We start from the raw sequence: 56,191 nt of genomic DNA, 5'->3' as shown, positions 1-56,191 counted from the left end.
CAGGTGGGACGGCAGGTGCGCGAGAGGATGCTGGCGCTGACGCCGCTGGTCGAACCGCTCTCGATCGACGAGGCTTTTCTCGACCTCACCGGCACCGAACGCCTGCATCACGCCAGCCCCGCCCGCACGCTGCTGCTCTTTGCCAACCGCGTGGAGAAGGAACTCGGCATCACCGTTTCCATTGGCCTGTCCGGCAACAAGTTCCTGGCCAAGACCGCCTCGGATCTCGAAAAGCCACGCGGCTTTGCCGTGCTCTCGCCGGAGGAAGCACCCGCCTTCCTGGCTCAGCGCCCGATCTCCTTCATCTGGGGCGTTGGCAAGGCGGGCGCAGCGCGTTACGAGCGGGACGGTCTGCGCACCATCGCCGACCTCCAGAAGGCCGGCGAGATCCCGCTGATCAGGCGCTACGGCGTCGAGGGCCAGCGGCTGGCCCGCCTTGCCTTCGGCCGCGACACCCGCAAAGTCGATCCGGAGGGCGACCGCAAATCCGTCTCGGCGGAGACCACTTTCGAGCACGATCTCGCGACCGGCGAGAATCTCCTGCCCATCCTCTGGCGTCTCTCCGAAAAAGTCTCCTCACGCCTGAAGAACGCCTCGATCGCCGGCTCCACGGTGACGCTCAAGCTGAAATCGGCCGATTTCAAGCTCCGCACCCGGGCCCAGGGCCTGCACGAGCCGACGCGCCTTGCCACCCGCATCTTCGAGACCGGCAAGAAGCTGCTGGCGAAGGAGACGGACGGCACGCAATACCGCCTGATCGGCATCGGCGTCACCGGCCTGGTCGATATGGCCGATGCCGACCATGGCGACCTCGCGGACCCGCTCGCCAAGCGCCTGGTGGCGGCCGAGGATGCCATCGACGCGGTGCGCGCGAAGTTCGGCAAGGCTGCGGTGCAGAAGGGTATCGCGTTTCGGCCGGAGAAGGACGAGGGGTAAACCGGGTGCACGGGTATCCTGCCCGTTCATCCTTTCCTGTAAGCGCCGCGGTTCCAGGAACGGGCAGGATGCCCGTGCACCCGGAACTACTGCGCCCGATACACCCCTATATCGAGCTTCCTGCCGCCATTGATGTTGATGCCGTCGACCCTGGTCACCAGCGCTGCCTTGGTGCCATCGGTCGCCAGGCGCGCCAGGAAGGCCGGTTCGAACTTGGCATCGACGAAGGCCGCGCGGCAGGTCCCTTGTCCCAGGAAGTCAGCGGCGCCCGCAGCGTCCGGCAGCTGCAGGTCCGTGCCGGCGAGGAACACCAGGCTCGGCTCGCGGAAGCCGACGCTGGCGGCGTGGACATGCGGGCATTGCGGGGTCGCGGCCGCCGCGACCAGGCGCGGGCTGATGGCGATGGCCTGGAGCTTGGGGATGGCGCCGGCATAGACGCCCCAATAAAGCAGCAGGCCGGTGGCAAGGCAGCTCAGCACGGCCTCGACCTGCCGTCCTTGCCCAAGTTGCTTCCAGCAGACGATGGAGGCGGCAATGGCGAGGAGCCCGAGAAGCAGGGCAAGCCAGGCAATCTCTCGCTGGTAGAACCAGACGGCACCGATGGCCACCGCGGCCAGGACGGTGGCAAGCAAGGGGATGAGCCCGGCCACGATACGCTCCCAGAGCGCCCGAGGCAGGCCATCCGTGAACAGCGCTGCCGAGATCAGGATCGATATCGCCGGATAGACTGGCAGCACGTAGTGCGGCAGCTTGGTCGGGAAGAACTCGAACACCAACCAGAACGGCACCAGCCAGGCCAGCAGGAACATCACCGCGGGCTCGCGGCGGTGGCGCCAGACCCAGGGTGCGGCCAGCGCCGCCAAAGGCGCAAACGGCCAGAACGTGCCCCATAAGACAGCGAGATAGGTGCCGGGCCAGCCGCCATGCGACTCCTGTGCGCCCGCCACCTTGTTCAGCATGTCCTCGCCAACCGATTGCTGCAGGAAGGCGCCGCCCGTCTGGATCATGATGGCGATGAACCAGGGCGAGACCAGCACCAGCGTGAAGATCAGGCCGTAAAGCCAGTGCAGGCTCTTCAGCCACTGCCAGTCGCGCGTGGCGAACCACCCACCTCCTGGACCGGCAGCGGGTGCATCCGCGCGCCGGCAGAGAGCGACGAGCGTGGGGCAGGTGAGCGCGACCAGGAGGAAGCCGATCGGTCCCTTGATCAGGATCGAAGCGGCCATGCCGATCCAGAAGATCGCCGGCAGGACCAAGCCGCTCGGCGCCACCAGGCGGTTGCGCGAGGCCATGAAGAAACGTGCCAGCACGCTCACCATCAACATCACGGTGAAAAGCTGCGTCGCATCCGTCTTGCCGAGCCGCGCTTCCACGCCGAGCAGCACGCAACCCGCCATCATCATGCCCGACAGCAGCGCCGGCTGCCGGCCGACGAGCGGCAGTGCGGTCCACCAGGTCAGCAGGATGGCGCCGATGGCGGCGGTTAGCGAGGGGATGCGGTAGAGCCAGATCGTGGTGCGCGCCTCGGGCACGCCCAGCTTTTCACCCAGGCTGACCGCTGCGGCCTGCAGCCAGTAGATACCCACCGGCTTCTTCAGCCGCGCCTCGTCCTGGAAACGGATGGAGACATAGTCGCCGCTCTCCAGCATCTGCTTGGAGGCCTGGGCGAAGCGCGGCTCGTCACGGTCCATCGGCGGCAGCGTGGTGAAGCCGGGCGCGAGAGCGAGAAAGGCAGTGAACAGCAGTGCTGCAAGGGTCAGGAGATTGGACGCGGCCACGCGGTCGAAAACCTGGCCAAGCGTGCTTTTCTGCATGAGCGGGGGATTGAGTGTATCCGCCATTCACCATCTCCCCTTCGAGCGTTCAGACGTGCGGTCGCGCCGGTCAGCTCGCAATATTGGCCCAGGTCCAGCGCGAGGGAAGGTCGCTGCCGGCATCGAGATTGGGCTTCCCGTCCCACAGGCGCTTGGCCCAGGCATCGTAGAGCGCCTGATCAAGGGCGTTTTCCTCGCGAATGCGCGCGCGCAAGGCATCGCTCAGATCCTGAACTCGCACGCTGTTCTCCGGCGCGGCATGGATGTGCGGCAGCTTCTCGAAAGATACGCCGAGTTCCTCCGCAATCCGCGCGACGACATTGTCGCAATTGCGGTAGTCTCCCACGAACCAAAACTTGTCGAAATGCTCGGACATGAAATCGAAGCGATTGCGCTCCGACATGAAACGCAGCTTCGTCGAGGAGAGGCGGTAGTAATTCTTGAGGTAGAAGCGACTGATACGGTTGCGCTTGATGGTACCGTACCACTTCTCGAACGACCAGCCTTTCACGCGATGCCGCTCGGCCGCAGTCTGCAGGAAGTTGTACATTGAAACGCACCAGGAAGTCGGATCGCGCAGGAGACCGACCTCCCAGATCGGGTGGCCCTGGAAACCTTCAATGGCGCTGCGCGGCAGCCGGTGTCCGTAAAGGATGCGCATTGCTTCGCGTTGGCTCTGCGGCACACGTTCAAGCGGCTTCAGCCAGGGATCGCGTTCCTTCTCGCTGTAGATCAGAGCCGCCTGTTCGGGCGGCAAGGCGTCGATGAGAAAATTGCGCACACTGATCCCGGCACATTTGAGAATGTGCGGAAAGAAAAAAACAACCTGATTATCGTTCATGATGTCCTTACGCCCGCAAATGGCGACCCCAGCAGGGCTCGAACCTGCGACCTAGCGCTTAGAAGGCGCTCGCTCTATCCAGCTGAGCTATGGGGCCCCGAGGCCGGCGGCAAGAGCCAGCCTGTACTTGCGTTCAGCCAGCGCGGGGTCTCAATGGGTCCCAGGATCTCAATGGGCCCCAAGATCTCAATGGGTCCACTGACCGACGCGCGAAACCTTGAAATTATCCGAATAGGAAAGGATCTTGGTCGTTGGGTCATGTGGCTCGAAGACCTGGAAGGCGATGCCGTTGCGCTCGGCGTAGGCGATCGCTTCCTCCTTGGTGGCGAAGTGCAGCTTGATCTGCTGCTTCATGTCGCCAGAGGAGGTCCAGCCCATCAGAGGCTCGACCGAGTGCGGCTCTTCCGGCTCGAACTCCAGAAGCCAGTTCTTGGTCTTGGCGGAACCCGACTGCATGGCCGTGCGCGCCGGCTTGTAGATCTTCGCTGTCATCGTTGGCCGTCCGCTTTCTCGTCTGTCCTCATGTCTGGTCGGGGCAGCAGGATTCGAACCTACGACCTACAGTACCCAAAACTGTCGCGCTACCAGGCTGCGCCATACCCCGTTCAGAATGAGTGATGTGCTTAGTAAGGGCACGCGGCGCGAACCGCAAGAGCCTGTGAGACGCTTTTACCAAAGCTGTTCAACACTTGGAATATAGGCATGCTATTTGCCAAGGTTGGAAATCGGGAAGGGCGAAGGCGGAGGCGTCATTCCGGCTGTAGCGTGTCCTCCCAAGCTTCGCTTGGGAGTGGGAACGCCGGAATCCATGAACACAACCTCCGAGGGACAATGTTCATGGATTCCGGGTCTTCCTTCGGTCGCCCGGAATGACGCCCTCCTCGGTCCCCGAACTCGCGGGCCCCTCGCCCTACTGTTCCTTGAAGATAGGATAGCTGACTTTGTCCCCGGGCTGGATGCCCAACTTGTCGGAGAGGCCGCCGATCACTTCCAGCACCGCCAGCACGGGCGCACCCGAGGAGATGGTGTTCGTCGACAGCGGTTCGGCGCGCTTTTCGACGCGCTGAATGCTGCCGTCGCTCTTGATGAAAATCATGTCGAGCGGGACATAGGTGTTTTCCATCCAGAAGGTGGCGATGCGCTCGTTCGGGAAGGGAAACAGCATGCCTTTGTCGTCGTCGAGGCTGTGGCGGAACATCATGCCGCGCTGCTGCTCGTCGTCCGTTCGCATGACCTCGACCTGGAAATCATGCTTGCCGCTGGCTGTGGTGATGGAAAGGGGCTCGAAGACCCCGTCTTCGGCAAAAGCACATGGAAGGACAAAAAAGCTAACAAAAAACACGAAAAAGGCGATATAAATCGTTGGAAAGATGGAGTATTTCGGCATCTTCTTAATGCGATTGAGGGCCGGACGGGCCGTCGGCGAGCTTCAGTTCCGCCGCCATCAGGCCCTTGGGTCCATTGCCGAAGCGCACCATGAGCGTCTGCCCCGGCTTGAGATCCATGATGCCGAAGCGCCGCAACGTCTCCATATGGACGAAGATGTCGGGCGTGCCGTCGCCGCGTGAGACGAAACCGAATCCGCGCAGGCGGTTGAACCATTTCACCGTGGTGGGCTCGAAGCCGCCGGAGGGCGTCACCTGCACATGGGTGCGCGCCGGCGGCATCTGGGCGGGGTGCACGGCGGTGGATTCATCCATCGACAGGATGCGGAAGACCTGCAGGCCCTTGGCGCGCTGGGTTGCCTCGACCACCACGCGTGCGCCTTCATAGGCGGCCTGGAAACCGTCGCGCCTGAGTACGCTGACATGCAGAAGGATGTCCTGGCCGCCATTGTCGGGCACGATGAACCCATAGCCCTTGGCGACGTCGAACCATTTGATGGCGCCGGCAATCTCGATCAGGCCAACCGGTCTCTCATCCAGATGATCCCCGGTTTCCCGACCTGGCCCGAACCTGGATTCAAAATCGTTCGTACCCATCTACGCCATCCAACACATCGCCCACGGATTGGGCTGCCGCACGATTCTTGACGTTGCTACGATAACACTGCTAGGCGTCACGGAAAGCCCGAATTAACAATTTTGTGCATCAACTTCGTGCAACAGCGATACTTCCTCGAATTCGCCCGATTTTCATGGCTTCGCGCCACTCTCGAGCACAAAATTCCCTAATATGTCGCCGATCTCGCCCCTCAGCAGGAGGTGCGCATAACGGTCGCCGGGCGTCGGCTCCCTGTTGATGATGACAACATTGGCCCCCTGCTTGCGTGCCAGTCGCGGCAAATCGGCGGCCGGGTAGACCACCAGGGAGGAACCGACCACCACGAATAGATCGCTCGTTTTGGCGAGTTGCGTCGCCCTTTGCATTGCGATTTCCGGCATCGGTTGACCAAAGGAAATGGTGGCGGTCTTCACAAAGCCGCCGCAGCCATCACAACGAGGCGCCTCGCCCGTCGCTGCGAACGAGCCTCGCAGATCCTCGATCTCATAGCGCCTCGCGCAATCGAGACAGGCGGCATAGGTCGTGTTGCCATGCACCTCGATCACCGCATCGTCGGGAATGCCGGAGGCCTGGTGCAGATTGTCGATGTTCTGGGTGATCACCGCAGGGCTCTTGCCGGCCTTGATCCAGGAAGCGATGGCCCTGTGCCCGCGCGTGGGGCGAGCGCGACGCATCTCGCCATCCATGTCGAAGCGCCGCCGCCAGGTCTCGCGCCGTGCTTCGTCGCTATCGAGGAAATCCTGGAACAGGATCGGCTTCATCCGGCTCCAGCGCCCGCCGGGCGAGCGGAAATCGGGAATGCCGGCTTCCGTTGAGAGGCCCGCCCCCGTGAAGGCCACGATACGGCCGGCCGATCGCAGCATCACATCGAAGCGAGCGAGGTCCTCGGCAGGCACAGTCTTCTTGTCGTCAACGATCTCAGGCATTAGGCCTTAGTATCTCCGGAGCAAAGCGCGTTTAAGCATAAACGCGCTTTGCTCTAACTCCTTGTTTCGACGCGTCTTTGCGATTCTTGCCGATTCCGTCAAATCGCAAAACGCTTTGGAAACTCTCTTGCCCCAGAAACGCGATGAGGAAACGATGAAATATCTGCACACCATGGTCCGCGTCCGCGACCTCGATGCTTCCCTTAAATTCTATGTCGATCTGTTCGGCCTGGTCGAGGCCCGCCGCCATGAGAACGAGAAGGGCCGCTACACCCTCGTCTTCCTGGTGGCGTCCGAGGATCTCGATGCCTTCAAGGCCGGCAAAGCCCCTGCCCTCGAGCTGACCTACAATTGGGACACCGAGGACTATGGCTCGGCCCGCAATTTCGGCCATCTCGCCTATGAGGTCGACAATATCTACGACTTCTGCGCCAGATTGCAGAAGGCCGGCGTCACAATCAACCGCCCCCCGCGCGATGGCAACATGGCCTTCGTGCGCTCGCCCGATCTCATCTCGATCGAGATCCTGCAGAAGGGCGATGCCCTGGCCCCGGCCGAGCCCTGGGCCTCGATGGGCAACACCGGCGTATGGTAATTTGCCAGGTTCCAGGCCCAAAAAGCCTGCAACCGCCGGTTTCCACATAATTGTCAAAAGGCGGCATATTCCTCTTGCCGCCTTCGATTCCCCAATCTATATGTCCGCCCCGCCGCGCCCTTCGTCTATCGGTCAGGACGCCACCCTTTCACGGTGGAGAGAGGGGTTCGATTCCCCTAGGGCGCGCCAGATTTATTTGAACCCAAGCTAGATGTGTCTTCCGCTGAATGCGGCGCTTTATGGCGTGGGTACCGCGTTGAAATCGCCTTGCGGTTTCTGACTTTGATTCCCGGCATCACCTACCCACATCATACTTCTTCCACCGCCACCCAGCCAGGACGCTCACGCAATGTGCGGACGCCTGAAGCAGACAGGTCCGGAACTTCCGGGCATCTTCTCGGAGATGGGCTCTACCGAGGAGGAGGTGGCCCGCGCCTGGAAGGCCCACTACAACGGCTCGCCCACGCAATGGCTGTGGATCGTCCGCCGCATTCCCGGTTCGGGCCGCAATGAACACTGCCTGATGCGCTGGGGCCTCATTCCGAATTGGGCCAAAGACCCCACCACGATGCCCCTCATGTTCAACGCGAGGTGCGAGGGCATTCAGGACAAGCCGGCCTTCCGGGGTGCCTACAAGAGCCGCCGCTGCCTTGTGCCGGTGGACAATTTCTTCGAGTGGCGGAAGACGCTCGGGGAGAACGGCAAGCCCATCAAGGGACCCAAGCAGCCCTATGCCATCGCCATGGCGGACGGCTCGAAGTTCGCCCTGGGTGGCATCTGGGAGAGCTGGACGGACCCAGCCACGGGCATCATTACCCGCAGTTTCGCCATCGTGACCTGCGAGCCGAACAGCCTCATCGCCACCATCCACGACCGTATGCCGGTGATCATCGCCCCGGACAACTATGAGCGCTGGATGGCCAATATCGAGCCGGACCCGGCGGATCTCATGGTCCCCTTCCCGTCCGAGCTTATGGCCATGTGGCCGATCTCCTCGAAGGTGAGCACAGCGAGTTACAACCAGCCGGACGTTACGGACCCGATAGAGGACGATCAGTTGCGCTAGTCGGCCTTTGCCTATATTCAGCTACCGTCGGGCAAAGTTGTATATGATAATGTCGGCGTGGTAGTAATACTTGGCAGCCAAAATGATAGAGCGCTTAATACACTGCCACATCATATTAAAGGCCCACAAGAATGGGAAATTTTTACCAGATATTCAATATCGCAACCACCGATCCGCAAAATGTTTCACTTGAGACCTATAGAAAAACATTTCCCTTTTCGGTGAAAACAAATCGAATTTACGCAAACGAATATACCTATAAATTCGGCTATTTGATGGTGCTTCGCGGCTATATAATGGTCTTTGGTGGCATAGCTTCAATCACTTTAAGTATTGTATTTTGCTTGCTATTTACAGAAATTGACGCTTTTCGACAAACATTCATGCAAATCCCACTGCCGGAGTGGGCTTGGCCATGGAATCATTTATCAAGAGAATTCATGTTGCAGAATCTTGTTGATGGAAATCTTTTATTATCAAAAAATGAGATCGATACATACCTTAGAGTGTGCGATTTTGTGAGCTTGTTTTGGTTGATATGGCTAATTCTTATCTCTTTTGCCAATGTTATAATTGTGGGCGGATTTGATGTACGCAAGGCATTGATAACTCTTGCTGTTGTGGCTATATTTTTGGTGTGGGCTTCCGCACAAAATATACTCTTGTATAAAAGCATTGCTCCGTCTGTATATGACGACTTGCTATGTTTAGCCCTTAAGAAAACAATAATCATCTCCTTTACGTACTTTATACTCACGTATTTCATAACTATTCTTATTGTGCAATTCAAACGCAGGCCGCGACCACAGGAATTTGCGGAGGATATACCTGAATGAACTTTGTTAGCGCCGTCGCCCTCTTGGCCGCCATTGTCATCCCTTCCGGCCGCTTGATCTAGCGCGGTGCCTCTCCCTCGCAGACCTCTCAGCCGCCCGATACGTCGCCAACAGAGGAAAGGCCAGAGACCTGTACCTGTCCGCAGGCTGCCTCCTCCTCTGGACGCACTCACTGATGCCGGACAGCAGAAAGCCCGCCAGTGACTCCTAGCTAGGTCTCTAAGAGCATTCCGGCGAAGGTGGGAGAATGCCGTTTCATGATCTGCCTGCGGAACTATTTGGGTCCGGGTCATGTTGGCCTCTAGAGCCCCGCAAGGCAGCCTCTACGCCGGTCACGCGGGGACCAAGGAGTTTACCCGATGACCACCATTCTCGTAATTGTCCTGCTCATCATCCTTCTGGGTGGCGGAGGATTTTATGGCAGGGGCCGCTGGTTCTAAGCCGATAGCGCTGAACGAGGCGCTCGCCCTTTCAATAGCCCGATAGATGCTCCCGCGTCCCATCCCGAGTTGCTTCGCGGTCTCCGTGGGAGTTTTCCCCTCTGTGTGGAGCCTGCGAATCTCCTCAGCCTCAGGCCACCGAATGAAAAGGCGTGAGAGAGGCAGCTTCGACGCTGAGAGATGCCCGTTCGGCTTTGTACGCTCTGGTACGATTGAGAAATGTAAACGGACATCTCGACAGCCGCTTATGTCTGAACGTTGGAACGAAGCACTGACGGCTTGGACTGTCCTTGGTTGCCCGCCAAACCGATCGTCAGCGACCGGATCAATCGACAATACCCTGTCTGGTATCCTCCTCCAGCGGCGCAAGAATAAAAAGCGAACGGCTCTTGACTTCCGTTCGTTGCCATGCTTTATTCCCTAACGGAATGAGGCGTCAGCGGTCGGTGTATGATCAACCCGGCTCCGAACGCCTCCATCCACCCCGACAGCCTGTCCACGCGATAGGCGCACGGCGGTCCTGCTTCTCTCGAAGCCGGCTTCCAGGGGTGACGAGCGGGACAGACGGGATCGGCACCCCATGGAAGTGCCACGCGATGGAAATACCACGCAATCCCTGGACGGAGCGTGAAGGGCTTGAGCCCGGCAACGCCTTTCGTCCCATCTCCCGCCGATGCGGTGAAGACGGCTCATGCCACTGTCCGGCCAGGACTGCAGCGCTGAGCCCCTTGACCGAGCCGGCTGGCTCAGGTTCGGATGGTCCGTGCCATCCGCTCTTGGCTCGCCTCCGCCTGCATAAGGCGGAAAAAACAGGTGGCCTTGCGCGCCTTGTCAGCGTGCCGGGCAACCGGAACAGGGCGATGGCGGCTCGCACCGACAGTGCGGCCTGCATCTTCCATGATCATGCCTTCACGGCTGCCCTGCAGCCGCCATCGCCCGGTCTCCTCATCAACCCAGCCGGAAAGGGCGTGGGAACGAGGGCGTTTGCGCGTTGTGGTGGGAAGGCGGTGCAGGCGAGAGAGTGTGACGCTCGGGGATCGTTAAAAAATCAGTGAACCGGCAAGCCGGTGTTCAGAGAGCAGGAGAGGCGCGCAAGCGTCGCGCTTGAAGCACTTATTTTTTACGATCCCTAAGGTATCGCCTGAATCAGCCGGCCCGGTGCTTCCAGCTCCGCCTTCACGCTTTTTATGAAGGCCGCAGCATCGAAACCGTCGACCACGCGGTGATCGAAGGACGATGACAGGTTCATCAGCTTGGCGATGGCGATCTGTCCGCCGCGCACCACAGGCCGTTCGACGATCTTGTTGACGCCGACAATGGCGACCTCGGGCGGATTGATGATCGGGGTCGCCATGATGCCGCCGAGCGGACCGAGGCTGGAGACGGTGATGGTCGAGCCGGTCAGCAGCTCACGGCTCGCCTTGCCGTTGCGGGCAAGCTCGCTGAGCCTGACGATCTCGGAGGCCAGTTCCCGCAGCGAGAGAGTCTCGGCGTGGCGGATGACCGGCACCACCAGGCCGCGCGGCGTCTGCGTGGCCACGCCGATATGCACGGCGCCATGGCGACGGATGATCCCCGCTTCGTCGTCATAATGGGCGTTGACGCCGGGATGCTGGGCGATGGCACGGATCATCGCCCGGATGAGGAAGGGCAGCAGCGTCAGCCTGGGCCCGTCTTCCGAGCCGTTGAGATCGGCGCGCAGTGTTTCGAGGGCGGTGACATCGATTTCCTCGACATAGGAGAAATGCGGGATGCTGCGCTTGGATTCGAGCATGCGCTCGGCGATCTGGCGGCGCAGGCCGACGATTTTCACTTCCTCGATCACCTCGTCGGGCTTGGCCGAGGAAACTGCCGGCCGGCCGAACTGCGTCAGGGCCTGGTCGAGATCGGCGTGCTCGATGCGCCCGTCCGGGCCGCTGCCCCGCAGGGTGGCGGGATCGAGCTTCAGGGCCGCCATCCGCGCCCGCACCGCCGGCGCGGCCAACACCTTGCCGGAGTGGGTCTCTGCTGCTTTGGGAAGCGGCGCAGTGGGTTCCACTGGCGGAGCAGCGGGCTTTGGCGCCGGCTTGGGCGCAGCCGCCTTGCCGTTGGACGCCGCCTTTTCCGGCTTGGCCACGGTCGCGATCACCACGATCTCCGAGCCGATCGCTGCCATGGCGCCGACCTCGCCCTGGCGGGAGAGGATGCGGCCGGAGACGGGCGAGGAAATCTCCACCGTCGCCTTGTCGGTCATCACATCGATCAGCGGATCGTCTTCCTTGATGTCCTGGCCGATTTCGGCGTGCCAGGCAACGATCTCGGCTTGGGCGATGCCCTCGCCCACATCCGGCAGCTTGAACACGAAGTTGCTCATGGGGTTCTCCCGGGTGCGCGGACGTCGCGTCCGCTTCATTCTTTTCGTCAGGCGTTACGTTTCCAAGAGCGGACGTCGCGACATGCAAGCATGTCGCTGTGATGTCCGCGCTCCCAGTTTAGCCCACCATCACGCGTTTCATTCCTTCACCCACGCGCCGCGGGCCGGGGAAATAATGCCACTCGAAGGTGTGCGGATAGGGCGTGTCCCAGCCGGTGACGCGCTGGATCGGCGCCTCGAGGTGATGGAAGCAGCGCTCCTGCACCAGGGCCGAAAGCTCGGCGCCATAGCCGCCGGTGCGCGTCGCCTCATGCACGATCAGGCAGCGGCCCGTCTTCTTCACCGACGCCTCGATGGTCTCGATATCGACGGGCAGCAGCGTGCGCAGGTCGACGATCTCGGCGTCGATGTCCATTTCCTCGGCCGCGGTCAGCGCGACATGCACCATGGTGCCATAGGCGAGCACGGTGAGGTCCTCGCCCGGCCGCACGACCGCCGCCTTGCCGAGCGGCACGGTGTAATGCTCGATCGGCACATCCGACCCCGGCTGGTCGGTCCAGGGGCGCATGGGCCGGTCGTGATGGCCGTCGAAGGGGCCGGAATAGAGGCGCTTCGGCTCGAAGAACAGCACGGGATCGTCGTCCTCCACCGCGCTGATCAAGAGGCCCTTGGCGTCATAGGGATTGGAGGGGATCACCGTCTTCACGCCGCAGACATGGGTGAACAGGCCTTCCGGGCTCTGGCTGTGGGTCTGTCCGCCGAAGATGCCGCCGCCATAGGGCGAGCGGATGGTGATGGGCGAATTGAACTCGCCGCCGGAGCGATGGCGCAGCCGCGCCGCCTCGGAGACGATCTGGTCGAAGGCGGGATAGATGTAGTCGGCGAATTGGCACTCGATGATCGGCCGGAGCCCATAGGCGCCCATGCCGATCGCCACCGCGATCAGGCCGCCCTCGGCGATGGGCGCATCGAAGACGCGCTGGTCGCCATAGCGCTGCTGCAGGCCCTCGGTACAGCGGAAGACGCCGCCGAAGAAGCCGACATCCTCACCGAAGAGCAGCACATCGGGGTCACGCTGCAGCATCACATCCATGGCGGAGTTGAGCGCCTGAACCATGTTCATGGTCGCCATCACGCGCCCTCCTCTTCGGACCCGGCATTGAAGCGCTCCAGCTCCGCGCGCTGCTCGCGCAAATGCCAGGGCATCTCCTTGAACACATCCTCGAACATGGTGCCGGCCTCGTGATGCGGCCCGTCGCTGAGGATGCCATGGCTCTGCGCCTGCGCATTGGCAGCGCGCACCTCTTCCTGCAGCGCCGTGGCCTGCTCTGCATGGCGCTCCTCGCTCCATTCGCCGAGGCCGATGAGATGCTGCTTGAGCCGCAAGATTGGGTCGCCCAGCGGCCAGAACTGCTCTTCGTTACCCGGCCGGTAGCGAGAGGGATCGTCGCTCGTCGAATGCGGGGCGACGCGGTAGGTGAACAGCTCTATCAAGGTTGGCCCATGGTTGGAGCGCGCCCGCTCGGCCGCCCACCGCGTCACCGCATAGACCGCGAGGAGATCATTGCCGTCGACGCGGATGCCGGGGATGCCGAAGCCGATGGCGCGCGAGGCGAAGGTCGCCTCCTCGCCGCCGGCAACACCCTGGCTGGAGGAGATCGCCCACTGATTGTTGACGAGGTTGAGGAGCACCGGGGCGTGATAGACGGCGGCGAAGGTCAGGCCGTGATGGAAATCGCCCTCGGCAGAGGCGCCCTCGCCCACCCAGGTGGCGGCGATATGGCGGTCATGCTTGTAGGCCGAAGCCATGGCCCAGCCGACGGCCTGAGGCACCTGTGTCGCTAGGTTGCCGGAGAGCGAGAAGAAGCCGGCCCCCTTCGCCGAATAGAGCACGGGCAACTGGCGGCCCTTCAGCCGATCGAGCGAGTTGGAATAGATCTGGCACATCATGTCGAAGATCGGCCAGCCGCGCCCGATCAGGAGGCCCTGCTGACGGTAGCTCGGAAAGCACATGTCGCCGGGCTCGAGCGCGAAGACCTGGCCGATGGCGACGGCCTCCTCGCCCGTGCATTTGAGATAGAAGGAGGTCTTGCCCTGGCGCTGGACCTTGAACATCTGCTCGTCGAAGGCGCGCGTCAGCATCATGGCGCGCAGGGCCTTGCGCAGTGTCTCGGCATCGAGCTTGGGGTCCCAGGGGCCGACGGCCCTGCCCTCGTCGTCGAGCACGCGCACCAGGCCGAAGGCGAGGTCGCGCGTCTCGGAGGCCTTGGCGTCCATAGAGGGACGCTGGGCCTGACCCGCCGCCGGCAGGTTGAGATAGCCGAAGTCGGGCGTATCGCCGGGACGGAAATGCGCCTCCGGCACATGCAGGCTGAGGGGCGGCACTTCGTGCTTCATTCCGTTATCCTCCCAAACGCTCGACGGCCATGGCGACGGCCTCGCCACCGCCGATGCACAGCGAAGCGACACCACGCTGCGCCCCGCGCTCTTCCATCGCGGCCAGAAGCGTCGCCATCACCCGCGCCCCGGAGGCGCCGATGGGATGGCCGAGCGCGCAGGCACCGCCATTGACGTTGAGCTTCTCGCGCGGAATGGCGAGATCCTGCATGGCGAGCAGGGCCACCACGGCAAAGGCCTCGTTGATCTCATAGAGGTCGACCTCTTCGGGATCCCAGCCAGCCTTGACCAGCGCTTTGCGGATCGCCGGGGCGGGCGCAGTGGTGAAGTCGGCCGGCGCCTGCGCATGCACGGCATGGGCGGCGATGCGCGCAAGCTGCGGCAGATGCCGCTCCCGCGCCACGGAGGCGCGGGTCAGCACCAAGGCGGCGGCGCCGTCGGAGATAGAGGAAGCGTTGGCGGCGGTGATGGTGCCGTTGGAGCCGAAAGCCGGTTTCAGTTGTGGAATGCGGCTGGGATCGGCGCGCTTCGGCTGCTCGTCATACTGCACGACGCTGTCGCCGTTCCGGCCCTTGACCAGGACGGGCACGATCTCGCGCTCGAAGGCGCCATTGTCCTGCGCCTGCCTTGCCCGCGCAAGACTTTCGAGGGCGAAGGCGTCCTGAGCGGCACGCGTGATCTGATGTGCGCTTGCGGTCTCCTCCGCGAAGGTGCCCATCAGGCGCCCTTCGTCATAGGCATCCTCCAGACCGTCGAGATAGAGGCTGTCAACGATGCGGTCATGACCGATACGCGCGCCGCTGCGATGCTTGGCGAGCAGATAGGGCGCGTTCGACATGCTCTCCATGCCGCCGGCGACCACGATATCGGCGGCACCGGTAGCGAGCAGGCCGCTGGCGAGGATCGCCGCCTGCAGGCCTGAGCCACAGACCTTGTTGACCGTGGTCGCGGCGACGCTATCGGGCAGGCCTGCGCCGATGGCGGCCTGGCGAGCGGGCGCCTGGCCGAGGCCCGCGGCGAGCACACAGCCTATGAAGATCTGGTCAATGGCATCCCCCTCCACCTCGGCCCGCTTGACCGCCTCATGCACGGCGCGGGCACCCAGCTCCGTCGCCTTCAGGCTCGACAGAGTGCCCTGGAAGCTGCCGATGGGCGTCCGCGCATAAGACGCGATCACGATGGGATCATCCGCCATATCGTCTCCTCACTGGGTCTCGCGATAAAGCTCCCGCCCGATCAGCATGCGCCGGATCTCCGACGTGCCGGCGCCGATCTCGTAGAGCTTGGCGTCGCGAAGCAGCCGTCCGGCCGGGAAATCATTGATGTAGCCATTGCCGCCCAGGGCCTGGATCGCCTGAAGGGCGACCTGCGTGGCGGCTTCGGCGGCGTGGAGCACGCAGCCCGCCGCGTCCTTGCGGGTGGTCTGGCCGCGATCGCAAGCCGCCGCCACGGCATAGACATAGGCGCGGGCGGCATTCGAGGCGGTGTACATGTCCGCGAGCTTGCCCTGCATGAGCTGGAACGCACCGATAGGTTCGCCGAACTGGCGGCGCTCATGCACATAAGGCACCACGAGATCGAGCGCCGCCGCCATCAGGCCGAGCGGCCCGCCGGCCAGCACCACGCGTTCGAAATCGAGGCCGGACATCAGCACGCCGACACCCGCATTGAGCTTGCCGAGCACGTTTTCGGCCGGCACATGGCAATCCTCGAACACCAGTTCACAGGTGTTGGAGCCGCGCATGCCAAGCTTGTCGAGCTTGGGCGAAGGGCGGTAGCCGGTAAAGCCACGCTCGACGATGAAGGCGGTGATGCCGCGCTGGCCGGCAGAGGGATCCGTCTTGGCATAGACGACCAGCACGTCTGCATCCGGCCCGTTGGTGATCCACATCTTGGTGCCGTTGAGCACGAATCCATCACTCCTCGCCTCCGCCCGCAGGGCCATCGACACCACGTCGGAACCGGACCCCGCTTCGGACATCGCCAGGGCCCCGACATGCTCGCCGGAGATCAGCTTGGGCAAATAGCGCTGCTTCTGCTTAGGTGTGGCATGACGCGTGAGCTGATTGACGGCGAGATTGGAATGGGCGCCATAGGACAGGCCGACCGCGCCCGAGGCCCGGCTGATCTCCTCCATCGCCACGCAATGGGCGAGATAGCCCATGCCGGCGCCGCCATAATCGGGTTCGGCGGTGATGCCGAGCAGGCCGAGATCGCCAAGCGCCGGCCACAGATCGCGTGGAAAGCTGTTTTCGCGGTCGATAGCGGTGGCGCGCGGGGCGATCTTTGCGGCGGCGAAGCGTCGGACGCTGTCGCGCAGGGCCTCGATTTCGGCGTCCAGACCGAAGCTCAGACCGCCATCATACATGGGTGTTCTCCACCGTCATTTGCGCCGCCAGGGCCTGCGCGGCTCGCGATCGTGGCTTGGTGCCGAGGACCGCGCAGACGGCCGTGCCTGCCGCAGTGAGTCGCCTTAGATCGACGCCGGTTTCGACCCCGAGACCCGCCAGCATGTAAACCAGATCCTCGGTCGCCAGGTTCCCGCTGGCCCCCGGCGCATAGGGGCAACCGCCAAGGCCGGCGACGGCCGAATCCACCGTCGTCACGCCGAGGTCGAGGCAGGCGAGCACATTGGCGAGCGCCTGGCCGTAGGTGTCGTGGAAATGCAGGGCGACAGAAGCGATGCCGATCTCGCCAGCCACTGCCGAAACCATGGCGCGGGCGTCATCGGGCGTGCCGACACCGATAGTGTCGCCGAGGGAGACTTCTTCGCAGCCCATGTCCGCGAGCCGCGTGGCCACATCGACGACCCTCGTCAGCGGCACCTTGCCCTCATAGGGGCAGCCGAGCACGCAGCTGACATAGCCGCGCACCCGCAACCCCTTGGCGCGCGCCTCGGCCACGATGGGCCGATAGTCCGCCAGGCTCTGGTCGATGCCGCGCCCGATATTGTGACGGCTGAAGGATTCCGAGGCCGCGGCGAACACGGCGATGCTGCGCGCGCCAGCGGTGAGGGCGTCACCGAAACCGCGGCCATTGGGTACCAGAACCGGCAGGCGGATCTTCGGCGGCAGCGACAAGCCGGCTAGCACGCCGGCCGTATCGGCCATTTGCGGCACATGCCTGGGCGAGACGAAGCTGCCCGCTTCGATCGTTCTGAGCCCCGCTCCGGCCAGCGCCTTGATCAGGCCAATGCGGGCGGCGACCGGCAGGACCCTCGCCTCGTTCTGCAACCCGTCGCGCGGCCCGACTTCGACGACATGGATCGATCTCGCCCGGCTCATGCGTCCGCCTCCAGCACCACGAGTTCCGCGCCGGCCACAACCTGCTCGCCGACGCCGACATCGACCGAGCGCACCCTGCCCGCGCGTGGCGCCGCGACAGTGTGCTCCATCTTCATGGCCTCGATCACCACCAGCGCCTGCCCCTTCTCGACCGCGTCGCCCGCCGTCGCCGAGACCGCGAGGACGAGGCCGGGCATGGGAGAGACGATCCGGCCGCCGGCAGTCTCCTTGCCCCCTTGCGAGCGCCCAGGAGCAAGGACCGTGAAACGATAGACCATTCCCCCGGCGAAAAGATGGATATCGGCGCCCTGCGCAAAGAAGCGCAGATTGACGAGCCGGTCATCGATCCGAAGCCTCGCGGCACCGCCCGGCTCGGAACGCCCCGACACGGAGAGGCGGTGTCCTGCGAAGGCAAGCTCGTACCCTTCCCGTGCCCAGGTGACGTCTACGGCAGCCGTGTCGCCCGCGATCGCGAGCTCGAGCCGCCGACTTGCCGCGCCACCGAGCCGCCAGCCATGGGTCCGGTCCCAGGGCGAAAACGGGTCGGCCGGATCGGCCGCCTGACCGGAGACGCGCTCCATTCCCCGTAATGCGAGGAAGGCGGCCGCAGCGATCACGGAGGCTTCAGGTGGAGGCGCGGGTGCCAGCAGATCCGCGTCATGGCGTTCGATAAACCGGGTGTCGAGATCATCAATTCCCGCAAAGGCCGGATGGTCGATGATGCGGGCGAGGAAGGCGCGGTTGGTGGCGGGGCCGACAACTTCCGTGGCTCTGAGCGCCGCCGCAAGGCGAGCCATGGCGTCTCCCCGATCGGCGCCACGGGCAATGATCTTGGCGAGCAGGGAATCGTAATGGACCGAAATGCAGTCGCCAGCCTGGAACCCGGTATCGACACGTATGCCGGGTCTGCCCGCAGGCAAGGCGAGATGCTCGATGCGGCCCGTGCTCGGCAGGAAGCCACTGTCGGGATCCTCGGCACACAGCCGCGCCTCCATCGCATGGCCCTGGCAGGTGATCGCAGCCTGAGGCAGCGGCAGCCTTTCGCCGGCGGCGACACGCAGCTGCCATTCAACGAGGTCGAGACCGGTGATCGCCTCCGTGACCGGATGCTCGACCTGCAGCCTGGTGTTCATCTCCATGAAGAAGAAGCGGTCATCCGCCACCAGGAATTCCACCGTGCCGGCGCCGCGGTAGTCGACCGAGCGCGCGCAGGTGATGGCGGCCCTATGGAGATCCCGGCGCAGCGTCTGCGGCAGGTCCGGCGCCGGCGCCTCCTCGATCACCTTCTGGTGGCGGCGCTGCACCGAGCAATCGCGGTCGAAGAGATGCACGACGTTGCCGAAACTGTCGGCGAACACCTGCACCTCTACATGCCGGGCCTTCTGCAGATAAAGCTCCAGGATGACCCGGCCGTCGCCAAAGGCGGCCACCGCCTCGCGCTGCGCTGCGTGCAGGGCTGCAGGAAGATCCCCGGCCGTTTCCACCACACGCATGCCCTTGCCGCCGCCTCCGGCTGAAGGCTTGATCAGCAACGGAAAGCCGATGGTTTCAGCGGCCTTTGCCAGTGCCCCGGGCGACCGATCCTCGCCATCATAACCCTGAAGCACGGGCACGCCCGCCGCCGCCATGCGCACCCGCGCCTGTGCCTTGTCGCCCATGGCGCGGATGGTGGCGGCGGTGGGGCCAACGAAGATGAGGCCTGCTTCGACGCAGGTGGCGGCGAAATCGGCATTCTCGGCCAAGAAGCCATAGCCGGGATGCACAGCATCGGCACCACTGGCCTTGGCCGCCGCCATGATCTTCTCGATGGCGAGATAGCTCTCGCGGGCCGGCGGCGGCCCGATGCAAACCGCCTCATCCGCAAGCTTCACGGCAAGACTGCCGGCGTCGGCGTCCGAGAACACCGCGACACTCCGAATGCCCATGACGCGGGCCGTGCGGATGATGCGCACCGCGATCTCGCTGCGATTGGCGATCAGCAAGGTGCGAATCCTTGTCCGCGCACCATCGCTCACGGCATCCATCCCGGCTTGCGCTTGGCAAAGAAGGCGGCCAGTCCCTCGCGGGCCTCGGGCGATGAGCGGATAGTGGCGATCCGACGCGCACTTTCCTCGATCCTCTCGGCCGTGATCGGGCCATCCATGTCGCCGGCGAGTTTCTTCGCCGCAAGCACCGCCCGCGGCCCGCCGGACAGGATGGCCGACAGGGCGCGTTCGATGGCCTCGTCCAGTTCCTTGACCGAGACGATTTCGTGGATCAGCCCCAGCCGCAGCGCTTCCTCGGCCGAGAAACGTTCGGCCGTGACGAACAGGCGCCGGGCCGCGCGCACGCCGATGGCGCGGACGACATAGGGGCTGATGACAGAGGGGATCAGGCCGAGCCGCACTTCACTGAGAGCGAAGCGCGCCTCCGGCACGGCAATGGCGATATCCGAGCAGGCGATCAGGCCGACTGCCCCACCAAAGACGGCACCGTGGATGCGGACCAGCGTGGGCTTGGGGCAGGTATCGACAACACGCATTAATTCGGCGAGCAGCCGGGCGTCGGCGAGATTGTCCTCCGGCGACGCGTCGGCCACCCGGCGCATCCAGGCAAGATCGGCCCCCGCCGAGAAGGCCGCCCCCTCGGCACGCAGCACGACGGCGCGGATCGCCGGGTCCTGGCCGACGGCACTATAGGCCCGCGTCAGCTCGGCGATGAGATGATCGTCGAAGGCGTTCATCACCTCGGGGCGGTCGAGCGTAATGACCGCAACCGTGCCTTCCCTGTGCACATGCAGGCTCACATGCGGAACACGCCGAAGCGTGTCTCCCTGACCGGGGCGTTACGCACTGCCGACAGGCCGAGCGCCAGCACCATGCGCGTTTCGGCGGGATCGATGATACCATCGTCCCAGAGGCGCGCGGTGGAATAATAGGGACTGCCCTGCTCCTCATACTGGGCGCGGATCGGCGCCTTGAAGGCCTCTTCCGCTTCCCCATCGATTGTGGACTGATCGTTCCGCGAAGCATCGCGTCGCACCTGCGCCAGCACATTGGCGGCCTGCTCGCCCCCCATCACCGAGATGCGCGCATTCGGCCACATCCACAGGAAGCGCGGATCGTAGGCCCGGCCGCACATGGCGTAATTGCCGGCGCCGAAGGAATTGCCGATCACCACCGTGAATTTCGGAACGTCGGCCGCCGCCACCGCGGCTACCAGCTTGGCGCCATCCTTGGCGATGCCACGGGCCTCGTAGTCGCGCCCGACCATGAAGCCGGTGATGTTCTGTAGGAAGACGAGCGGTATGCCGCGCTGGCAGGCAAGCTCGATGAAATGCGCGCCCTTCAGCGCCGATTCCGAAAAGAGGATGCCATTGTTGGCGAGGATGGCCACCGGGTAGCCCCAGATGTGCGCGAAGCCGGTCACAAGGGTCGAGCCGTAGGCCGCCTTGAACTCATCGAACTCCGAGCCATCGACCAGGCGGGCAATGACCTGGCTGGCGTCATAAGGCTTGCGCGGATCGGCGGAGACGATGCCGTAGATCTCATCGGCTTCGTAGAGGGGGGCACGCGGCGCCTGCCGCTCGCCAGCACCGGGCTTGCGGCGGTTGAGGCCGGCGACGATCTCGCGGGCCAGACCGAGCGCCTGCGCATCGTTCTCCGCAGCGTAATCGGCAACACCGGAGATGCGGGTATGGGTATCGGTGCCGCCGAGTTCCTCGGCGCTGACGGTCTCGCCCGTGGCGGCCTTCACCAGAGGCGGGCCACCCAGGAAGATCGTCGCCTGATCCCGCACCATGACGACCTGGTCGGCCATGGCGGGCACATAGGCGCCGCCTGCGGTGGAACTGCCCATAACCACGGCGATCTGCGGGACGCCTGCGGATGACAGCCGAGCCTGGTTGAAGAAGATGCGGCCGAAATGCTCCCGGTCGGGAAACACCTCGTCCTGCTTCGGCAGGAAGGCACCGCCGGAATCAACGAGATAGAGGCAGGGCAGATGGTTCTCGGCCGCGATGGTCTGGGCCCGCAGATGCTTCTTCACCGTCATCGGGAAATAGGTGCCGCCCTTCACCGTTGCGTCATTGGCCACCACCATGCATTCGCGCCCACTGACGCGGCCGAGGCCGGTGATCAGGCCGGCGGCCGGCACCTCGTCGTCGTAAAGGCCGAAAGCGGCGAGCTGCGAGAGCTCGAGGAAGGGCGAACCCGGGTCGAGCAGGAGATCAATGCGCTGGCGCGGCAGCAACTTGCCCCGCTTGACATGCCGTTCGCGCGCCCGAGCCGAGCCGCCCAAGGCGGCCTGGGCGATCTTTTCCTTCAGGTCCGAGCTGAGGGAGAGCAGCGTTTCGCGATTGCGCCGATACGCATCTGAACGCCGATCGACTGTATCCCCTATGATCGGCATGCGGTGCGCCTTGCCCTTCGGCTGCTTGCCGCAGCCAGCATTTCATCATAAAAGAACGTACGTTAGTTTTTATAATGAGGCGCGGACCGATCCGCAAGTGAATTAGCACGGCTGGTAATCATGGCACGCAGGGCTGGCTCGGATGGGGCGAAGACGGCAGAGGCGATCCGCGCCGCCGGCCTCAGGCTGATCTTCGAGCACGGCTATGAGGGCATGAGCCTGCGCGATCTTGCCGAGATGGTCGGCGTCCAACCAGGCTCTCTGTACAACCACATTGCCACCAAGCAGGCCCTGCTGTTCGAGCTATTGTCCGGGCATATGCGCACGCTCACCGCCGCGCTCGACGAGGCCCTTGCTGGGGTGGAAGGCCCCCTCGCCCGGCTCGATGCCTTCGTCGACTTCCATCTGCGCTATCATCTCACCCGCAAGATGGAGGTGTTCGTCAACAATTCGGAGCTGCGCAGCCTGGAACCGCGGAACCGCGCTGTGATCACCGGCCTGCGCCGGGACTATGAACGGCGGCTTGCCGACATCCTCGCAGAGGGCGCGGCCGATGGCGTGTTCACCGTGCCCGACGTGAAGGTCGCGACCTATGCCATCCTGGCGCAACTCACCGGCGTGGTCGGCTGGTACGCGCCGGACGGGCGCTTGAGTGAAGACGAGGTGGTCGCGCTTCATTACCAACTTGTGCTGCGTGGGATCCGTGAGAGCGCGCAGACGATACGTCCTTGAGATCTGGCCGCAATCCTCCCGGCCATTAGCGGCTCAAACTGGCGTCTATCGAGTCGGCGGCGTCAGCAGGGCTAGCATCTGGCGAACCAAAGCACCGGGGGGATAGGGCTTCGGCAAAAGGCCGGCTACGATGACATCTGGCTCGTTCTGAACGTCGATCCAGGCAGAGTGGATCAGAATCTTCATCGCAGGAAGATGACGGGTTGCATAGCGTACAAGGGCCAGTCCTTCTGGCGCATGATCCACGTCGATATCGACAATCATCACATCGAAATCGCGGCGAAGCAGGAGCATTGCCATCGCGGTGACGGCACTCTCGCTCTCGATGACCTCATATCCTTCGTCGAGTAGTTCGTTTGCGCAGATCAGCAGGGATGCGAGATCGCATTCGACCAGCAGAACCAAAGCCGAAGTCGCTGGGAGGTCGAGATGGCCGTCGTTGTGACCATCAACGCCGTTGGCAGTGGCGGCGATGACCCGAGACAGCGCAAGGCAAGGCAAAATTGGGGGCCTTGCATCTGTGCTACTCTCAACAGAGCCGACAAAAGCCTTAGGGCCGCGTAGCCCTCCTCCTGCTTCAAGCATCAAGACGGCCCGACTGCTCTTGCCGCAGCCCCATCGAGTTGCAGCATAGCATCGAATTCGGCTGGCGCGATGCGCACGATCTGTATCGGGTTCTGTGGCTTGGAAATCGCCGGCAGATGAATAAGAGCCGCGATGCGTCGATAGGCGAGAAACGACAGGCCCTCGAGCAGTTCCTCATCCATGTCGACCCGATAGTCGCCCGGAGGCTGGTTCTCCTCCATGCCGTCGATTTGGAACGGCTTCATGAACGTTACGGTCGACTGAGTTGTACGAATGGCCATCCCGTCTCTCCCCGGTGATCGGATAATTCCTGCGCAAGTGGCCTTAGGCTCCGCCTTCACGGATGGCCGCTACGCGTCTGCCTGCAAAGTGGATTGGGAGGTACCTGTGTGCGCCACCTTCATTCCTCCACCTTGCGATCGCGTTCGCAGGTTCGTCGCCAGGCGAAAGGGAGGGGAAAGACCGGGTCTGTATCATTTCACCCGGTCGGTACTGTGGAGCAGATGCTCGCCAGCAACTCGCTCATGAATCTCAATGCTGCGCTTGATACGGTATTGCGGTTCGGGCGATATCTCGGGCAGGAGGCGGATTACTTCGTAGCCAGTACCATCCGCCATATCGCGATGCTCGCTCCGTAGTGAGACATGCTCGCCGAGCTTGAATTTATGCTGTTTCATTTGGCTTACCCCGACGCGTTCAACGCGATTTGCCTGCCAAGGAATGCCAGGCCAGAAACTAAATTCTTAAAATCTGTGAAGAGAAAAATATTCGAAAGAGGATTTTAGATTCAATTTTTCACAAATATCAAACACTACAACCTAACATTCTCATATTACTCCTTGTTTCGTGAAATAGCTATAATTTTCACCAAGAGTGAATTATTTTAATTCGGTAATCGAAAGGCCTATGAACTGAAAATTTTTCTCAGTAATTCAAAAATATTTTTATCAATTACTTTTAGCACTCGTAGCGCTAGAGTGCTAAAGGGCGTATAAGGACGGGGCAGCGCGCCGACGCGCGCCAGCCCGAAAGGGGTACCCCAATGACATTCCGACCTTTGCACGACAGGGTCGCCATCAGGCGGCTCGAAGGCGAAGATAGGTCCAAAGGCGGGATCATCATTCCCGACACCGCGAAAGAGAAACCTCAGGAGGGCGAAGTGATCGCCGTCGGCCCTGGGGGTCGCGACGAGGCCGGCAAGCTCATTCCAATTGGCCTCAAGCCGGGCGACATCGTCCTATTCGGCAAATGGTCGGGTACAGAAGTCAAGATCGACGGCCAGGATCTCCTGATCATGAAGGAGAGCGATGTCATGGGCATCGTCGATGAGGTGAAGGTTACCGCCAAAGCGGCCTGATGCACAGCGTCCGACCCTTCCATTCATAGGATTAACGGAGTTCCACCATGCCCGCTAAAGACGTCAAATTCTCCACCGATGCTCGTGACCGGATGTTGCGGGGCGTCGAAACTCTGAACAATGCCGTCAAGGTGACGCTCGGCCCCAAGGGGCGCAACGTCATCATCGACCGCTCCTTCGGTGCGCCTCGCATCACCAAGGATGGTGTCACCGTCGCCAAGGAAATCGAGCTGGTCGACAAGTTCGAGAATATGGGCGCCCAGATGGTGCGCGAAGTCGCCTCGAAGACCAATGACCTGGCAGGTGACGGCACCACGACGGCGACCCTCCTCGCTGCCTCCATCTTCCGCGAGGGCGCCAAGTTCGTCGCGGCTGGCATGAACCCGATGGACCTCAAGCGTGGTGTCGATATCGCCGTGCTTGCCGTGGTCAAGGACATCGAGGCACGGGCCAAGAAGGTGCGATCCTCCGAAGAGATCGCCCAGGTCGGCACCATCGCAGCCAATGGCGACGCCTCGATCGGCGCCATGATCGCGGAGGCGATGAAGAAGGTCGGCAATGAAGGCGTCGTTACGGTGGAGGAGGCCAAGAGCGCCGAGACCGAACTCGATGTCGTCGAGGGCATGCAGTTCGACCGAGGCTACCTCTCACCCTATTTCATCACCAATGCCGAGAAGATGTCGGCAGAACTGGAGGATGTCTACCTCCTGATCCACGAGAAGAAGCTGGCAGGCCTGCAAGCCCTGCTCCCGCTACTCGAAGCAGTAGTACAAAGTGGCAAGCCGCTCGTCATCATCTCCGAGGATGTCGAAGGCGAGGCGCTGGCGACGCTGGTCGTCAACAAGCTGCGGGGCGGACTGAAGGTCGCGGCCGTCAAGGCCCCTGGCTTCGGTGATCGCCGCAAGGCCATGCTCGAAGATATCGCCACGCTGACGGCGGGCCAGCTGGTCTCCGAGGATCTCGGCATCAAGCTGGAGAATGTCACCATCGACATGCTCGGCCGCGCCAAGCGCGTGCGCATCGACAAGGAGTCGACTACCATCATCGACGGTGCCGGCAAGAAGAAGGACATCAAGGCCCGCATCCAGCAGATCAAGGGCCAGATCGAAGAGACGAGTTCCGATTACGACAAGGAAAAGCTGCAGGAACGCCTGGCCAAGCTTTCGGGCGGTGTAGCGGTCATCCGTGTCGGCGGCGCAACCGAAGTCGAGGTCAGGGAGAAGAAGGATCGCATCGAGGACGCGCTGAATGCTACCCGCGCCGCGGTTCAGGAAGGCATCGTCCCCGGCGGCGGCGTGGCCTTGCTGCGGGCGAAGGCGGCCTTGTCGAAGGTCACCTCGGACAATCCCGATGTTCGGGCCGGCATCGCCATCGTCATGCGAGCCCTTGAGGCGCCAATCCGGCAGATTGTCGAGAATTCCGGCGTCGAAGGCTCGACTGTGGTGGGCAAGCTTCTGGAAGCGAACAATCCCAATGCCGGCTTTGATGCCCAGACCGAGCTCTATGTCGACATGATCGAAGCGGGCATCATCGATCCCGCCAAGGTGGTGCGAACCGCCTTGCAGGACGCAGGTTCAGTCGCGGCCCTCATGATCACTACCGAGGCGATGATCGTGACGGCGAAATCGGATGACGCCGGCGCGATGTCCAATAGCGGGATGGGATATTGAAGATGGCCCTTGTGGAGATGACAAAAGTCGAAGAGCGCGCGAATGGCCAACTTCTGTTTAATGTTCGGGTGCGCTCGATCACAGGCAGGATGGAACTTCCAATCGCGATCAAAGACCAAGGATCATTGGCCTTGAACGAAGCCACTGTTCTTCGGTCCACACTCGGCTTTGCAGAGGAACTGGCGGCGGCGGTTCGCCCCGACAAAGGGTAGCGATTCATAGATCTCAAAATCAGTTTTGAATGCTGATTGGCGGCGAGTCTGCCGAAGAGCTAAGCTGTTCGTGAAATTCCTGACTTTTGGCGCAACTGAGTCAAGCGTCGATATCGCAGTGTTTCCTTCGTCGCAAAAGTCGGGCGCAAAAGTCATATTTTGCAAATGACTTTTGCGAGGATGTGGACGGCAGTTCGACCGCCCAGTCCCCGGCAAGGAGATCGGCACAAACCTCGCTACTGGCGACACCGATATCGGGAGAGCAGAAAGCGCATCTCACTGCTGCGTCTGGTCGAACGCCTCGCGCGAGCGCTTGATCGCTGGCATCTCGGCATCGGCCCAGTCGATCAGGCCACGCATCGGCTCCTGCAGCGAGCGGCCGCGCTCGGTCAGTCGGTACTCCACGCTCGGCGGCGTGGTCGGGAAGACGGTGCGCTCGATCAGCCCGTCGCGCTGCAGGCTGCGAAGCGTCTCTGTGAGCATGCGCTGGGAAATGTCGTCGATGGCGCGGCGCAGCTCACCAAAACGGTGCGGGCGTTGCGCCAATGTCATGATCAGGAGATAGCTCCATTTATCCCCGATGCGATCGAGTATATCGCGAATGGCGCATTCGGGGCGCGGGCGCTTGCCGCGGGCCAGCCTAATCGGCTCCGCCGCAGGCATGAGACGGGCCAGAGCCGTTTCCCGTGCAGACATATTCACTCTCACTCTTGATGCTGGTCTTCATTCGAGACTAGCATAACGCCACACCACAAGCGATGTCCCAGGCATGGTCATGTCACAGCATGGTCTCTGGGCAGAAACACAGAAGCAGCGATTTCGTGCCCGTCTGCCGGATGGACCTGAACACCTGCCAAGGTGAATCACGATCGTGAATGAGGATTGAAATGGAATATCGTCAACTGGGTGGTTCGGGGTTCAAGGTCCCCGTCCTGAGCCTCGGCACCGGCACGTTCGGCGGCGGCAATGAGTTCTTCAAGGCCTGGGGCAACACCGATGCCGACGGGGCGCGGCATCTCATCGACATCTGCATCAATGCCGGCGTCACCATGTTCGACAGCGCCGATGTCTATTCGAATGGTCTCGCGGAAGAGGTGCTCGGCAAGGCGATTGCCGGGCGCCGTGACAAGGTGCTGATTTCCACCAAGGCGACCTTCCGCTCCGGCGACGGGCCCAACGATGTCGGCTCCTCGCGCTTCCACCTCACCCAGACGATCGAGAAGTCGCTGAAGCGCCTCGGCACCGATTATATCGATCTGTTCCAGCTCCACGGCTTCGACGCCATGACGCCGGTGGACGAGGTGCTCTACACGCTCGACACGCTCATCCGCGCCGGCAAGATCCGCTATATCGGCGTTTCCAACTTCTCGGGCTGGCACCTGCAGAAATCGCTCGACACGTCCGACCGCTACGGCCTGCCGCGCTATGTCGCGCACCAAGCCTACTACTCGCTGGTCGGCCGCGACTATGAGTGGGAGCTGATGCCGCTCGGCCTCGACCAGGGGGTCTCGGCCCTGGTGTGGAGCCCGCTCGGCTGGGGCCGCCTCACCGGCAAGCTGCGTCGCGGCGCACCGTTGCCTGAGCGCAGCCGCCTGCACACGACGGCCGAGAACGGCCCGCCCGTGCCGGACGAGCTGCTCTATCGCGTGGTCGATGCGCTCGATGCCGTCGCCGCCGAGACCGGCAAGAGCGTGCCACAGATCGCGCTGAACTGGCTGCTGCACCGCCCGACCGTGGCGACCATCATCGTCGGCGCCCGCGACGAGGCGCAACTGCGCGAGAACCTGGGCGCTGTCGGCTGGTCCCTGACACCGGAGCAGATCGCCAAGCTTGACGAGGCCAGCACCGTCACCCTGCCCTATCCCTATTGGCACCAGCGCGGCTTTACCGAACGCAATCCGGCGCCGGTGTGATCAGTTCCTGCCCTTGTCGAACAGGGGCAGCCTGACGCTCACACGGGCGCCCCGGCCAGGGGCGTCCGAAATCTCGACCGTGCCGTCATGGGCTTCGGCCAGCGTGCGCACGATGGCCAGCCCCAGACCTGCCCCGCCAGTGCCGCGGCTGCGCGAGGTTTCGAGCCGGCTGAAGGGCTCCAGCAGAATCTCCCGGTGGTCGGGTGGAATACCTGGCCCCTCGTCATCGACGATGAGGACAATCGTTTCTCCGTCGCGCAGGGTCTGTACTTGCGCCGCCTGGCCATATTTCAGCGCATTGTCGGCGACATTGGCGACGATGCGGCGCAAGGCCAGCCTGTCACCGAGCACATTCGCGCCCTCGATGCCAGTTCCCGGTGCGAAGACGATGCGCGCACCAGACGCCTTTCGATCAGCGACCTCTGCCCGAACGATCTCCTGGAAGTCGACGATCTCCTGAGAGAGCTCGCCCGCCCCTGCCCGGCTCGAGAGCAGCGCATCGTCAAGCAGCCGCACCATGTCGTCGATATCGGCGATGGCTCGTTGGCGTTCCGTCTCCTCTGGTATGAAATCCGCCCGCAGTCGCAGCCGCGTGGCGAAAGTGCGCACGTCGTGGGAAATGCCGCCGATCAGCGCCATGCGCGCGCGCATCATGCCCGTGAGGCGCCCCTGCAGCCGGTTGAAGGCGTTGATGACGGCGCGAATCTCCGGGGCGCTACCCCTCGGTTGTGGCAAGGGCACCGGCGCATTGGAAAGATCGACCCGATCGACGGCGGCGGCCAGGCGCACCAGCGGCTTGGTCTCGCGCTGCATCACCAGAAGCGCAAGCAAGGCGATCACCGTGCCGAGCAGGCCGGCCACGAAACCAACGGGCAGGCCGAAGCGGTTCACCGCAACCGGGCTTCTGGTGTCGATCACCAGGGTCCGGCCTGTCTTCAGGCCGATGCGGAACTCCAAGCCGTTATTGGCCAGGGCGGCCAGCCGGCGCAGGCGGTGGCCAAAGGAAAGATCGGGCGAGATCGTCAGCGTCAACGGACGCCCGCCGAGGACCTGTTCATAGGGCCCGCGCTCGCTGGTATCGACAGAGGGAAGGAAAGTATCGGCATCGCTGCCGGCGGAGACCAGGCTCGGCTCGAAGGTAGCAGTGGTCGCGGCCGCCAGGATCAGAGGCGCCTGCCGGCTATCCGCGCCTTCCAGCAATTCCACCAGCGCCGCAATGCGCGCCGGCGGCGGCCGCGCGCTCTCCATGCCGTGGCCGCGCGCCCAGTAATGACTCGCCAGCAGCACGATCCAGACCGCGATCAAGCCGACCAGGATGATCAGCGCCATGCGTGTCGCCAAGGTAAAGCGTAGCATCATTGGATCTGCTTCACCGGCGCAGTGAAGAGATAGCCGCCGTTTCGGATGGTGGAAAACAGGTTGGAGCCGGGGCTCGCGGCCTCCAGCTTCTTGCGCAAGCGCGAGACCAGCATGTCGACGGTGCGGTCGAAAGGATCGGCCGAGCGCCCCCGCGTCCAGTCGAGGATCTGCTCACGGCTCAACACCCGGCGCGGGCGCTGGATGAAACAGGCGAGCAGGTCGAATTCCGCGCTGGTCAGGGCGATGGGGCTACCGTCATTCTCGACCTCATGGAAGCTGCGCGCATCGATGTCGAGGATGAAACGGTCGAAGGCATAGCGGCGGCTGGCGATCTGAGGCTGGCTGATCTGCATCCGGCGCAGGATCGCCCGGATGCGGGCCAGGAGCTCGCGAGGGCCGAAGGGCTTGGCGAGATAATCGTCGGCGCCCATTTCGAGGCCGACCACCCGGTCGATCTCATCGCTCTTGGCCGTGAGCATCAGGATGGGGATGGTATTCGCAGCCCTGAGGCGGCGGCAGATCGACAGGCCATCCTCACCCGGCAGCATCAGGTCGAGCACGATCAGGTCCGGGCGTTCGCGCTGCAGCACCAGATCCATCGCCCGGCCGTCCTCGGCCACCTCGACGGCAAAGCCCTCGCGGCGCAGGAAATCCGCGACCAGGCGGCTGATTTCCGGGTCGTCCTCGACGATGAGAACAAGGTTCGCTGCGTCCTTCATAGCGCCAGTCTTCAACAGAGCGGAGCGGCCAGCAAGACAGCGACGCCCGTTTTTACAAATCGTTACACGCGGGCGATCAATCGATAACAAAAGTTGTGTAGTGGTGAAACGGTATCGACATGTCCACCGCAACCTCCCCTGGTTCCCGGCGCGCAGCGCCCTTCCCCGAACAAGGAGAGAGTTCATGACGAGGCTTATCGCCATTCCTGCCCTTGCCGCCATCCTGTCCGTCGCCGCCATCGCGGACGCCAATGCCGGTTCCTGGAGCCGCTCACATTCCGTCACCGGCCCGCGTGGCACCACAAGCTGGGGCAGTTCGGGCAGTTGCTCCGGCGGTTCCTGCTCCTGGCAAGGCGGGGGCACCGGCTTCCGCGGCAACAGCTGGAGCCGTCAGGGTCAGGCCACCTGCAGCGGCGGCACTTGCAACTGGAACGGCGAGTTCACCGGCCCGCACGGCAACACCCACGACTATGGCGGCTCCTTCCATTACTGAGGCCTGGCCGGCCCGGATCTCGTTCCGGGCCGGCTTTCTGATGCACAGCCGGTTGTCGCTCGAGTAACCCGATGTTGGCTCATACCTTCGCCCTGGAAGTCCGCCTGATCATTCTCGTCACCGCTATCGGTTTCATGGTGCTGGAATATGCCCTCGGCCGGCTTGCCGGCCATGAGACCCACGATCTCAAGGAGAGCGCCGCCACATTGGGCGTCGCATTGGGGCAGAACCTGATGCGGGGCATCGAGGCCGTGGTGATCGCCATGCCCTTCGTCTTCGTCTATGAGCACCGCCTGTTCGACTTCGAGCAGACCAGCCCGTATGCCCTGGCCGCGCTCTTCATCGGCAGCGAATTCCTCTATTACTGGCATCATCGTGCCTCCCATCGCATCCGTTGGATGTGGGCCACGCATTGCGTGCATCACTCGACCACCAAAATGAACCTGACGGCCGCGATCCGCCTGGGCTGGACCGGCAACATTTCCGGCAATTTCCTGTTCTTCCTGCCGCTGGCCCTGCTCGGCTTTCATCCCCTTGCCATCGTGGCCATGCTGGGGGTGAACCTGATGTACCAATTCTTCATCCACACGGAGCTCTCGCCGAAGCTCGGCCCGCTGGAATGGGTGCTGAACACGCCAGCGCATCATCGCGTGCACCACGCCTGCAACCGCTCCTGCCTCGACAAGAATTACGGCGGCATCCTGATCGTCTTCGACCGGCTCTTCGGCACATTCGCCGAGGCCCCGAAGGACCGGCCGCTGCGCTATGGCCTCCTCGGGGTTCCTCCGAGCCTGAACCCGCTGCGCATCGCTCTCGGCGAGTGGGCTGCGATGTTCGGAGATTTCTACAGAGGTTCCTCATGGCCGGAGCGTTGGCGAGCCCTCTTTGCTCCACCTGGCGCCCCACGTTCGCGCAAGCCACGCCGCGACGTGACCGCTTCCCTTTTCAACCACCCGCCTCGCCTGTCTGGAGAATGACATGAACGGATCTCTCACCCGCACCCTGACGATTGCGGGTCTCGCCCTCGGTGCCCTCGTCCTGCTGCTGCCGACGAGCGCTTTTCCGCAGATGTCGCCGGAGATGAAGAGCCAGGCGCGTTCGATGCTCAAGCCCTGCCTGCCGGAGTACCGAAAATTCTGCAGCAATGTCGAAAAGGGCAATGGCCGGATCGTGCAGTGCCTGATCAGCCACAAGGACGAACTCAGCGCTGCCTGCAAGCAGGGCATGATGAGCGTTAGGGCACTCAAGAACAAGCAGGGCTCCGACCAATAGGTTGTCGGCTCATCCCCCGGCGGGCGCGGCGTCGATGACGCGGAACTGCACGCGCTCCCGCCCGCCATAGCGGTCGACGCTGAGCGTGCCCGCCACATGGATGGCTTTGCCGCGATGGCCGATGAGCGCATCGCCGAGCGGCTGGCCGATGGCACGAAAGGCGATGGCGTCCACCAGAGCGGCGTCATGCCCCCTGAGGCGCATGCGAAGGTGGCTCTCGCCCACCGCATCGGCGAAGGCCAACTGGTGGGCCGGCAACGCCAGGATCGGCTCCGGATTGCCCTGGCCATAGGGGCCGGCGCGGTCGAGCATCTCGACGAGGCCGGTGGTGGCGCCGGCGGCCGAGAGCGCCCCATCGATCTCTATCGCGGCACTGGCGCGTGCCGCCTCCACACCGGCGGTGAGTTCCGCCTCCAGGAAAGCCCGGAAGGCGCCGAGTTCGGACTGTGCCAGGGTCACGCCCGCTGCCATGGCGTGGCCACCGCCCTTGGAGAGCAGCCCACGCTCGACGGCGAGACGAACGGCACGGCCGAGATCGACCCCACCGATGGAGCGGCCCGAGCCGGTGCCGACGCCTTCCTTGTTGAAGGCGATGGCGAAGGCCGGGCGGCCGAAACGCTCCTTGAGGCGCGCCGCGACCAGCCCGACGACGCCGGGATGCCAGTTGCTCGAAGCCGTGACCACGGTTGCGCCCTTCTCCTCCAGGCCAAGGGAGGCAATGGCTTCGTTGAGCGCCTCCTCGAGCATGATCGCCTCTACCGTCTGCCGTTCGCGGTTGAGACGGTCGAGAGTCGCGGCAATCGAGGCCGCCTCCTGCTCGTCCTCCGTCAGCAGCAGCCGCGCGCCCAATGCCGCATCGCCGATGCGGCCACCGGCATTGATACGGGGGCCGAGCAGGAAGCCGAGATGATAGGGCCGCGGCGGCCCATCCAGCCGCGCCATGTCCATCAGGGCCCTCAGGCCGGCCCTCTGGCGCTGGCGCATCACGGCGAGGCCGCGCGCCACGAAGGCCCGGTTGAGTCCCTTCAGCGGCACGACGTCGGCCACCGTGCCGAGGGCGACCAGATCGAGCCGCGACAGGAGATCCGGCTCCGGGCGCGCGGTCGTCCACCAGCCGCGCCGTCTCAACGTCCGGCTGGTGGCGACGAGGAGAAGAAAGGTCACGCCGCAGGCGCACAGATGCCCCTGGCCGGAGAGGTCGTCGAGACGGTTGGGATTGACCACGGCCACCGCCGGGGGGAGCGCCTCGCCGGCCTGGTGATGATCGACGACCAACGTCTCGAAACCCATCTCCGCCGCCTTGCCCAGCACCTCGACACTGGTGGTGCCGCAATCGACGGTCACCAGCAGGCTGGCGCCGTCGGCCCGCAAAAGGCGGATCGCCTCCTCGTTCGGGCCATAGCCCTCATAGATGCGGTCGGGAATATGGATGCGCGGGGCCAGCCCCGATTCGCGCAGCCAGCCGGAGAGCAGCGCCGAGGATGTCGCCCCGTCGACGTCGTAATCCCCGAAGATGGCGATCTTCTCCTGCCGCATCACCGCATCGGCGAGCCTCTCGGCCGCCGCGTCCATATCCGTCAGGCGTGAGGGATCGGGCATGTAATGGCGCACCGTCGGCGCCAGAAAGGCCTCCGCCTCCTCCGGCGTGACGCCCCGCCCGGCCAGGACGCGTGCGAGGAGATCAGGCTGGCCGGCACGCTGCGCCAGCGCCACCGCCTGCATCTGGCCCTGGCTGTCGAGGCGCTCGCGCCAGGCCTTCCCCGTGAAGGAAGATTGCACGTCCAGAAAAAAACGCGCTGAAGTTGAAGTGGCTTGCATGGCTCAAGCATATCGGCGCTCAACACCGCTTCGCCACAGATTTTCTGCCGGATTACGCAGCTATTTCGCCTACCTTCCTTGACGTCGCCTCACAATCTGCCATTAACCGCCTCAGAGTGGTCACACGGTTCGGGCGACATCCATGACAGCAAAAGCGGGTGCCTCCGAATCTCGTATTTCGCCGAGCCTGGCCCTTGCGGCGCTCGGCGTCGTGTATGGCGATATCGGCACCAGCCCGCTCTATGCTCTGCAAACAGCCATCGATTCCAGCGGCCCCGGCGGAGCAACGCAGCCCTGGATCGTGATGGGCGTGGTATCGCTGATCTTCTGGGCGCTGATCCTGATTGTTTCCCTGAAATACGCCATCCTCATCCTCCGGGCCGACAACCGCGGCGAAGGCGGCATCGTGGCCCTGCTCGCCATTCTCGAAGGCAGTGGGCGGCGCAGGGGAGGTCAGAGCGCCATCCTCCTGGTGGTGGGCCTCGTCGGGGCCGCCCTGCTCTACGGCGACGGTGCGATCACGCCGGCCATCTCCGTGCTTTCCGCCATCGAGGGGTTGGAGGTGGCCGCACCCTCGCTGGTGAAGATCGTCGTGCCGCTCACGGTCGTCATCCTGCTCGCCCTCTTCCTGATGCAGCGCTATGGCACCGGCCTGATCGGGCGCCTGTTCGGACCGATCATGCTGCTCTGGTTCATCGCCATCGGTCTGCTCGGGGCTTTCGCCATCGCCCGTGATCCCGCCATCCTGATGGCGCTCAACCCCTTCGTCGCCCTGCATTTCCTGCTGAACGCCAATCCAGCCGTCAGCTTCGCCGTGCTCGGCGCCGCCTTCCTCGCTGTCACCGGCGGCGAGGCGATGTATGCCGATATGGGCCATTTCGGCCGCAATCCCATTCGCCTCGCCTGGTTCGTCGTCGCCCTGCCAGCCCTGGTCTTGAACTATCTCGGACAAGGTGCCCTGCTGCTCAGCGATCCGAGCGCCGCCAACAATCCGTTCTACAATCTGGTGCCGGCCTGGCTGCACTTCCCCATCATCATCTTCGCCACGGCCGCGACGGTGATCGCGAGCCAGGCCATCATTTCCGGCGCCTTCTCGCTCGCCCGCCAATCCATGCAGCTCGGCCTGCTGCCGCGTCTCACCATCAAGCAGACGGCGCATGACGAATTCGGCCAGATCTATGTGCCTACCGTCAACTGGTTGCTCTGCATCGGCACCATGGTGGCTGTGGTCGGCTTCGGCTCTTCTGCGGCACTGGCCGGCGCCTATGGCATCGCCGTGTCGCTCCTGATGGCCATCACGACGCTGCTGGCTGCGCTGGTGGCGCGGCAGTGGGGCTACAACCTCTTCCTCGTCATCCTGGTCAACGGCGCCTTCTTTATCGTCGACGTCATCTTTGTCGCCGCCAATGGCATCAAGCTGTTCGAGGGCGGCTGGTACCCGCTGCTGCTTGCCGTCACGGTCGCCATGCTGATGCTGACCTGGCGGCGCGGCCAGATCCTCGCCGAAAACGCCCGCAGGCACCTGCGCGTCGAGGAGACGACCTTCTTCAACACGATGGAGGCCGAAAAGCCTGTCCGCCTACCCGGTACCGCTGCCTTCCTGAGCTCCGCCTCGTCCGGCATGCCGCTCTCGCTCAGCATCTTCCTGCGCCACACCCATGCCATTCCCGAACGGGTCATGCTGGTGACGGTCGAGAGCGCGGAGATCCCCCGCATCAAGGAGGAGGACCGGGTGGAAATCATCCCGCTGCGGCCGGACTTCCAGCGCGTCGTCCTGCATTTCGGCTTCATGGAGGAACCGGACGTGGTGCGCGGCCTGCGCCTGGCCCTGCAGCGCGGCCTGATCCCGGATGTCGATCTCGCCAGGATGTCTTTCTATATCGGCAGCGAGACCGTGATTCCGGCCAAGAAGCTCCCGGGCATGGCCTTCTGGCGTGAAGTGCTCTACGCCATGCTCCAGCGCAATGCCGAACGCTCGGCCTCCTATTTCCGCATCCCGGCCACGCAGGTGGTGCAGCTCGGCGCCGAGATCGAAATCTGACACCGCTTGCCATTCGGGGTTTGTCGACGGTGTAGCCCGGACTATCGTCGGCCAGCGACTCTTCCGAGGACAATGGGCCGGGCATTCATGAAACTTGGTTTTATCGGAACGGGGGCGCTCACCTCCGCCGTGGTCTGCGGGCTTAAATCCCACGCCGACAACTCCGTGCCGGTGCTCCTCTCGCCTCGCAGCCAGCAAATCGCCGCCGATCTGGCCTCCCGTTATCGCGATGTACGGGTTGCCACCGACAATCAGGCCGTGCTCGACGAGTGCGATACCATCATGCTCGCTGTCCGGCCTCAGGTTGCACGCGAGATACTTTCAGCCTTGCGCTTTCGTCACGGCCATCATGTCGTCAGCCTGATCGCCACCCTGTCCCGCGAGGACATCACAGGCCTCGTCTCTCCGGCGACACGCATAACCAAGGCCCTGCCCATGCCCATGATCGCTCAAAGGCAAGGCGCGACGCTGATCTACCCGTCCGATCCTGATATGGCGGACTTCTTCGGGCGGTTGGGAAAAGTGATTGCAACCGACGATACCGATGAATTCAACGCCCTGAGCGTGGTCACCGCGACATTTGCCACCTACTTCAAATATCTCGATACCGTTTATGGCTGGCTGAAGGACCGTGGCGTCGCCGATGCGAAAGCCAGTGATTATATCGCTACGATCTACAAGGCCCTGGCGCACGCGCCGGACACGGCGTCGGACCCTGGCTTCATGCACCTCGCCGAGGAATATGCAACGCTTGGCGGCATCAATGAACAGATCCTGCGCGAACTGATGGCCCGGGGCATGTTCGACGCCCTCGCTGAAAGCCTGAGCGGCGTGCATCGACGCATCCTGGCGTCCCAATCGTGAGACCGGCCGGCCAACCTGCGCGGATCAGGTGGGCTCGTGCCGCAACAAGGCTTCCAGTTTCTGTCTGAAGATGGTTTCGTCAAGGCTGAATGCTTGGTCGTAGTCTCCCGGGCCGCCGACGACCCAGTGGTAATCCAGGCCGATATGCCGGCTCACCCACAAATAGGTGCTCTTGGTGAAATTCTCTGGGAAGATTTCCAGCATCTTCGTGCCCGGCCGGCAAAAGGCCAGATTACCGAGCCCGGCGCCATGGACACCGATGACGATATCGGCTTCGCTGAAAGAACGAACCTGCTCGGCGTGATTGTCGGCCCGCGCCTCGAAGCGCTCGAAACCATGCGCCTTCGCGATCTCGAAAAGGGCATCCTCGTTAAGGAGGCGCCGGATCTTGCTGCCACCGCGTGAGAAGAACAGGCGGCGACCGCTGCCCCCCGGCAACCCGTAATGGTCACGGAAGATTTCGGCCATGCGATGCACGGGAGCGGCATCCGCGAAGTTCCATTCGGCATTGCCGGCCTCGAAGGACAGCCACAGCGCCTCCTCCACCGGCACCTTCGCATTCTCAGCCAGTTCAACCGTTCGCAGCCCCGGATAAGCCTTCTCCAGCAGGGCGCAGGCCTGTCTCAGGATCGCCAGCCGAGCGGGCGTGCACACCAGGGTGAGCGGCATGCCCCTGGGATGCAGCCTTTCCAGATAATCCACCAGCGGCACGAGGTCGTGGAACAGCGCGTGGTAGTAATTGTCCGTGCGGGGGAGGAAATGGCAGCGCCCGGCGATCGGCGGGTCCTGGCGCAGGGTTCTCGCCTTGGCGAAGTTCCAATTGGCCGTTCCCTCCTGCAGCATCACCACGGCCTGATGCGGCGGGGTCATGATCAGCCCGACATGGCCCAGCAATTCCGCGTCGCGAATCGTCACGGCAATCTGGCGCGCCTTGGCGGTAGGCTCGCCCGCCCAGTCGCCCGCCAGCGTATCGTATGGCCAGCATTTGTCGCGGACGAACGCCGTTTCCTCTGGAATAAACAGGGTTGGCAGGTCGAAGGATCGGTCTTCCAGGATCTGCGTTGCCGCCTTGGCGGGATGAACAGCCTTGGGATAGAAGGAAAAGCGGCGGCGCAGGACGCCTATTTTGCCTATGGTTGCGTGCGTCGCCTGCCAGCGCCAATAGCGGATGTTGAAACGCTTGCGAAATCCGGATTTGACGCGGGCCATTTCTACCGTTTGATTGCCATTGAATAGCCAAGCGGCTATAGCCGCGCGATTACCCTCTGTCTATTGAGTCAGACCTTGAAAGCTATCATTCTCGCCGGCGGCATGGGCACGCGCATTTCCGAAGAATCGCATCTGCGCCCCAAGCCCATGATCGAAATCGGTGGCCGCCCGATCCTCTGGCATATCATGAAGATCTACAGCCATCACGGCATCAACGACTTCGTGATCTGCCTCGGCTACAAAGGTTACATGATCAAGGAGTATTTCTCCAACTACTTCCTGCACAATGCGGATGTTACGATCGACGTCGCCAGGAACGAGATCACCTATCACAACCAGAAGGCAGAGCCCTGGCGGGTGACCATGGTCGATACGGGCGAGAACAGCATGACCGGCGGCCGCCTCAAGCGTGTGGCCCCCTACCTCGCACCTGGTGAACCTTTCTGCTTCACCTATGGCGACTGCGTCGGCAATATCGACGTTACCGCCCAGATCGCCTTCCACAAGAAGCACGGCAAGCGCGCCACTCTGACAGGCGTCACGCCGCCCGGGCGCTATGGCTCGATCACCATGGATGGCGACCGTATTACCAGCTTCGTCGAGAAGCCGCCTGGCGACAACACCCTGATCAATGGCGGTTTCTTTGTGCTCGATCCGAGCGTCACCGATCTCATCCCCAACGACACAACCCCCTGGGAAGCCTCGCCCCTGGAAACCCTGGCTGCGGATGACGAACTGATGGCCTGGCGCCACAATGGCTTCTGGCATCCCATGGATACGTTGCGCGACAAGAACCATCTCGAACAGCTGTGGGCACAGGGCAAGGCCCCCTGGAAGGTGTGGGCGTGAGCGGGGTACTGCCAAAGGCTGAATTCTGGCGCGGCAGGAAGGTCCTTCTCACCGGCCATACCGGATTCAAGGGTAGTTGGGCGGCCCTCTGGCTGCACAGGCTCGGCGCCGAGGTTACGGGCTTTGCCCTGCCGCCGGAGGCGGACCAGCCTCTCTTCGAGACCGCCGGCGTCGAGCGCAGCATCCGCTCGGTGTTCGGAGACCTCCGGGACCTTGCCGCGGTCAAGTGTGTCGTGGATGAGGCGCGGCCTGACGTCGTGCTGCACCTGGCGGCGCAAGCCCTGGTGCGCCGCTCCCTTGCCGATCCCATCGAGACCTTTGCCTCCAATGTGATGGGCACCGCTCATCTGCTGGAGGCTCTGCGCGGCAGCGAGGGGCTCAGGGGCATCCTGGCCGTGACGTCGGACAAGGTCTATCTCAACGAGGAGAAGGGCACCGCCTTCCTTGAGAGCGACAAGCTCGGCGGCAAGGATCCCTATTCCGCCTCGAAGGCGGCTTCCGAGATCGTCGCCTATTCCTACGCGCGCTCCTTCTTCGACAAGGCCGGCGTGCCGCTCGCCACGGCCCGTGGGGGCAATGTCATCGGCGGCGGCGATCATTCGGCCAACCGTCTCGTGCCCGACATCGTGCGCGCCGTACGGAGCGGCAGGACGCTCGAACTGCGTCATCCCGAGGCAACGCGTCCCTGGCAGCATGTGCTCGACTGCGTGAACGGCTATCTTGTTTACGCCGAGATGCTCGTGGATAGGCCGGACACACCGCACGCCCTCAATTTTGGGCCCGATCCCAACCACCCCCTGCCCGTCGCCGCCGTGGCCGATGCCGTCTTCGCGGCCCTCGGCCGCGAGCCCGACTGGATGCACAAGCCCGTTCCCGGCTCCATCGAGATGAAGGCGCTCACCGTCGATTCGAACGAAGCGCGCCGTGTGCTCGGCTGGCAGGACCTGCTCGCCGGACCGCCCAGCCTGGAATGGACGGCGCAGTGGTATGCTGCCGAGGCCGCGGGCCAGGACATGCGCGCCTTCACCCTCGATCAGATCTCCCGTTTCTCAACACTCTGAGGCAATTGCCATGCCCCTCGTCCCCAATTGCCGTTTCTGCTCGACGCCGCTGACCACGACCTTGTGCGATCTCGGCTCCATGCCGCTCGCCAACGACTATCGCCTGCCCGACGACAAGAACCCCGAGCGCAGTTTTCCGCTGCATGCCCGCGTCTGCCCCAGTTGCCTGCTGGTGCAGGTCGACGATTCCGTGCCGCCCGATGCCATCTTCTCCGACTATGCCTATTTCTCCTCCTATTCGGACAGTTGGGTCGCCCACGCCAAGCGCTACGCCGAGGCGATGATCGGGCGCTTCCATCTCGGCCCGGATTCGCTGGTGGTGGAGATCGCCTCCAATGACGGCTACCTCCTGCAGCATTTCAAAGCGGCTGGCGTACCGGTGCTCGGCGTCGAGCCGGCGGCGAATGTGGCCGAGACGGCGCGGGCCAAGGGCATCGACACCGAGGTCGCCTTCTTCGGCGTCGAGACCGCCCGGCGCCTCGTCGCTCAGGGCAAGCGGGCCGATCTGATGGCGGCCAACAACGTGCTGGCTCACGTGCCTGATATCCGCGACTTCGTCGGCGGCTTTGCCACGCTCCTGAAGCCGGAGGGCGTGGTCACCTTCGAGTTCCCGCATGTGCTGAACCTGATCGAGAAAGTGCAGTTCGACACCATCTATCACGAGCACTTCTCCTATCTCTCGCTGGTGACGGTGGAGAGGGTGTTCGCTTCCGTCGGCCTCAAGGCCATCGACGTCGAGGAATTGCCGACGCATGGCGGTTCTCTCCGCCTCTATGCGGCGCCCGTCGGCTCCAGCCATCAGCCCTCGGCTCGCCTCGACGCCCTGCGTGCCAAGGAGCATGCCGCCGGTCTCGACACGTTGACCGGCTACGAGGGCTTCGCCGCCAAGGTCGCCGAGGTCAAGCGCGGCTTCCTCGCCTTCCTGGCCGAAGCAAAGGCCGCCAACAAGAAGATCGCCGCCTATGGCGCGGCGGCCAAGGGCAACACCTTCCTCAATTTCTGCGGGGCCACGCCGGCCGACATCGTCGCCGTGTTCGACCGCTCGCTTGCCAAGCAGGGCCGTCTTCTGCCCGGCAGCCAGATCCCGATCCACTCGCCAGACAAGATCAGCGAAATCGCGCCCGATTATCTTGTCATCCTGCCCTGGAACATCGCCGAGGAAGTGATGGAGCAGACCCGCCCGCTGATGCCGGCGGGCAGCCTGTTCGTCACGGCCGTGCCCCACATCAAGATGACGCCGTGACCTTCACCGAAACCAAAATCCCCGGCTGCTTCCTGATCGAGCCCCAGCCATGGCGCGATGACCGCGGGTTTTTCGCCCGCATCTACTGCCCCGACGAGTTCGCGGCGGCGGGCATCGACTTCACCCTGGCGCAGAGCAACTTTTCGCGCAACGACAAGGCCTTCACCTTGCGCGGCATGCATTTCCAGGATCCGCCCCTCGCCGAAGCCAAGCTGGTGCAGGTGGCGCGCGGTGCCATCTTCGATGTCGCCGTGGACCTGCGCCCGGAAAGCCCGGCCTTCAGGCAATGGGTCGGCGTTGAGCTGACGGCCGAGAAGATCAACCAGTTCTACATTCCCGAAGGTTGCGCCCACGGCTTCCTGACGCTGACCGCCGACACCGATGTGCTCTACGGCATGGGGCGCAGATATGTGCCCGGCCATGCCCGCGGCTATCGCTATGACGACCCGGCCTTCGCCATTGCCTGGCCGCACTCGCCGGCTTCCCTCTCCCAGGCCGACCAGACCTGGCCGGCCTTCGCTGGATAACGCATGGCGAAATTGCCCAAGCCCAGAGATCATACGCCCCATGGCCAGGGAATCACGCTCGCCGGGCGCCATTTCGTCATCAGGGGGCTCAAACGGCACCTGTTCGGCGATTTCTACTACCGAGCGATGATCGCGAGCTGGCCGCGCTTCTTTCTTTCCGCGGCGGTGGTGTATCTCGGCGTTGCCGCGATTTTCGCGCTGGCCTTCTGGTGGGGCGCGCGCCTTGGCTACCCACCGGTCGCCAATGTCCAGACTGGTGGCTTCCTCGACCATTTCTATTTCTCGGTCGAGACGCTCGCCACCGTCGGCTATGGCGACATGCATCCGCAGACGCAGTATGGTCACATCCTGGCGACGATCGAAATCTTCCTGGGAACGATGTCGATCGCCGTCCTGACGGGCCTGGTGTTCGCGCGTTTCTCGCAGCCAAAGGCACAGATCCTCTTCACCCAGAAGCTGGTGGTCTCGCGCTATGACGGCAAGCCGGTGCTGATGGCGCGCTTTGCCAATGCCCGCCACAACCTGATCTCGGACGCCACCGCCAAGCTCTGGATGACGCGGCTGGAGACCAATCAGGAGGGCGCCCGCTACAGACGTTTCCACGCCCTCAAGCTCGATCGCAGCGAGAATCCTCTCTTTGCGTTGAGTTGGACGCTGATCCACGTCATCGACGAGACCAGCCTGCTCCACGACATGGACGCCGCTGCCCTGGAAGCAGCCGATGTGAACCTGATCGTCACCGTGCGCGGCCGCGACGAGACCTCCAACGACGATGTCCATGCGCGCAGGATCTACAGGCACCAGGATATCGACTGGCATGCGAGCTTTGCTGACATTCTCACGCCTTCAGCCGACAGCTCCATCATCATGGATTATTCGCGGTTCCACGACACCATCCCACACAACCTGCTGACGAATGAAAACCGCCGGCCCGAGGAAACGGACCGGCGGCAGCTCTGAACGCCGTTCAGGGTTTGGACTCAGCGGCAGACCTTGCGCGACGTCCAGACCCAATGGCCATGATGGCGGACGTTGGTCTTCACGATCTTGCAGTGATGATGATGATGATACATCGTGGCGCCGACCGAAGCAGTGTCACGCGCCGGAGTAGCCGAAGCCGAGGCGGGAGCATAAGCGAGAGCGGCGAAAGAAAGAGCTGCGGCAGCGAGAACAATCTTCTTCATGATATTGGCTTCCTTGGGCAAGACGCTCCCCAGCGCTGCGAACAAACTAGCAGCCGTTCATGAATGCTTCTTGAACAGAACTGCTTAACGAGGACTGCCCGCGATCACGTAATTGTCATCGGACAACATCTCTCCTGAAAACGGTGAGACCGCTAAGTTTACCAACCCGAAATCTTCAATAGAAAATCACCTTCAACCTTGGGGTAGGCCTCTTCAGGTACACAGATCCTGGACGAGCTTGCAATTGCTACCTTTAGTGGAGCACACCGCCAAAGCAGCATCGCGCGCTTCCTTAAGGGTAGGCCCACGTTCGGCCGCGTAACCGCGGTCCGAGGCGGCCAGGGCGCCGCAATGGGGTGCCCGGTTCGCCTCGCTCGACACACGGCCGAAGCGCCGGTCGTCCCAGTCGTTGTACATGATCACGGCCAGCGAACAATCGGTGCGCGCGTTGTCCCTCTGGCCGGCGGCATGGCGGTAATAGCGGATGGCGGTGTCACGGGCCTCCTCGCGAGAGGGAGCACCATAGAAGATGCCGTTCCTGCCCGTGGACGGCGAGTAGGCGATGGCGCCCCACACGGCCCGGTCCGATGTCGTAACTGGATCGGGCTGGATGTCGCCGTAGCGCGTGTCCTTCTTCTCGGCCGCGAGGGCCGGGAATGCGAGGGTGGCCATGAGCACGCCCATCAGCAAAGTCTTTTTCATTGTTACTCCAATCAGGTGCAGCGCCGCGACGATCGGTTTCGGCGGCGGCGTGTTTTGGTCTGATTGCACGACCTGCAACGAAACCTACGCCATTAAGGCCGCTCCTTTGGCAAGAACCAAGGCCGACAAAACGGCAAGCGCACAAAGGGTGAAGGGTTGCTAGCCGGAAACTTTTGGTGGGCGGTGACGGGCTCGAACCGCCGACCCTCTCGGTGTAAACGAGATGCTCTACCAACTGAGCTAACCGCCCGGGTGGCGCGAGGGCCACGGCGTTTGTCTATTGCGCTTGCGCCCGCTTCGCAAGGCAAAAGAAAACGGCCGCGCCTGGAAGCGCGGCCGTTTCTGTTTCGTCAAGCTTCAATGCGCGACGACGGCGCCGGCATCGTCACCGGCAACCACCGGCGGGGGAGCATTCTTGTCCTCTTCCCAGACGATCGGCTCGGGCATGCGCACCAGCGCCTTGCGCAGAACCTCTTCCATCCGGGACACCGGCACCAGTTCCAGACTGTTCTTCACATTGTCCGGGAGATCGGCCAAATCCTTGGCATTCTCTTCCGGGATCAGCACGGTCTTGATACCGGCGCGCAGGGCCGCCAGCAGTTTCTCCTTCAGGCCGCCGATCGGCAGGACGCGGCCACGCAGGGTGACCTCGCCCGTCATGGCGACATCGCGGCGGACCGGGATGCCCGTCATCACCGAGACCATGGCGGTGGCCATCGCGATACCAGCGGACGGACCGTCCTTGGGCGTAGCGCCTTCCGGCACATGCACGTGGACGTCGCGCTTGTCGAACAGCGGCGGCTCGATGCCGTAGTCGATCGCCCGCGAGCGGACATAGGAGGCCGCCGCCGAGATCGATTCGCGCATCACATCCTTCAGATTGCCCGTCACGGTCATCCTGCCCTTGCCGGGCATCATCACCGCTTCGATGGTCAGAAGCTCGCCACCGACTTCCGTCCAGGCGAGGCCCGTCACCGCGCCGACCTGGTCTTCCAGTTCGGCCTGGCCGTAGCGATAGCGCGGAGCGCCAAGGTAATCCTCAAGCACCGCCGAGGTGACACGCACGCTCTTCTTCTTGGACATCAGGATGTCCTTGACGGCCTTGCGGGTCAGGTTCGAGATCTCGCGCTCGAGGTTACGCACACCGGCTTCCCGCGTGTAGCGGCGAACCAGCGTGACGAGCGCCTCGTCGTCGATGGCGAACTCCTTGGCCTTGAGACCGTGCTTCTGCACCGCATTGGGGATGAGGTGCTTCTTCGAGATCTCGACCTTCTCGTCCTCCGTGTAGCCGGCCAGACGGATGATCTCCATGCGGTCCAGCAAGGCGGGCGGGATGTTGAGCGTGTTCGCCGTCGTCACGAACATCACGTTCGACAGGTCGTAGTCGACCTCGAGGTAATGGTCGTTGAAGGTCGAGTTCTGCTCGGGATCCAGCACCTCCAGCAGGGCCGAAGACGGATCGCCACGGAAATCCATGCCCATCTTGTCGATCTCGTCGAGCAGGAAGAGCGGATTCTGCTTCTTGGCCTTGCGCATCGACTGGATGACCTTGCCGGGCATCGAGCCGATATAGGTGCGGCGGTGGCCACGGATCTCGGCCTCGTCGCGCACGCCGCCGAGCGACATGCGGACATACTCACGGCCCGTCGCCTTGGCGATGGACTTGGCGAGCGACGTCTTGCCGACGCCCGGAGGACCGACAAGGCACAGGATCGGGCCCGTCAGCTTGTTGGCGCGCTGCTGCACCGCGAGATACTCGATGATGCGGTCCTTGACCTTCTCCAGGCCATGGTGATCGGCATCCAGGATCTCCTGGGCATGCGGCAGGTCCTTCTTGATCCGGGACTTGTCGCCCCAGGGCAAGGAGATCAGCCAGTCCAGATAGTTGCGCACGACGGTGGCTTCGGCGGACATCGGCGACATCTGGCGCAGCTTCTTCATCTCGGCCTGCGCCTTGTCGCGGGCCTCCTTGGAGAGCTTCGTCTGCTTGATCTTCTGCTCAAGCTCGCCGAGTTCGTCCTTGCCTTCCTCGTCGCCCAGTTCCTTCTGGATCGCCTTCATCTGCTCGTTCAGATAGTACTCGCGCTGCGTCTTCTCCATCTGGCGCTTGACGCGCGTGCGGATACGCTTCTCGACCTGAAGGACCGAGATTTCGCTTTCCATCAGCGAGAGAACCTTCTCCAGGCGCGCCGGAATCGACAGGATCTCCAGCACTTCCTGCTTGTCCGAGATCTTCACCGCCAGATGGGCGGCAATGGTGTCGGCCAGCTTGGAATAGTCCTCGATCTGGGTCACCGTGGCGACGACCTCGGGCGAGACCTTCTTGTTGAGCTTCACATAGCTCTCGAATTCGGACACGACGGAACGGGCCAGGGCCTCGGCCTCGACCTTCTCGCCGCTGCCATCGCCCAGAACCTCGGCCTGGGCCTGGTAGTAGTCGTCATGGCTCGAATAATGAATCACCTTGGCGCGGTCCACACCCTCGACCAGCACCTTCACGGTGCCGTCGGGCAGCTTCAGGAGCTGCAGGACCGTGGCGAGCGTGCCGAGCTTGTAGATCGCATCGGTGGCCGGATCGTCCTCGGCGGCATTGAGCTGCGTCGCCAGCAGGATGTGGCCGTCGGTACGCATGACCTCTTCCAGCGCCCGGATCGACTTTTCCCGGCCGACGAAGAGCGGAACGATCATATGCGGAAATACGACGATGTCGCGAAGCGGCAGCACCGGAAAAGTACCGACAGTGCCAGCGGGCACCGGGGGACGCTGTTTATTCGTTGTCATTGCTTATCCTTTCCTGCGCCGTATCACGCTGCAATAGCCGTGCCAGCGGCGCCACCCTCCATGATCAACGCGAGACCCGACCCTGAAGGCATTCCCAACCGCCCCGAACGGGCGCAGTTGTTTCGATGCTGATTAGGTGGAGAGCAGTGAGCACAGTGTCAAGCCAGCCCGTGCCTGTAAATTGAGCTGGTCTGACTTTCTTTTACTCTCAACAAATTGCCTGTGTAATTTGGCACAGACCTGATCGAAAATTGCACCGGATCCTTGCCTTTCATCACCGGCAACTTGGTCGTTTCAAGCAAAAACCATGCTGGGACGTGGAAGTGTTGGCAGCCAAACGGCTTTGATTCGACCGGCTATTCCAAGAGGTAGATTAATCCCCAGGCTCCCGAGGCGCAATCCGCGGTGATGCGATCAAAGGTCTGCCGCGATCAAACCTTGTAACAAACCCTAACAGGGAAGTGCCGGCCTTTGCGGCCGGCACTGCAGAATATCAGGGCTTGCGGACGAGTCTCAGGCAGTCGAGGAGACTTCCTGCTTCTCCGAGTAGATGAAGAGCGGCTTGGCCGCGCCATCCACCACCTCCTTCGAGATCACCACTTCCTCGACTCCGTCGAGGCCAGGCAATTCGAACATGGTGTCGAGCAGGATACCCTCCATGATCGAGCGCAGGCCACGGGCGCCGGTCTTGCGTTCGATCGCCTTCTTCGAGATCGACGACAGAGCCTCTTCCTGGAAGGTGAGGTCGATGCCTTCCATCTCGAACAGGCGCTGATACTGCTTGACCAGAGCGTTCTTCGGCTCGGTCAGGATCTTGATCAAAGCGGGTTCGTCGAGATCCTCAAGCGTCGCGATCACCGGCAGGCGGCCGACGAACTCAGGGATCAGGCCGAACTTCAGCAGATCTTCCGGCTCGACTTCGCGGAAGATCTCACCGGTGCGGCGATCTTCCGGCGTGGTCACACGTGCACCAAAGCCGATGGACGTACCCTTGCCGCGGCCCGAAATGATCTTTTCGAGCCCGGAGAAAGCGCCGCCGCAGATGAAGAGGATGTTGGTGGTATCAACCTGCAGGAATTCCTGCTGGGGATGCTTGCGCCCACCTTGCGGGGGAACGCTCGCCACCGTGCCTTCCATGATCTTCAGGAGCGCCTGCTGCACACCCTCGCCCGAGACGTCGCGGGTGATCGAAGGATTGTCCGACTTGCGGCTGATCTTATCGACCTCGTCGATATAGACGATGCCGCGCTGGGCACGCTCGACGTTGTAGTCGGCCGCCTGGAGCAGCTTGAGGATGATGTTCTCGACATCCTCGCCGACATAACCGGCTTCCGTCAGCGTGGTGGCATCGGCCATGGTGAAGGGCACATCGATGATGCGGGCCATGGTCTGGGCCAGCAGCGTCTTGCCCGAGCCGGTCGGCCCGATCATCAGGATGTTGGACTTCGCCAGTTCCACGTCGCTGTGCTTGGTGGCATGGTTGAGGCGCTTGTAGTGATTGTGCACGGCCACGGAGAGCACGCGCTTGGCCTGCATCTGGCCAATCACATAATCATCGAGCACCTTGCAGATCTCGCGCGGCGTCGGCACGCCGTCACGTGATTTTACCAATGAGGACTTGTTCTCCTCACGGATGATGTCCATGCACAGCTCGACACATTCATCGCAGATGAAAACGGTCGGGCCGGCGATGAGCTTGCGAACTTCGTGCTGGCTCTTGCCGCAGAAGGAGCAGTAGAGCGTGTTCTTCGAATCGCTGCCGGCCTTGGTCATGGCGTCCCCCTTTCGGGCTCTCTCGGCGGAACACAATTCCGCATAATTCCGCAGGATACCATTCTGCGGGATAACATTTCGTTAGGCAAAGGCCATGCCATCAGCTTGGCCCCTGCCATTCTCGGTGCGAGCGCACCAGATTTCAGCATGATGCTGGAATCTAGCGTCGCCCGCGTCAACAGGTCATTAACGATATCCATCGCAACGAACTGTGGCGAAACTCTTGCGCGCCGGGGATTCGAGCCAAGAATTCCAAGGCTAGAATCCCAAGATCTGTCTCAGGGCTTCGTGCCCGTTTCCTCCGGCCGCTTCTCGAGCACCTGGTCGACAAGGCCGAAAGCCTTGGCCTGCTCGGCGTCCATGAAGTTGTCGCGCTCGAGAGCCTCCTGGATCTTCTTGATGTCCTGGCCGGTGTGGCGGACATAGATCTCGTTGAGGCGCTGCTTCACGCGGCGGGTCTCCTCGGCGTGGATGAGAATGTCCGTGGCCTGGCCCTGATAGCCGCCCGAGGGCTGGTGCACCATGATGCGGGCGTTGGGCAAGGCGAAGCGCATGTTCTTCGCGCCGGCCGCCAGCAGGAGCGAGCCCATGGACGCGGCCTGCCCGACGCAGAGCGTCGAGACCGGACAGCGGATGAACTGCATTGTATCGTAGATCGACAGGCCGGCGGTGACCACGCCACCCGGCGAGTTGATGTACATGGCGATCTCTTTCTTGGGGTTTTCCGCCTCAAGGAAGAGCAACTGGGCGACGGCGACGGAGGCCATATAGTCCTCGACCGGGCCGGTCAGGAAGATGATGCGCTCGCGCATCAGGCGTGAATAGATGTCCCAGGACCGCTCGCCCCGGTTGGTGCTCTCGACCACCATCGGGATCAGGTTGTTGGTGTAGTAATCGACAGGGTCGCGCATCAATTATCTCCAGAAGGCGAATCTAGGCATTCGGTGTTCCCTCTCAGGGCGGGGACTGCGGGCTCATTTGTCAAGTGAACCTTCGCCCCGGCGGCAAGAACGGGCAGGCACCGGAAGGGTCGAGAGCGGGGCCCCGCCCACGTCAGAGGGAGCCCCTCTGTCGCAAATGTGTCGTCCAAGTGCCTCGCGCAAGTCCCCCTGCCCGCCCCTTTTTTGCGTGGCTCCTGCACAGGTAACGACAGTGGCCGGGACATGCCCGGCCACTGCATCAGATTTTCCCTTGGTCGGGGCGAGCCCGGCCATTGCATCAGACGTTCGCTGAGAAGGGCGCGTGCAGCACTTACTCGGCAGCCTTCGCGGCCTTGGCCTTCTTAGGCTTGGCCGGCTTCTCCTCGGCAGCGGCGGCGGCGGGAGCAGCCTCAGCGGTCTCTTCGTCGTCTTCCTTGAAGAGCTCGTCCTTGCTCACCTTGTTCTCGGTGATCTCGGCCTGGCCGAGGATGTAGTCGACAACCTTGTCCTCGAAGATCGGAGCGCGGAGCTCGGCGATGGCCTGCGGGTTCTTGGTGTAGAACTCCCAGATCTGGCGCTCCTGGCCCGGGAACTGGCGGGCGCGCTCGATCACGGCGCGGGTCGCCTCTTCCTCGGTCACCTGGATCTTGTTGCTCTCGCCGATCTCGGCGAGCACGAGGCCAAGGCGCACGCGGCGGGCCGCGATCTTGCGATAGTCTTCCTTCGCGGCTTCCTCGGTGGTGTTTTCTTCCTCGAAGGTGCGGCCGCTCTGCGCCATCTCGCGCTCGACCTGCTGCCAGACATTGTCGAACTCCTGCTGGAACAGGGTCGGCGGCAGATCGAAGGAATATTTGGCATCGAGCGCGTCGAGGAGCTGGCGCTTGACCTTGCTGCGCGAGGCCGACGCGTATTCGTTCTCGATCGAGGTCTTGATCACTTCCTTGAGCTTGTCGAGCGACTCCAGGCCGACCGACTTGGCGAGCTCGTCGTCAACAACCAGCTCACCCGGGGCCTGCACGGCCTTGACCTTGACGTCGAAGCTAGCGGCCTTGCCGGCCAGCGTGTCGGAGGCGTAGTTCACCGGGAAGGTGACGTCGACGGTCTTTTCCTGGCCGGCGGTAACGCCGATCAACTGGTCCTCGAAGCCAGGGATAAAGGTGTTGGAGCCGAGGTCCACCGAAATGTCCTCGCCCTTGCCGCCCTCGAATTCGACACCGTCGATCTTACCGACGAAGTCGACGACCACGCGGTCGCGGCTCTCGGCCTTCGACTTGGCCTTCTTGTCGCTGTAAGTGACATTGCGGCGGGCAAGGTCTTCCAGGCGCGACTGCACTTCGGAATCCTCGACATCGGCCACCGGCTTGGCGATCTTGATGCCCGTGATGTCGCCGACTTCGAAGGTCGGCAACACTTCCACCGCCACGGTCCAGGCGAGATCGGCCTTGCCGTCGAGAACCTTGGTCACGCCTTCATCGTCGGCGCCGAAATCCAGCTTGGGCTCCATGGCCAGCTTGATCTGGTTGTCATCGACGATCTTGCGGTTGGCCTCGCCAACGAAATTGTTGACGATGTCGGCTGTCACCGAACGGCCATAGAGGCGGCGAAGATGCGCCACCGGCACCTTGCCCGGGCGGAAGCCGTTGACACGGACCTTGGTCTTCATGTCCTCGAGCTGAGCGTCGGTGCGCGAGGCGATATCGGCCGCCGGCACCACAACCTTGAATTCCCGCTTCAGGCCATCGGCCAGGGTCTGGGTCACCTGCATAAATCTTGTCCCGAATCCGTGAGTTCGTTGCCACCCTTCATCCCGGCTTCGAAGACAGACGGTCGTGTCGGCGAGGAAGCGGCGCTCCCACGACTTTCAACACCGGAAAAGATATCCGGGGCCCGATACGACCGAAAGCCCAAAACCTTGGGATACCAAGGGCTTACCTTATACCACCCTCCCGCGCCAACAAGGCCCATCAGGCCGCGGGGCGAAGATGTGGCGCATCATTGGCCACGTGGGGTGGCGATTGGATTGGGGCTTTTACATCCACCGCGTTGTGGATTGCAAGCTGTTCTGTGGCTCTTTTCGGTATAAACGGGCCGGGAAGAGCCCCAACGGGAGGATTTGCGCTCTTCCTCACCATCCACGACAAAAAGCGCTTGCCAAGGGTTTGCTCTTGGTGTCAGTGCGCGTTTTGAAAGATCACCTTTCGCTTTGCCCTGCTGGTGGAACTGGTAGACACACGAGATTTAGGTTCTCGCGCCGAGAGGCATGGGGGTTCAAGTCCCTCGCAGGGCACCATACGGCATTCGCGCACAGCGCTTCGTTGATTGCCCTCCTTGCCCAACGGTAGGAAGAGCTTCACAAGGCCTCGACGCCGCAGTCGCTGCAGCAGATGATCGTGCCGCCCCGCGCGGTGCCGATCCGGACAAGATCGAAGCCCGCCGTAAGCCCTTCCACAATGAGGGCATCGCCCCTGAGATGGGGATGGGTGTCTTACAGGAAATCGACCTCGCCAACTTTCCCGCATTCGGGACATTTCAAGTCCAATGTCCATCGGTCGGGAACACCCATTCGGTTTCGGCCCTTGCTTGCGTTCATTGGGCAAATGGGGTTGGCCTCTGCCGAGTTGCAAGGCTGGCAAGCGGCGCTGGCACTGATATTGAGGGGGCTGGATACGACCCATTTTGGTGGGCCGTGGGTGGGGGAACTTCGTGAATGGTCGGCAGTCTCAACCGACGGCAGGTGATGGCCGGGCTCGGTGTTGCATTGACGGGTCTCGCGGCACCAAGGGGGGCGAGCGCGGCTCTCCCCACCATGGCTCTCGCCGCTGCACCAGACGAGATGATCTTCTCCGGCGTCCCAGCCCGGACGCGCACGCTCGCGTATAATGGAATGATACCGGGGCCGATCATCCGCGTGCGGCAAGGCGAGGCTCTCGCTGTCCGGTTTGTCAACAAGCTCGACAAGCCCTCGGCCGTGCATTGGCATGGCCTGCGCATCGCCAATGCGATGGATGGCGCGGCCGGGCTGACGCAGCCGCCGGTCCAGCCCGGCGAGAGCTTCTACTATCGCTTCCAGCCGCCCGACGCCGGCACCTTCTGGTACCATCCGCACATCCACGGCGATACGGCGCGCCAGCAGGATGCCGGCCTCTATGGCGTGCTCATCGTGGACGAAGAAGAGCCTGTCTCTGTCGACCAGGATCTCGTCCTTGTCATAGACGACTGGTCGCTGGGCCCCGACGGGCAGATCCTGCCGCCCGCGCCCGCCGACGCCATGCATGCCGGACGCATCGGCTCTCGAATAACCATCAACACCGTGGATGACGAATATATCACCCTGGCGCCGAACGAGAGGATCCGCCTGCGCCTGGTCAATGTCGCCAATTCACGTATCGCCAGGCTCGCCCTTGCCGGTTTCACGGGCACCATCGTCGCGATCGACGGCCACCCCGTCGATACGCCCTTCGTGCCGAATAATGGCCGCCTGGACCTGCCGCCCGGTGGGCGCGCCGATATCGTGGTGGACGGACCGCCGGCGGAAGGCGCGGAGGCGGGCATTGCCATTAACAACAATGGCGAGGTCGTCATGCTTGTGCATCTCGTTCCGAGCAAGGGGCCAGCCAAGCGCCCTGTCCCCCTGCCGCCCTTCGTCCTCGCTCGCAGCAGCCTGCCGGCGGTGCTCGCCTTGCAGAGGGCCAAGCGCGTTCCGCTCGTGATGGAGGGCGGCCCCAGGATGGGTGTCGACGGCACGATGCAGCACGCCATGGGCATGGGTGGCAGTGTCTGGACGCTTAATGGCAAGAGCAGCGACGGCCATGGCGGTCCACCGCTGTTCTCGGTGAAGCGCGGCTCGCTGGTCGATCTCGGCCTCGTCAACAAGACCATCTTCGCCCACGCCATCCATGTGCATGGTCACGCCATGCGCATCCTCCACCCCTTCGACGACGAGTGGCAGCCTTATTGGGTCGACACCGTCACGGTGGCAGACGGCGAAACCGTGCATACCGCCTTCATCGCCGACAATCCCGGCAAATGGATGATCCATTGCCACATGGTGGAGCACCAGGAGAGCGGCATGGCGACCTGGTTCGAGGTGACGTAATCCCAGGTGCGAGGACATCTTGTCCGCATCTTCCTCTCCTGCATGCGAACGCTTCCAGGATGCGGACAAGACACCCGGCAAGAGAGCCCAAGACTTGCCATTTCGGAGGATTTCCAGTATCCGGCGCGTCTTGGAGTTCGTCATGTAACGCGCATCTTGGCTCAGCCGCTTCCGGCCGGGCAACACGCCACAATCGCTGCATTCCCATCGCTCGTCATCGAGGCGGCGAATGTGAAACTGTGTGCACAAGGTGCTTCCATGTCTTTCATCAAATATCCGCGCACGCCGCATCTCGTCGGCTCGCGGCTGCAGCCGGGCGATGACACCTCCGGGCAGGTTCGTCTCGACCAGATCGCAGGCGGCCATCTCGTCTTCGAGGAGAAGATCGATGGCGCCAATGCGGCCATCAGCTTCGACAATGCCGGGCGCCTCACCTTGCAGTCTCGCGGGCACGTGCTCGCGGGCGGCGCGCGCGAGGCCCAGTTCAACCTGTTCAAGGCCTGGGCACAGACCCACGAAGCGGCCTTCCGCATCGCACTGGGCCAGCGTTTCGTGATGTTTGGCGAGTGGTGTTTTGCCAAGCATACGGTCTTCTACGACCGTCTGCCGCACTATTTCCACGAGTTCGACATCTATGACCGCGAGCGGGAGATCTTCCTCTCGACGCCACGCCGCCATGCCCTGTTAGCAGGCTTGCCTGTCGTCTCGGTACCGGTGGTGCATGAGGGGACCCTGCCCAAGCTCACGTCGCTACGCTCGCTGATCGGCCCTTCGCTCTACAAGTCGGCGGGGTGGCGCCAACGCCTGCGCGAAGTCGCGGCCGGCGAAGGCATGGAGGTCGAGCGCATCGTCAGGGAGACCGAGGACAGCGATCTCGCCGAAGGCCTCTATCTCAAGCATGAGGACGAAGAGAGCGTGATCGGCCGCTACAAGTTCGTGCGCGCCGATTTCCACCAGGCCATCTTCGATTCGGGCTCGCATTGGCAGGATCGCCCGATCCTGCCCAATCAGCTGGCCGAGGGTGTGGATCTCTTCGCGGGAGGCCTATCATGAGCTGGATGACCGCCCTCCTCCGGGACGAACTCGACTGGCAGGAGATTGCCGGAACGATGCCGTTTGCCTCGAGCATGGCTGCCTGTCCGCAGGATGCCGTCTACCATGCCGAAGGTGACGTCTGGACCCACACGCGCATAGTGGTGGAGGCGTTGCATCGGGACGCCGCGTTCCAGAGCCTGCCCGAAGAGCGCCGGCATCGCTTGACGCTGGCTGCCTTCCTGCACGACATCGCCAAGCCGCTCACCACGGTGCGCGAATGGGACGAGGCCGAGGGGCGGGAGCGCATCCGCCAGCCCGGCCACGCCCGGCGCGGCGCTCGCATGGCCTGGCTGGCCCTTTGGCAGGAAGGCATGTCACTGGAAATGCGGCAGAGCGTCTACTGGCTGATTGCCTGGCACCAGCGCGTCGTCCACATGTGGACCGAGGCCGACATGCTGCGCCAGGCGATCACTTTCTCGCTGGTGGGCAATTGGCGCGACCTGACGATCCTGGCTCGCGCCGACAATCAAGGGCGGATCTCGCCGAATGTGACGGAAACCGACGAGGCCCTTGCTTTGCTCGCGCTCTGGCTCGACGAGCAGCGCCTTCTCGACGGGTCCTGGGTGTTCGCGGATGCCGCCTCCATGCGCGAATTCCTGGAAAAGCCCGAGCGGTCGCCCCACTACGCCGCCCAGCAACCGCAAGGCAGCCGCGTGGTCGTGCTCTCAGGCCTGCCCGGCGCCGGCAAGGACACCTATGCCCACACCCGCTTTCCTGAGCTGCCCGTGGTGAGCCTCGATGCCCTGCGCGCGAAGCTGAAGGTGGATCCGCAAGGAAAACAAGGCGCGGTGATCCAGGCCGTCTTCGATCTCGCCCGCGAGCATCTTCGCGCCCGGCGCCCCTTCGTTTGGAACGCGACCAACGTCACTCGCACGATGCGCGAGAAGATCATCGGCCTTTCGCGCGCCTATGACGCCCATGTCGTCATCCATGTCGTGGAGCAGCCCTTCCGCACGATCCTGCGCCAGAACAAGGAGCGGCAGGCAGCAGTCCCCGAGGTGGTGATCCACACTCTCGCGGCCAAATGGGAGCCACCCAGCGTGCTGGAGGCGCATGAGGTGGTGTGGGCTTAGGGGGCGCTTAAGATTAGTGCTTCAAGTGCGACGCTTGCGCGGTGCCTCGCCTGTTCTCCGAACACCGGCTTGCCGATTCACGGATCTAAACGATCCCGCGGATGTCAGCCTCTCTCGCCTCTGCTGTCTTCCCACCACAACACGCAAACGCCCTCGTTCCCACGCCCTTTCCGGCTGGGTTGATTGGGAGACCGGGCGATGGCGGCTGCCGAGCAGCCGTGAAAGCAGAATCATGGAAGATGCAGGCCGCACTGTCGGTGCAGGCCGCCATCGCCCCGTTCCGGTCGCTCCACACGCTGACAAGGCGCGCAAGGCCACCTGTTTTTCCGCCTTACGAAGGCGGAGGCGAGCCGGGAGCGGATGGCACGGACCATCCGAACCTGACCAGCCGGCTCGGTCAAGGGGCTCAGCGCTGCAGTCCTGGCCGGACAGTGGCATCAGCCGTCTTCACCGCATCGACGGGAGGTGGGACGAAGGCGCTGCCGGGCTCAAGCCCTTCACGCTCCGCCCAGGGATCTTGATCGCGTGGTCTTTCCATCGCGTGGCACTTCCATGGGGTGCCGATCCCGTCTGTCCCGCGCGTCACCCCTGGAGGCCTGCCTCGAGAGAAGCACAGCCGCCGCGCCTGCCACTTGGACAGGCTGTCGGGGCGGATGGAAGCGTTCGGAGCCGAGTTGATCATACGCCGGCTGCTGACGCTTCGTTCCGGGAGAGATGAGAGCATGGGAACGGACGAAAGTCAATATTTGTTTATATTATGTC

Annotated in this window: 52 protein-coding genes and 5 tRNA genes (1 of these 57 running past the window's edge); 24 read left to right on the top strand and 33 right to left on the bottom strand. The window is 63.0% G+C overall.

Going from position 1 to position 56,191, the window contains the following annotated elements; genetic code table 11:
- Nucleotides 1–936, top strand: partial view of a DNA polymerase IV gene (locus QQL24_RS10085; RefSeq protein WP_284311841.1) — the 3' portion only. Its footprint begins 333 nt before the window's first position; the window shows 936 of its 1,269 coding nt (coding positions 334–1,269); the start codon falls outside the window, past its left edge; its stop codon occupies nt 934–936.
- Nucleotides 937–1,022: 86 nt separating this feature from the next.
- On the opposite strand, the gene QQL24_RS10080 is transcribed toward QQL24_RS10085, so the two are convergent.
- From QQL24_RS10080 to QQL24_RS10045, 8 genes are all read right to left on the bottom strand, one after another.
- Nucleotides 1,023–2,777 carry an ArnT family glycosyltransferase gene (locus tag QQL24_RS10080; protein WP_284311840.1) on the bottom strand — a complete coding sequence of 585 codons (1,755 nt, stop codon included), beginning with the start codon at nt 2,775–2,777 and terminating at the stop codon, nt 1,023–1,025.
- 43 nt (nt 2,778–2,820) lie between these two features.
- Nucleotides 2,821–3,531: a hypothetical protein gene (locus tag QQL24_RS10075; protein WP_284311839.1), complete on the bottom strand. Its 711-nt coding sequence runs from the start codon at nt 3,529–3,531 to the stop codon at nt 2,821–2,823.
- Between the two features lie 80 nt (nt 3,532–3,611).
- Nucleotides 3,612–3,688: transfer RNA gene (locus tag QQL24_RS10070), tRNA-Arg, on the bottom strand.
- Nucleotides 3,689–3,777: 89 nt separating this feature from the next.
- Entirely contained in the window at nt 3,778–4,083 is a 306-nt protein-coding gene (locus tag QQL24_RS10065) for an ETC complex I subunit (RefSeq protein WP_284311838.1), read from the bottom strand.
- A gap of 35 nt (nt 4,084–4,118) precedes the next feature.
- Nucleotides 4,119–4,195: transfer RNA gene (locus QQL24_RS10060), tRNA-Pro, on the bottom strand.
- A gap of 306 nt (nt 4,196–4,501) precedes the next feature.
- Nucleotides 4,502–4,978 carry a DUF192 domain-containing protein gene (locus tag QQL24_RS10055; RefSeq protein ID WP_284311837.1) on the bottom strand — a complete coding sequence of 159 codons (477 nt, stop codon included), beginning with the start codon at nt 4,976–4,978 and terminating at the stop codon, nt 4,502–4,504.
- Nucleotides 4,979–4,982: 4 nt separating this feature from the next.
- A complete protein-coding gene (locus QQL24_RS10050) occupies nt 4,983–5,573 on the bottom strand; it encodes a cold-shock protein (protein WP_284311836.1) in 591 nt (196 codons plus the stop codon).
- 153 nt (nt 5,574–5,726) lie between these two features.
- Nucleotides 5,727–6,458, bottom strand: coding sequence for an SIR2 family NAD-dependent protein deacylase (locus QQL24_RS10045; RefSeq protein WP_284311895.1), 732 nt, complete (start codon nt 6,456–6,458; stop codon nt 5,727–5,729).
- A 217-nt stretch (nt 6,459–6,675) separates the two neighbouring features.
- Between QQL24_RS10045 and QQL24_RS10040 the strand changes: the two genes are divergently transcribed.
- From QQL24_RS10040 to QQL24_RS10025, 4 genes are all read left to right on the top strand, one after another.
- Complete coding sequence (locus QQL24_RS10040) at nt 6,676–7,116, top strand: VOC family protein (RefSeq protein WP_284311894.1); 441 nt, start codon at nt 6,676–6,678, stop codon at nt 7,114–7,116.
- Between the two features lie 114 nt (nt 7,117–7,230).
- Nucleotides 7,231–7,305, top strand: a tRNA-Glu gene (locus tag QQL24_RS10035).
- A 160-nt stretch (nt 7,306–7,465) separates the two neighbouring features.
- Nucleotides 7,466–8,182 (top strand): SOS response-associated peptidase, encoded by a 717-nt coding sequence (locus QQL24_RS10030; RefSeq protein ID WP_284311835.1) that lies wholly within the window; start codon nt 7,466–7,468, stop codon nt 8,180–8,182.
- Nucleotides 8,183–8,313: 131 nt separating this feature from the next.
- Complete coding sequence (locus QQL24_RS10025) at nt 8,314–9,018, top strand: hypothetical protein (RefSeq protein ID WP_284311834.1); 705 nt, start codon at nt 8,314–8,316, stop codon at nt 9,016–9,018.
- 1,569 nt (nt 9,019–10,587) lie between these two features.
- Here the strand turns inward: QQL24_RS10025 and QQL24_RS10020 are convergent.
- The 9 genes from QQL24_RS10020 to QQL24_RS09980 all read right to left on the bottom strand — a co-directional run bounded on the left by QQL24_RS10020 (nt 10,588) and on the right by QQL24_RS09980 (nt 21,881).
- The gene (locus QQL24_RS10020) at nt 10,588–11,811 is read right to left on the bottom strand and encodes a dihydrolipoamide acetyltransferase family protein (RefSeq protein WP_284311833.1); all 1,224 of its coding nucleotides are present in this window, start codon (nt 11,809–11,811) and stop codon (nt 10,588–10,590) included.
- Between the two features lie 118 nt (nt 11,812–11,929).
- Nucleotides 11,930–12,943, bottom strand: a complete 1,014-nt coding sequence (locus QQL24_RS10015; protein WP_284311832.1) for an alpha-ketoacid dehydrogenase subunit beta — start codon at nt 12,941–12,943, stop codon at nt 11,930–11,932.
- On the bottom strand, nt 12,943–14,208 hold the full coding sequence (locus QQL24_RS10010; protein WP_284311831.1) for a 3-methyl-2-oxobutanoate dehydrogenase (2-methylpropanoyl-transferring) subunit alpha: 1,266 nt from the start codon (nt 14,206–14,208) through the stop codon (nt 12,943–12,945). Before QQL24_RS10010 ends, QQL24_RS10015 begins: the two co-directional genes overlap by 1 nt.
- Before the next feature lie 4 nt (nt 14,209–14,212).
- On the bottom strand, nt 14,213–15,403 hold the full coding sequence (locus tag QQL24_RS10005; protein WP_284311830.1) for a thiolase family protein: 1,191 nt from the start codon (nt 15,401–15,403) through the stop codon (nt 14,213–14,215).
- A gap of 9 nt (nt 15,404–15,412) precedes the next feature.
- Entirely contained in the window at nt 15,413–16,576 is a 1,164-nt protein-coding gene (locus QQL24_RS10000; protein ID WP_284311829.1) for an isovaleryl-CoA dehydrogenase, read from the bottom strand.
- A complete protein-coding gene (locus QQL24_RS09995) occupies nt 16,569–17,492 on the bottom strand; it encodes a hydroxymethylglutaryl-CoA lyase (RefSeq protein WP_284311828.1) in 924 nt (307 codons plus the stop codon). Before QQL24_RS09995 ends, QQL24_RS10000 begins: the two co-directional genes overlap by 8 nt.
- Nucleotides 17,489–19,507 (bottom strand): acetyl/propionyl/methylcrotonyl-CoA carboxylase subunit alpha, encoded by a 2,019-nt coding sequence (locus QQL24_RS09990; protein ID WP_284311827.1) that lies wholly within the window; start codon nt 19,505–19,507, stop codon nt 17,489–17,491. Before QQL24_RS09990 ends, QQL24_RS09995 begins: the two co-directional genes overlap by 4 nt.
- The gene (locus QQL24_RS09985) at nt 19,504–20,277 is read right to left on the bottom strand and encodes an enoyl-CoA hydratase/isomerase family protein (RefSeq protein WP_284311826.1); all 774 of its coding nucleotides are present in this window, start codon (nt 20,275–20,277) and stop codon (nt 19,504–19,506) included. The genes QQL24_RS09990 and QQL24_RS09985 overlap by 4 nt, the downstream gene beginning before the upstream one ends.
- Nucleotides 20,274–21,881 (bottom strand): carboxyl transferase domain-containing protein, encoded by a 1,608-nt coding sequence (locus QQL24_RS09980; RefSeq protein WP_284311825.1) that lies wholly within the window; start codon nt 21,879–21,881, stop codon nt 20,274–20,276. Before QQL24_RS09980 ends, QQL24_RS09985 begins: the two co-directional genes overlap by 4 nt.
- Before the next feature lie 120 nt (nt 21,882–22,001).
- On the opposite strand from QQL24_RS09980, the gene QQL24_RS09975 reads away from it, so the two are divergent.
- Nucleotides 22,002–22,613, top strand: coding sequence for a TetR/AcrR family transcriptional regulator (locus QQL24_RS09975; RefSeq protein WP_284311824.1), 612 nt, complete (start codon nt 22,002–22,004; stop codon nt 22,611–22,613).
- Nucleotides 22,614–22,658: 45 nt separating this feature from the next.
- On the opposite strand, the gene QQL24_RS09970 is transcribed toward QQL24_RS09975, so the two are convergent.
- From QQL24_RS09970 to QQL24_RS09960, 3 genes are all read right to left on the bottom strand, one after another.
- On the bottom strand, nt 22,659–23,201 hold the full coding sequence (locus QQL24_RS09970) for a DNA-binding transcriptional response regulator (RefSeq protein WP_284311823.1): 543 nt from the start codon (nt 23,199–23,201) through the stop codon (nt 22,659–22,661).
- Nucleotides 23,198–23,479, bottom strand: a complete 282-nt coding sequence (locus QQL24_RS09965; protein WP_284311822.1) for a hypothetical protein — start codon at nt 23,477–23,479, stop codon at nt 23,198–23,200. Before QQL24_RS09965 ends, QQL24_RS09970 begins: the two co-directional genes overlap by 4 nt.
- A 192-nt stretch (nt 23,480–23,671) precedes the next feature.
- Nucleotides 23,672–23,875, bottom strand: coding sequence for a hypothetical protein (locus tag QQL24_RS09960; protein WP_284311821.1), 204 nt, complete (start codon nt 23,873–23,875; stop codon nt 23,672–23,674).
- A gap of 365 nt (nt 23,876–24,240) precedes the next feature.
- On the opposite strand from QQL24_RS09960, the gene QQL24_RS09955 reads away from it, so the two are divergent.
- Genes QQL24_RS09955 through QQL24_RS09945 form a run of 3 tightly spaced genes read left to right on the top strand, consistent with a single transcriptional unit; the run spans nt 24,241 to nt 26,437 of the window.
- The gene (locus tag QQL24_RS09955) at nt 24,241–24,555 is read left to right on the top strand and encodes a co-chaperone GroES (RefSeq protein ID WP_284311820.1); all 315 of its coding nucleotides are present in this window, start codon (nt 24,241–24,243) and stop codon (nt 24,553–24,555) included.
- A 47-nt stretch (nt 24,556–24,602) separates the two neighbouring features.
- Nucleotides 24,603–26,225, top strand: a complete 1,623-nt coding sequence (groL, locus tag QQL24_RS09950) for a chaperonin GroEL (RefSeq protein ID WP_284311819.1) — start codon at nt 24,603–24,605, stop codon at nt 26,223–26,225.
- Nucleotides 26,226–26,227: 2 nt separating this feature from the next.
- On the top strand, nt 26,228–26,437 hold the full coding sequence (locus tag QQL24_RS09945) for a hypothetical protein (protein WP_284311818.1): 210 nt from the start codon (nt 26,228–26,230) through the stop codon (nt 26,435–26,437).
- A 276-nt stretch (nt 26,438–26,713) separates the two neighbouring features.
- Here QQL24_RS09945 and QQL24_RS09940 read toward each other — a convergent pair whose 3' ends face one another.
- Nucleotides 26,714–27,100, bottom strand: coding sequence for a winged helix-turn-helix transcriptional regulator (locus QQL24_RS09940; protein ID WP_284311893.1), 387 nt, complete (start codon nt 27,098–27,100; stop codon nt 26,714–26,716).
- A gap of 224 nt (nt 27,101–27,324) precedes the next feature.
- Between QQL24_RS09940 and QQL24_RS09935 the strand changes: the two genes are divergently transcribed.
- Entirely contained in the window at nt 27,325–28,350 is a 1,026-nt protein-coding gene (locus tag QQL24_RS09935; RefSeq protein WP_284311817.1) for an aldo/keto reductase, read from the top strand.
- On the opposite strand, the gene QQL24_RS09930 is transcribed toward QQL24_RS09935, so the two are convergent.
- Nucleotides 28,351–29,709: an ATP-binding protein gene (locus QQL24_RS09930; protein ID WP_284311816.1), complete on the bottom strand. Its 1,359-nt coding sequence runs from the start codon at nt 29,707–29,709 to the stop codon at nt 28,351–28,353. It abuts the gene before it with no gap.
- Nucleotides 29,706–30,428: a response regulator gene (locus QQL24_RS09925; RefSeq protein ID WP_284311815.1), complete on the bottom strand. Its 723-nt coding sequence runs from the start codon at nt 30,426–30,428 to the stop codon at nt 29,706–29,708. Before QQL24_RS09925 ends, QQL24_RS09930 begins: the two co-directional genes overlap by 4 nt.
- 184 nt (nt 30,429–30,612) lie before the next feature.
- On the opposite strand from QQL24_RS09925, the gene QQL24_RS09920 reads away from it, so the two are divergent.
- The 3 genes from QQL24_RS09920 to QQL24_RS09910 all read left to right on the top strand — a co-directional run bounded on the left by QQL24_RS09920 (nt 30,613) and on the right by QQL24_RS09910 (nt 32,193).
- The gene (locus QQL24_RS09920; protein WP_284311814.1) at nt 30,613–30,921 is read left to right on the top strand and encodes a hypothetical protein; all 309 of its coding nucleotides are present in this window, start codon (nt 30,613–30,615) and stop codon (nt 30,919–30,921) included.
- A 71-nt stretch (nt 30,922–30,992) separates the two neighbouring features.
- Nucleotides 30,993–31,898, top strand: a complete 906-nt coding sequence (locus QQL24_RS09915; protein WP_284311813.1) for a sterol desaturase family protein — start codon at nt 30,993–30,995, stop codon at nt 31,896–31,898.
- A gap of 1 nt (nt 31,899) precedes the next feature.
- On the top strand, nt 31,900–32,193 hold the full coding sequence (locus QQL24_RS09910; protein ID WP_284311812.1) for a cysteine rich repeat-containing protein: 294 nt from the start codon (nt 31,900–31,902) through the stop codon (nt 32,191–32,193).
- A gap of 9 nt (nt 32,194–32,202) precedes the next feature.
- Here the strand turns inward: QQL24_RS09910 and recJ are convergent, their stop codons facing one another.
- Nucleotides 32,203–34,011, bottom strand: a complete 1,809-nt coding sequence (gene recJ, locus QQL24_RS09905; RefSeq protein WP_284311811.1) for a single-stranded-DNA-specific exonuclease RecJ — start codon at nt 34,009–34,011, stop codon at nt 32,203–32,205.
- 142 nt (nt 34,012–34,153) lie between these two features.
- Between recJ and QQL24_RS09900 the strand changes: the two genes are divergently transcribed.
- A complete protein-coding gene (locus QQL24_RS09900) occupies nt 34,154–36,052 on the top strand; it encodes a potassium transporter Kup (RefSeq protein WP_284311810.1) in 1,899 nt (632 codons plus the stop codon).
- An 87-nt stretch (nt 36,053–36,139) separates the two neighbouring features.
- Entirely contained in the window at nt 36,140–36,916 is a 777-nt protein-coding gene (locus tag QQL24_RS09895) for a pyrroline-5-carboxylate reductase (RefSeq protein WP_284311809.1), read from the top strand.
- Between the two features lie 24 nt (nt 36,917–36,940).
- Here the strand turns inward: QQL24_RS09895 and QQL24_RS09890 are convergent, their stop codons facing one another.
- Nucleotides 36,941–38,125 carry a glycosyltransferase family 61 protein gene (locus QQL24_RS09890; RefSeq protein ID WP_284311807.1) on the bottom strand — a complete coding sequence of 395 codons (1,185 nt, stop codon included), beginning with the start codon at nt 38,123–38,125 and terminating at the stop codon, nt 36,941–36,943.
- Nucleotides 38,126–38,200: 75 nt separating this feature from the next.
- Here QQL24_RS09890 and rfbF point away from each other — a divergent pair, with 75 nt between their 5' ends.
- Genes rfbF through QQL24_RS09865 form a run of 5 tightly spaced genes read left to right on the top strand, consistent with a single transcriptional unit; the run spans nt 38,201 to nt 42,765 of the window.
- Complete coding sequence (gene rfbF, locus QQL24_RS09885) at nt 38,201–38,974, top strand: glucose-1-phosphate cytidylyltransferase (RefSeq protein ID WP_284311806.1); 774 nt, start codon at nt 38,201–38,203, stop codon at nt 38,972–38,974.
- The gene (gene rfbG, locus QQL24_RS09880; protein ID WP_284311805.1) at nt 38,971–40,035 is read left to right on the top strand and encodes a CDP-glucose 4,6-dehydratase; all 1,065 of its coding nucleotides are present in this window, start codon (nt 38,971–38,973) and stop codon (nt 40,033–40,035) included. Before rfbF ends, rfbG begins: the two co-directional genes overlap by 4 nt.
- Before the next feature lie 10 nt (nt 40,036–40,045).
- Nucleotides 40,046–41,278: a class I SAM-dependent methyltransferase gene (locus tag QQL24_RS09875; protein WP_284311804.1), complete on the top strand. Its 1,233-nt coding sequence runs from the start codon at nt 40,046–40,048 to the stop codon at nt 41,276–41,278.
- Nucleotides 41,275–41,805 carry a dTDP-4-dehydrorhamnose 3,5-epimerase gene (rfbC, locus tag QQL24_RS09870; RefSeq protein ID WP_284311803.1) on the top strand — a complete coding sequence of 177 codons (531 nt, stop codon included), beginning with the start codon at nt 41,275–41,277 and terminating at the stop codon, nt 41,803–41,805. Before QQL24_RS09875 ends, rfbC begins: the two co-directional genes overlap by 4 nt.
- 3 nt (nt 41,806–41,808) lie before the next feature.
- On the top strand, nt 41,809–42,765 hold the full coding sequence (locus tag QQL24_RS09865; RefSeq protein ID WP_284311802.1) for an ion channel: 957 nt from the start codon (nt 41,809–41,811) through the stop codon (nt 42,763–42,765).
- A gap of 20 nt (nt 42,766–42,785) precedes the next feature.
- Here the strand turns inward: QQL24_RS09865 and QQL24_RS09860 are convergent, their stop codons facing one another.
- From QQL24_RS09860 to tig, 7 genes are all read right to left on the bottom strand, one after another.
- A complete protein-coding gene (locus QQL24_RS09860; RefSeq protein WP_284311801.1) occupies nt 42,786–42,989 on the bottom strand; it encodes a hypothetical protein in 204 nt (67 codons plus the stop codon).
- A 213-nt stretch (nt 42,990–43,202) separates the two neighbouring features.
- On the bottom strand, nt 43,203–43,691 hold the full coding sequence (locus tag QQL24_RS09855) for a DUF4189 domain-containing protein (RefSeq protein WP_284311800.1): 489 nt from the start codon (nt 43,689–43,691) through the stop codon (nt 43,203–43,205).
- A 174-nt stretch (nt 43,692–43,865) separates the two neighbouring features.
- A tRNA-Val gene (locus QQL24_RS09850) sits at nt 43,866–43,941 on the bottom strand.
- Nucleotides 43,942–44,048: 107 nt separating this feature from the next.
- Nucleotides 44,049–46,472 (bottom strand): endopeptidase La, encoded by a 2,424-nt coding sequence (lon, locus tag QQL24_RS09845; RefSeq protein WP_284311799.1) that lies wholly within the window; start codon nt 46,470–46,472, stop codon nt 44,049–44,051.
- Between the two features lie 513 nt (nt 46,473–46,985).
- Nucleotides 46,986–48,245 (bottom strand): ATP-dependent Clp protease ATP-binding subunit ClpX, encoded by a 1,260-nt coding sequence (gene clpX / locus QQL24_RS09840; protein ID WP_284311798.1) that lies wholly within the window; start codon nt 48,243–48,245, stop codon nt 46,986–46,988.
- A 278-nt stretch (nt 48,246–48,523) separates the two neighbouring features.
- Nucleotides 48,524–49,156 (bottom strand): ATP-dependent Clp protease proteolytic subunit, encoded by a 633-nt coding sequence (locus QQL24_RS09835; RefSeq protein ID WP_284311797.1) that lies wholly within the window; start codon nt 49,154–49,156, stop codon nt 48,524–48,526.
- Nucleotides 49,157–49,496: 340 nt separating this feature from the next.
- Nucleotides 49,497–50,930, bottom strand: coding sequence for a trigger factor (gene tig, locus QQL24_RS09830; protein ID WP_284311796.1), 1,434 nt, complete (start codon nt 50,928–50,930; stop codon nt 49,497–49,499).
- A 440-nt stretch (nt 50,931–51,370) separates the two neighbouring features.
- Here tig and QQL24_RS09825 point away from each other — a divergent pair.
- The 4 genes from QQL24_RS09825 (at nt 51,371) to QQL24_RS09810 (ending at nt 55,429) form a co-directional block, all read left to right on the top strand.
- Nucleotides 51,371–51,455 (top strand) — tRNA-Leu (locus QQL24_RS09825).
- Between the two features lie 417 nt (nt 51,456–51,872).
- Nucleotides 51,873–53,261: a multicopper oxidase family protein gene (locus tag QQL24_RS09820; protein WP_284311795.1), complete on the top strand. Its 1,389-nt coding sequence runs from the start codon at nt 51,873–51,875 to the stop codon at nt 53,259–53,261.
- A gap of 258 nt (nt 53,262–53,519) precedes the next feature.
- Nucleotides 53,520–54,314: an RNA ligase family protein gene (locus QQL24_RS09815; protein WP_284311794.1), complete on the top strand. Its 795-nt coding sequence runs from the start codon at nt 53,520–53,522 to the stop codon at nt 54,312–54,314.
- Nucleotides 54,311–55,429 carry an AAA family ATPase gene (locus QQL24_RS09810; protein ID WP_284311793.1) on the top strand — a complete coding sequence of 373 codons (1,119 nt, stop codon included), beginning with the start codon at nt 54,311–54,313 and terminating at the stop codon, nt 55,427–55,429. Before QQL24_RS09815 ends, QQL24_RS09810 begins: the two co-directional genes overlap by 4 nt.
- Nucleotides 55,430–55,835: 406 nt before the next feature.
- Here the strand turns inward: QQL24_RS09810 and QQL24_RS09805 are convergent, their stop codons facing one another.
- Entirely contained in the window at nt 55,836–55,967 is a 132-nt protein-coding gene (locus QQL24_RS09805) for a hypothetical protein (protein ID WP_284311792.1), read from the bottom strand.
- Nucleotides 55,968–56,191: the final 224 nt, after the last annotated feature.

The sequence above is a fragment of the Labrys miyagiensis genome (assembly GCF_030160835.1).
Lineage (GTDB): Bacteria > Pseudomonadota > Alphaproteobacteria > Rhizobiales > Labraceae > Labrys > Labrys miyagiensis.
The sequence above is the reverse complement of the archived record's forward strand: the minus strand, read 5'-3'. Positions and strand labels throughout refer to the sequence as shown.

What these genes read in the sequence shown, in the direction of transcription:
- QQL24_RS10080 (WP_284311840.1), bottom strand. Translation starts at nt 2,777, where the DNA reads ATGGCGGATACACTCAATCCCCCGCTCATGCAGAAAAGCACGCTTGGC.
- QQL24_RS10065 (WP_284311838.1), bottom strand. Translation starts at nt 4,083, where the DNA reads ATGACAGCGAAGATCTACAAGCCGGCGCGCACGGCCATGCAGTCGGGT.
- QQL24_RS10055 (WP_284311837.1), bottom strand. Translation starts at nt 4,978, where the DNA reads ATGCCGAAATACTCCATCTTTCCAACGATTTATATCGCCTTTTTCGTG.
- QQL24_RS10050 (WP_284311836.1), bottom strand. Translation starts at nt 5,573, where the DNA reads ATGGGTACGAACGATTTTGAATCCAGGTTCGGGCCAGGTCGGGAAACC.
- QQL24_RS10045 (WP_284311895.1), bottom strand. Translation starts at nt 6,458, where the DNA reads ATGCTGCGATCGGCCGGCCGTATCGTGGCCTTCACGGGGGCGGGCCTC.
- QQL24_RS10040 (WP_284311894.1), top strand. Translation starts at nt 6,676, where the DNA reads ATGAAATATCTGCACACCATGGTCCGCGTCCGCGACCTCGATGCTTCC.
- QQL24_RS10030 (WP_284311835.1), top strand. Translation starts at nt 7,466, where the DNA reads ATGTGCGGACGCCTGAAGCAGACAGGTCCGGAACTTCCGGGCATCTTC.
- QQL24_RS10025 (WP_284311834.1), top strand. Translation starts at nt 8,314, where the DNA reads ATGGGAAATTTTTACCAGATATTCAATATCGCAACCACCGATCCGCAA.
- QQL24_RS10020 (WP_284311833.1), bottom strand. Translation starts at nt 11,811, where the DNA reads ATGAGCAACTTCGTGTTCAAGCTGCCGGATGTGGGCGAGGGCATCGCC.
- QQL24_RS10015 (WP_284311832.1), bottom strand. Translation starts at nt 12,943, where the DNA reads ATGGCGACCATGAACATGGTTCAGGCGCTCAACTCCGCCATGGATGTG.
- QQL24_RS10010 (WP_284311831.1), bottom strand. Translation starts at nt 14,208, where the DNA reads ATGAAGCACGAAGTGCCGCCCCTCAGCCTGCATGTGCCGGAGGCGCAT.
- QQL24_RS10005 (WP_284311830.1), bottom strand. Translation starts at nt 15,403, where the DNA reads ATGGCGGATGATCCCATCGTGATCGCGTCTTATGCGCGGACGCCCATC.
- QQL24_RS10000 (WP_284311829.1), bottom strand. Translation starts at nt 16,576, where the DNA reads ATGTATGATGGCGGTCTGAGCTTCGGTCTGGACGCCGAAATCGAGGCC.
- QQL24_RS09995 (WP_284311828.1), bottom strand. Translation starts at nt 17,492, where the DNA reads ATGAGCCGGGCGAGATCGATCCATGTCGTCGAAGTCGGGCCGCGCGAC.
- QQL24_RS09980 (WP_284311825.1), bottom strand. Translation starts at nt 21,881, where the DNA reads ATGCCGATCATAGGGGATACAGTCGATCGGCGTTCAGATGCGTATCGG.
- QQL24_RS09975 (WP_284311824.1), top strand. Translation starts at nt 22,002, where the DNA reads ATGGCACGCAGGGCTGGCTCGGATGGGGCGAAGACGGCAGAGGCGATC.
- QQL24_RS09965 (WP_284311822.1), bottom strand. Translation starts at nt 23,479, where the DNA reads ATGGCCATTCGTACAACTCAGTCGACCGTAACGTTCATGAAGCCGTTC.
- QQL24_RS09960 (WP_284311821.1), bottom strand. Translation starts at nt 23,875, where the DNA reads ATGAAACAGCATAAATTCAAGCTCGGCGAGCATGTCTCACTACGGAGC.
- QQL24_RS09955 (WP_284311820.1), top strand. Translation starts at nt 24,241, where the DNA reads ATGACATTCCGACCTTTGCACGACAGGGTCGCCATCAGGCGGCTCGAA.
- groL (WP_284311819.1), top strand. Translation starts at nt 24,603, where the DNA reads ATGCCCGCTAAAGACGTCAAATTCTCCACCGATGCTCGTGACCGGATG.
- QQL24_RS09945 (WP_284311818.1), top strand. Translation starts at nt 26,228, where the DNA reads ATGGCCCTTGTGGAGATGACAAAAGTCGAAGAGCGCGCGAATGGCCAA.
- QQL24_RS09940 (WP_284311893.1), bottom strand. Translation starts at nt 27,100, where the DNA reads ATGCCTGCGGCGGAGCCGATTAGGCTGGCCCGCGGCAAGCGCCCGCGC.
- QQL24_RS09935 (WP_284311817.1), top strand. Translation starts at nt 27,325, where the DNA reads ATGGAATATCGTCAACTGGGTGGTTCGGGGTTCAAGGTCCCCGTCCTG.
- QQL24_RS09930 (WP_284311816.1), bottom strand. Translation starts at nt 29,709, where the DNA reads ATGATGCTACGCTTTACCTTGGCGACACGCATGGCGCTGATCATCCTG.
- QQL24_RS09925 (WP_284311815.1), bottom strand. Translation starts at nt 30,428, where the DNA reads ATGAAGGACGCAGCGAACCTTGTTCTCATCGTCGAGGACGACCCGGAA.
- QQL24_RS09920 (WP_284311814.1), top strand. Translation starts at nt 30,613, where the DNA reads ATGACGAGGCTTATCGCCATTCCTGCCCTTGCCGCCATCCTGTCCGTC.
- QQL24_RS09915 (WP_284311813.1), top strand. Translation starts at nt 30,993, where the DNA reads ATGTTGGCTCATACCTTCGCCCTGGAAGTCCGCCTGATCATTCTCGTC.
- QQL24_RS09910 (WP_284311812.1), top strand. Translation starts at nt 31,900, where the DNA reads ATGAACGGATCTCTCACCCGCACCCTGACGATTGCGGGTCTCGCCCTC.
- recJ (WP_284311811.1), bottom strand. Translation starts at nt 34,011, where the DNA reads ATGCAAGCCACTTCAACTTCAGCGCGTTTTTTTCTGGACGTGCAATCT.
- QQL24_RS09900 (WP_284311810.1), top strand. Translation starts at nt 34,154, where the DNA reads ATGACAGCAAAAGCGGGTGCCTCCGAATCTCGTATTTCGCCGAGCCTG.
- QQL24_RS09895 (WP_284311809.1), top strand. Translation starts at nt 36,140, where the DNA reads ATGAAACTTGGTTTTATCGGAACGGGGGCGCTCACCTCCGCCGTGGTC.
- QQL24_RS09890 (WP_284311807.1), bottom strand. Translation starts at nt 38,125, where the DNA reads ATGGCCCGCGTCAAATCCGGATTTCGCAAGCGTTTCAACATCCGCTAT.
- QQL24_RS09875 (WP_284311804.1), top strand. Translation starts at nt 40,046, where the DNA reads ATGCCCCTCGTCCCCAATTGCCGTTTCTGCTCGACGCCGCTGACCACG.
- QQL24_RS09865 (WP_284311802.1), top strand. Translation starts at nt 41,809, where the DNA reads ATGGCGAAATTGCCCAAGCCCAGAGATCATACGCCCCATGGCCAGGGA.
- QQL24_RS09860 (WP_284311801.1), bottom strand. Translation starts at nt 42,989, where the DNA reads ATGAAGAAGATTGTTCTCGCTGCCGCAGCTCTTTCTTTCGCCGCTCTC.
- QQL24_RS09855 (WP_284311800.1), bottom strand. Translation starts at nt 43,691, where the DNA reads ATGAAAAAGACTTTGCTGATGGGCGTGCTCATGGCCACCCTCGCATTC.
- lon (WP_284311799.1), bottom strand. Translation starts at nt 46,472, where the DNA reads ATGACAACGAATAAACAGCGTCCCCCGGTGCCCGCTGGCACTGTCGGT.
- clpX (WP_284311798.1), bottom strand. Translation starts at nt 48,245, where the DNA reads ATGACCAAGGCCGGCAGCGATTCGAAGAACACGCTCTACTGCTCCTTC.
- QQL24_RS09835 (WP_284311797.1), bottom strand. Translation starts at nt 49,156, where the DNA reads ATGCGCGACCCTGTCGATTACTACACCAACAACCTGATCCCGATGGTG.
- tig (WP_284311796.1), bottom strand. Translation starts at nt 50,930, where the DNA reads ATGCAGGTGACCCAGACCCTGGCCGATGGCCTGAAGCGGGAATTCAAG.
- QQL24_RS09820 (WP_284311795.1), top strand. Translation starts at nt 51,873, where the DNA reads ATGGTCGGCAGTCTCAACCGACGGCAGGTGATGGCCGGGCTCGGTGTT.
- QQL24_RS09815 (WP_284311794.1), top strand. Translation starts at nt 53,520, where the DNA reads ATGTCTTTCATCAAATATCCGCGCACGCCGCATCTCGTCGGCTCGCGG.
- QQL24_RS09810 (WP_284311793.1), top strand. Translation starts at nt 54,311, where the DNA reads ATGAGCTGGATGACCGCCCTCCTCCGGGACGAACTCGACTGGCAGGAG.
- QQL24_RS09805 (WP_284311792.1), bottom strand. Translation starts at nt 55,967, where the DNA reads ATGGAAAGACCACGCGATCAAGATCCCTGGGCGGAGCGTGAAGGGCTT.